Source organism: Prevotella ihumii (genome assembly GCF_900155655.1).
Lineage (GTDB): Bacteria > Bacteroidota > Bacteroidia > Bacteroidales > Bacteroidaceae > Prevotella > Prevotella ihumii.
On record NZ_LT706987.1, the window covers coordinates 1,317,838 to 1,375,508 of the forward strand.

At 42.5% G+C, this 57,671-nt stretch carries 49 protein-coding genes, 1 tRNA gene, 1 rRNA gene and 3 pseudogenes (2 of these 54 only partly in view); 35 read left to right on the forward strand and 19 right to left on the reverse strand.

Features of this window, described 5'->3' with window-relative positions; all coding sequences use genetic code 11:
* The 6 genes from CZ367_RS06170 to CZ367_RS06195 form a co-directional block, all read right to left on the reverse strand.
* Positions 1–40, reverse strand: the beginning of a protein-coding gene (locus CZ367_RS06170) for a fimbrillin family protein (RefSeq protein ID WP_144005944.1). It extends 1,607 nt beyond the left edge of the window; only the first 40 of its 1,647 coding nucleotides appear in the window; its start codon is at positions 38–40; its stop codon lies beyond the left edge, outside the window.
* A gap of 34 nt (positions 41–74) precedes the next feature.
* Positions 75–284: a hypothetical protein gene (locus tag CZ367_RS06175; RefSeq protein ID WP_077196072.1), complete on the reverse strand. Its 210-nt coding sequence runs from the start codon at positions 282–284 to the stop codon at positions 75–77.
* 220 nt (positions 285–504) lie between these two features.
* Positions 505–741, reverse strand: a complete 237-nt coding sequence (locus CZ367_RS06180) for a hypothetical protein (protein WP_077196073.1) — start codon at positions 739–741, stop codon at positions 505–507.
* Between the two features lie 533 nt (positions 742–1,274).
* Positions 1,275–3,278, reverse strand: coding sequence for a conjugal transfer protein MobC (mobC, locus tag CZ367_RS06185; RefSeq protein WP_077196074.1), 2,004 nt, complete (start codon positions 3,276–3,278; stop codon positions 1,275–1,277).
* A gap of 78 nt (positions 3,279–3,356) precedes the next feature.
* Positions 3,357–4,631, reverse strand: coding sequence for a conjugal transfer protein MobB (gene mobB / locus CZ367_RS06190; RefSeq protein ID WP_077196075.1), 1,275 nt, complete (start codon positions 4,629–4,631; stop codon positions 3,357–3,359).
* On the reverse strand, positions 4,628–5,065 hold the full coding sequence (locus CZ367_RS06195) for a plasmid mobilization protein (RefSeq protein WP_036864382.1): 438 nt from the start codon (positions 5,063–5,065) through the stop codon (positions 4,628–4,630). Before CZ367_RS06195 ends, mobB begins: the two co-directional genes overlap by 4 nt.
* A 589-nt stretch (positions 5,066–5,654) precedes the next feature.
* On the opposite strand from CZ367_RS06195, the gene CZ367_RS06200 reads away from it, so the two are divergent.
* From CZ367_RS06200 to CZ367_RS06235, 8 genes and pseudogenes are all read left to right on the forward strand, one after another.
* Complete coding sequence (locus CZ367_RS06200) at positions 5,655–6,458, forward strand: nucleotide-binding protein (RefSeq protein WP_036864380.1); 804 nt, start codon at positions 5,655–5,657, stop codon at positions 6,456–6,458.
* On the forward strand, positions 6,445–6,963 hold the full coding sequence (locus tag CZ367_RS06205) for a DUF3408 domain-containing protein (RefSeq protein ID WP_077196076.1): 519 nt from the start codon (positions 6,445–6,447) through the stop codon (positions 6,961–6,963). The genes CZ367_RS06200 and CZ367_RS06205 overlap by 14 nt, the downstream gene beginning before the upstream one ends.
* Complete coding sequence (locus CZ367_RS06210) at positions 6,960–7,736, forward strand: hypothetical protein (protein WP_077196077.1); 777 nt, start codon at positions 6,960–6,962, stop codon at positions 7,734–7,736. Before CZ367_RS06205 ends, CZ367_RS06210 begins: the two co-directional genes overlap by 4 nt.
* 151 nt (positions 7,737–7,887) lie before the next feature.
* On the forward strand, positions 7,888–8,190 hold the full coding sequence (locus tag CZ367_RS06215) for a DUF4134 domain-containing protein (RefSeq protein ID WP_008448479.1): 303 nt from the start codon (positions 7,888–7,890) through the stop codon (positions 8,188–8,190).
* A 3-nt stretch (positions 8,191–8,193) separates the two neighbouring features.
* On the forward strand, positions 8,194–8,526 hold the full coding sequence (locus CZ367_RS06220; protein WP_036885181.1) for a DUF4133 domain-containing protein: 333 nt from the start codon (positions 8,194–8,196) through the stop codon (positions 8,524–8,526).
* Positions 8,526–8,912: pseudogene (locus tag CZ367_RS06225) on the forward strand (DUF3875 domain-containing protein); the annotation flags it as partial. The gene CZ367_RS06220 and the pseudogene CZ367_RS06225, both read left to right, overlap by 1 nt.
* 198 nt (positions 8,913–9,110) lie before the next feature.
* A 5S ribosomal RNA gene (rrf, locus tag CZ367_RS06230) occupies positions 9,111–9,223 on the forward strand.
* A gap of 329 nt (positions 9,224–9,552) precedes the next feature.
* Positions 9,553–9,825 carry a hypothetical protein gene (locus tag CZ367_RS06235; RefSeq protein ID WP_144005945.1) on the forward strand — a complete coding sequence of 91 codons (273 nt, stop codon included), beginning with the start codon at positions 9,553–9,555 and terminating at the stop codon, positions 9,823–9,825.
* Positions 9,826–9,864: 39 nt separating this feature from the next.
* On the opposite strand, the gene CZ367_RS06240 is transcribed toward CZ367_RS06235, so the two are convergent.
* A complete protein-coding gene (locus CZ367_RS06240) occupies positions 9,865–10,347 on the reverse strand; it encodes a hypothetical protein (protein ID WP_077196079.1) in 483 nt (160 codons plus the stop codon).
* Positions 10,348–10,607: 260 nt separating this feature from the next.
* Between CZ367_RS06240 and CZ367_RS06245 the strand changes: the two genes are divergently transcribed.
* The 3 genes from CZ367_RS06245 (at position 10,608) to CZ367_RS15365 (ending at position 15,164) form a co-directional block, all read left to right on the forward strand.
* Complete coding sequence (locus tag CZ367_RS06245; protein WP_077196080.1) at positions 10,608–12,254, forward strand: glycogen/starch synthase; 1,647 nt, start codon at positions 10,608–10,610, stop codon at positions 12,252–12,254.
* Between the two features lie 56 nt (positions 12,255–12,310).
* Entirely contained in the window at positions 12,311–14,869 is a 2,559-nt protein-coding gene (gene glgP / locus CZ367_RS06250) for an alpha-glucan family phosphorylase (RefSeq protein WP_077196081.1), read from the forward strand.
* A gap of 142 nt (positions 14,870–15,011) precedes the next feature.
* Positions 15,012–15,164 carry a hypothetical protein gene (locus CZ367_RS15365; protein ID WP_154669295.1) on the forward strand — a complete coding sequence of 51 codons (153 nt, stop codon included), beginning with the start codon at positions 15,012–15,014 and terminating at the stop codon, positions 15,162–15,164.
* A gap of 7 nt (positions 15,165–15,171) precedes the next feature.
* Here the strand turns inward: CZ367_RS15365 and CZ367_RS16735 are convergent.
* The 3 genes and pseudogenes from CZ367_RS16735 to CZ367_RS06260 form a co-directional block, all read right to left on the reverse strand.
* Positions 15,172–15,507 (reverse strand): annotated as a pseudogene (locus CZ367_RS16735) (transposase); the annotation flags it as partial.
* 24 nt (positions 15,508–15,531) lie between these two features.
* Positions 15,532–15,879, reverse strand: a pseudogene (locus tag CZ367_RS16740) (transposase); the annotation flags it as partial.
* Positions 15,880–16,020: 141 nt separating this feature from the next.
* Entirely contained in the window at positions 16,021–18,804 is a 2,784-nt protein-coding gene (locus tag CZ367_RS06260) for an outer membrane beta-barrel protein (RefSeq protein WP_077196083.1), read from the reverse strand.
* A 203-nt stretch (positions 18,805–19,007) separates the two neighbouring features.
* On the opposite strand from CZ367_RS06260, the gene CZ367_RS06265 reads away from it, so the two are divergent.
* The 3 genes from CZ367_RS06265 to CZ367_RS06275 are packed head-to-tail and all read left to right on the forward strand — an operon-like array spanning position 19,008 to position 21,182.
* On the forward strand, positions 19,008–20,468 hold the full coding sequence (locus tag CZ367_RS06265) for a right-handed parallel beta-helix repeat-containing protein (protein ID WP_077196084.1): 1,461 nt from the start codon (positions 19,008–19,010) through the stop codon (positions 20,466–20,468).
* Between the two features lie 21 nt (positions 20,469–20,489).
* On the forward strand, positions 20,490–20,969 hold the full coding sequence (cdd, locus tag CZ367_RS06270) for a cytidine deaminase (RefSeq protein ID WP_077196085.1): 480 nt from the start codon (positions 20,490–20,492) through the stop codon (positions 20,967–20,969).
* Positions 20,970–20,978: 9 nt separating this feature from the next.
* Entirely contained in the window at positions 20,979–21,182 is a 204-nt protein-coding gene (locus tag CZ367_RS06275) for a DUF4250 domain-containing protein (protein ID WP_077196086.1), read from the forward strand.
* Here CZ367_RS06275 and CZ367_RS15845 read toward each other — a convergent pair.
* The 3 genes from CZ367_RS15845 to CZ367_RS15370 all read right to left on the reverse strand — a co-directional run bounded on the left by CZ367_RS15845 (position 21,125) and on the right by CZ367_RS15370 (position 22,487).
* The gene (locus CZ367_RS15845; protein ID WP_144005946.1) at positions 21,125–21,475 is read right to left on the reverse strand and encodes a hypothetical protein; all 351 of its coding nucleotides are present in this window, start codon (positions 21,473–21,475) and stop codon (positions 21,125–21,127) included. The two genes, CZ367_RS06275 and CZ367_RS15845, sit on opposite strands and share 58 nt — an antisense overlap.
* Positions 21,452–21,525: transfer RNA gene (locus CZ367_RS06280), tRNA-Asn, on the reverse strand. The genes CZ367_RS15845 and CZ367_RS06280 overlap by 24 nt, the downstream gene beginning before the upstream one ends.
* A gap of 770 nt (positions 21,526–22,295) precedes the next feature.
* On the reverse strand, positions 22,296–22,487 hold the full coding sequence (locus CZ367_RS15370) for a hypothetical protein (protein ID WP_154669296.1): 192 nt from the start codon (positions 22,485–22,487) through the stop codon (positions 22,296–22,298).
* A 20-nt stretch (positions 22,488–22,507) separates the two neighbouring features.
* Between CZ367_RS15370 and CZ367_RS06285 the strand changes: the two genes are divergently transcribed.
* A complete protein-coding gene (locus CZ367_RS06285; protein ID WP_084793488.1) occupies positions 22,508–23,032 on the forward strand; it encodes a HutD family protein in 525 nt (174 codons plus the stop codon).
* Positions 23,033–23,196: 164 nt separating this feature from the next.
* Positions 23,197–24,879, forward strand: coding sequence for a S41 family peptidase (locus tag CZ367_RS06290; protein WP_077197382.1), 1,683 nt, complete (start codon positions 23,197–23,199; stop codon positions 24,877–24,879).
* A gap of 199 nt (positions 24,880–25,078) precedes the next feature.
* Here the strand turns inward: CZ367_RS06290 and CZ367_RS06295 are convergent, their stop codons facing one another.
* Entirely contained in the window at positions 25,079–26,209 is a 1,131-nt protein-coding gene (locus CZ367_RS06295) for an AAA family ATPase (RefSeq protein WP_077196087.1), read from the reverse strand.
* Positions 26,210–26,589: 380 nt separating this feature from the next.
* Here CZ367_RS06295 and CZ367_RS06300 point away from each other — a divergent pair, with 380 nt between their 5' ends.
* The 9 genes from CZ367_RS06300 to CZ367_RS06340 all read left to right on the forward strand — a co-directional run bounded on the left by CZ367_RS06300 (position 26,590) and on the right by CZ367_RS06340 (position 40,016).
* Complete coding sequence (locus tag CZ367_RS06300) at positions 26,590–28,884, forward strand: TonB-dependent receptor domain-containing protein (protein ID WP_077196088.1); 2,295 nt, start codon at positions 26,590–26,592, stop codon at positions 28,882–28,884.
* 620 nt (positions 28,885–29,504) lie between these two features.
* Positions 29,505–29,972 (forward strand): ribosome assembly cofactor RimP, encoded by a 468-nt coding sequence (rimP, locus tag CZ367_RS06305; RefSeq protein ID WP_077196089.1) that lies wholly within the window; start codon positions 29,505–29,507, stop codon positions 29,970–29,972.
* A gap of 4 nt (positions 29,973–29,976) precedes the next feature.
* Positions 29,977–31,239 (forward strand): transcription termination factor NusA, encoded by a 1,263-nt coding sequence (nusA, locus tag CZ367_RS06310; protein ID WP_077196090.1) that lies wholly within the window; start codon positions 29,977–29,979, stop codon positions 31,237–31,239.
* A 130-nt stretch (positions 31,240–31,369) separates the two neighbouring features.
* Entirely contained in the window at positions 31,370–34,279 is a 2,910-nt protein-coding gene (infB, locus tag CZ367_RS06315; RefSeq protein ID WP_077196091.1) for a translation initiation factor IF-2, read from the forward strand.
* 264 nt (positions 34,280–34,543) lie between these two features.
* Positions 34,544–35,989 carry a Fe-S cluster assembly protein SufB gene (gene sufB, locus CZ367_RS06320; RefSeq protein WP_077196092.1) on the forward strand — a complete coding sequence of 482 codons (1,446 nt, stop codon included), beginning with the start codon at positions 34,544–34,546 and terminating at the stop codon, positions 35,987–35,989.
* Positions 35,990–36,018: 29 nt separating this feature from the next.
* Positions 36,019–36,375, forward strand: a complete 357-nt coding sequence (locus CZ367_RS06325) for a hypothetical protein (RefSeq protein WP_077196093.1) — start codon at positions 36,019–36,021, stop codon at positions 36,373–36,375.
* A 24-nt stretch (positions 36,376–36,399) separates the two neighbouring features.
* The gene (gene sufC / locus CZ367_RS06330; RefSeq protein ID WP_077196094.1) at positions 36,400–37,155 is read left to right on the forward strand and encodes a Fe-S cluster assembly ATPase SufC; all 756 of its coding nucleotides are present in this window, start codon (positions 36,400–36,402) and stop codon (positions 37,153–37,155) included.
* Positions 37,156–37,175: 20 nt separating this feature from the next.
* Complete coding sequence (sufD, locus tag CZ367_RS06335; RefSeq protein ID WP_077196095.1) at positions 37,176–38,519, forward strand: Fe-S cluster assembly protein SufD; 1,344 nt, start codon at positions 37,176–37,178, stop codon at positions 38,517–38,519.
* 255 nt (positions 38,520–38,774) lie between these two features.
* The gene (locus CZ367_RS06340; protein ID WP_077196096.1) at positions 38,775–40,016 is read left to right on the forward strand and encodes an aminotransferase class V-fold PLP-dependent enzyme; all 1,242 of its coding nucleotides are present in this window, start codon (positions 38,775–38,777) and stop codon (positions 40,014–40,016) included.
* 132 nt (positions 40,017–40,148) lie between these two features.
* On the opposite strand, the gene CZ367_RS06345 is transcribed toward CZ367_RS06340, so the two are convergent.
* Entirely contained in the window at positions 40,149–40,436 is a 288-nt protein-coding gene (locus CZ367_RS06345; protein ID WP_077196097.1) for a hypothetical protein, read from the reverse strand.
* A gap of 125 nt (positions 40,437–40,561) precedes the next feature.
* On the opposite strand from CZ367_RS06345, the gene CZ367_RS06350 reads away from it, so the two are divergent.
* Positions 40,562–41,164: a ribonuclease HII gene (locus CZ367_RS06350; protein ID WP_077196098.1), complete on the forward strand. Its 603-nt coding sequence runs from the start codon at positions 40,562–40,564 to the stop codon at positions 41,162–41,164.
* Positions 41,164–42,075, forward strand: a complete 912-nt coding sequence (locus CZ367_RS06355) for a helix-turn-helix transcriptional regulator (RefSeq protein WP_077196099.1) — start codon at positions 41,164–41,166, stop codon at positions 42,073–42,075. Before CZ367_RS06350 ends, CZ367_RS06355 begins: the two co-directional genes overlap by 1 nt.
* A 673-nt stretch (positions 42,076–42,748) precedes the next feature.
* On the opposite strand, the gene CZ367_RS06360 is transcribed toward CZ367_RS06355, so the two are convergent.
* A complete protein-coding gene (locus CZ367_RS06360; protein WP_077196100.1) occupies positions 42,749–43,774 on the reverse strand; it encodes an IS110 family RNA-guided transposase in 1,026 nt (341 codons plus the stop codon).
* 275 nt (positions 43,775–44,049) lie between these two features.
* Positions 44,050–44,217 carry a hypothetical protein gene (locus tag CZ367_RS15375; protein WP_154669297.1) on the reverse strand — a complete coding sequence of 56 codons (168 nt, stop codon included), beginning with the start codon at positions 44,215–44,217 and terminating at the stop codon, positions 44,050–44,052.
* Positions 44,218–44,427: 210 nt separating this feature from the next.
* Between CZ367_RS15375 and CZ367_RS06370 the strand changes: the two genes are divergently transcribed.
* From CZ367_RS06370 to CZ367_RS14885, 4 genes are all read left to right on the forward strand, one after another.
* A complete protein-coding gene (locus CZ367_RS06370) occupies positions 44,428–47,661 on the forward strand; it encodes a SusC/RagA family TonB-linked outer membrane protein (RefSeq protein WP_077196102.1) in 3,234 nt (1,077 codons plus the stop codon).
* A 17-nt stretch (positions 47,662–47,678) separates the two neighbouring features.
* Positions 47,679–49,307, forward strand: coding sequence for a RagB/SusD family nutrient uptake outer membrane protein (locus tag CZ367_RS06375; RefSeq protein WP_077197383.1), 1,629 nt, complete (start codon positions 47,679–47,681; stop codon positions 49,305–49,307).
* Between the two features lie 32 nt (positions 49,308–49,339).
* Complete coding sequence (locus CZ367_RS06380) at positions 49,340–49,795, forward strand: hypothetical protein (RefSeq protein ID WP_077196103.1); 456 nt, start codon at positions 49,340–49,342, stop codon at positions 49,793–49,795.
* Positions 49,796–49,908: 113 nt separating this feature from the next.
* Positions 49,909–50,097, forward strand: coding sequence for a hypothetical protein (locus CZ367_RS14885; RefSeq protein WP_144005947.1), 189 nt, complete (start codon positions 49,909–49,911; stop codon positions 50,095–50,097).
* Here the strand turns inward: CZ367_RS14885 and CZ367_RS06385 are convergent.
* Positions 50,044–50,889 (reverse strand): hypothetical protein, encoded by an 846-nt coding sequence (locus CZ367_RS06385; RefSeq protein ID WP_077196104.1) that lies wholly within the window; start codon positions 50,887–50,889, stop codon positions 50,044–50,046. The genes CZ367_RS14885 and CZ367_RS06385 overlap by 54 nt on opposite strands.
* A gap of 679 nt (positions 50,890–51,568) precedes the next feature.
* Between CZ367_RS06385 and CZ367_RS06390 the strand changes: the two genes are divergently transcribed.
* On the forward strand, positions 51,569–52,753 hold the full coding sequence (locus CZ367_RS06390) for a CD0519/CD1768 family membrane protein (RefSeq protein ID WP_394334139.1): 1,185 nt from the start codon (positions 51,569–51,571) through the stop codon (positions 52,751–52,753).
* A 104-nt stretch (positions 52,754–52,857) separates the two neighbouring features.
* Complete coding sequence (locus tag CZ367_RS06395; RefSeq protein ID WP_077196105.1) at positions 52,858–54,072, forward strand: SGNH/GDSL hydrolase family protein; 1,215 nt, start codon at positions 52,858–52,860, stop codon at positions 54,070–54,072.
* 74 nt (positions 54,073–54,146) lie between these two features.
* Here CZ367_RS06395 and CZ367_RS06400 read toward each other — a convergent pair whose 3' ends face one another.
* Positions 54,147–55,325 (reverse strand): hypothetical protein, encoded by a 1,179-nt coding sequence (locus CZ367_RS06400; RefSeq protein WP_077197385.1) that lies wholly within the window; start codon positions 55,323–55,325, stop codon positions 54,147–54,149.
* Positions 55,326–55,623: 298 nt separating this feature from the next.
* On the opposite strand from CZ367_RS06400, the gene CZ367_RS06405 reads away from it, so the two are divergent.
* Both CZ367_RS06405 and gpmI read left to right on the forward strand, forming a co-directional pair.
* Positions 55,624–56,109, forward strand: a complete 486-nt coding sequence (locus tag CZ367_RS06405; protein ID WP_161942328.1) for an energy transducer TonB — start codon at positions 55,624–55,626, stop codon at positions 56,107–56,109.
* 129 nt (positions 56,110–56,238) lie between these two features.
* A protein-coding gene (gene gpmI, locus CZ367_RS06410; protein ID WP_077196107.1) for a 2,3-bisphosphoglycerate-independent phosphoglycerate mutase crosses the window boundary here: on the forward strand, positions 56,239–57,671 show its 5' portion. The gene runs 88 nt beyond the window's last position; 1,433 of the gene's 1,521 nt are visible here — the first part of the coding sequence; the start codon lies at positions 56,239–56,241; its stop codon lies off the right edge, out of view.

Genomic DNA, 57,671 nt, shown 5'->3' on the forward strand with positions numbered 1-57,671 from the left:
GTGTGAATTTTACTAATGATTTTTCTATACGTTTCATCATTTTTTTGATTTATATTTAATACCGTTATAGGCATTTAAGGTTGGTTTAACCAGTCCCAATCTTCGTCGGTAGGGTCGGGGTTTGTCTCAGAGTCTGGTCTGTCAGAAGTTCCGTTTCCCCATTTATCTGTATCTATATTCGCACCTGGCTTATGTCCGCTTCCACTCATAAGCATTGGCACGTTGTCCAAGCTGATTATTGTACATTGTGGCGACATATATGGCTTCAGTTTCTTCTTTTTCATAATTCTTAAAATTTATATTATCTATAATGTTTCATCTTCTGTCTTTATTAGGTGGTGTGTTTCACCATGTTGTTGCAGAACGAATGATAGTCTATGCATCGTGTTTTATACTGCCTATCCTTTTTCTTTAACCATTGGCTTCTCGATTTGACGACAGGCATGTTAGTGAGTTGTCAGTTGTCCCAGTCAGTGCTCATTTCGAACTCTTCGGCGGAGAAACTTACCATTTAGCATCCGTTATCCCGCCACCGTCTTCAGGTTGCTGTATGCTGGCTTGTAATCCCAAGCCCTCCAACAGATTGTTCTCCCTCTCAATCTTTATCACCTCACAGTAGGGTGGAATGTATGGTTTCTTCTTAACAATTTCTTTCATCTTAAGTTCCTGACTTTCTTCAATATTGCCGTTAGTTAAGGTTTCGTTGGCTACCGATATAAGCTTCTCATCAGTTTTTCCCATATGATATTTTCAATTTGATTATTCAGTTACATAGTCTTTTATTTTCTTCATCTCTATCAGCGCTACATGATACAGGTTGTTTTGAGTACTGTGCGCAAGACGCACGGCACTCATGGGAATGGCAACACTCCTCTCATGCCTTTCCTTACGATGAAAAAAGACGGACAGAGAGTAGTGTTCGACGTACTAATAAAAAGTGTTAAATACTCGGGGGGGGGGTAATAAAAGATGTTAATAAATATATGACATACAGCATTTTATCGCACTCTATTGCAAAGGCGGAAGAGAGTGCTGGCAGGCAGCCGAAACTGTGTGTCGCATATTTATACATACATCATCAAAAGTAGTTATTACCTTCATTTTTTGTTGCTCCTGAATATGTCTAATATGGGAGCGCTATTGTTCTATTTGAGAAATAGCGTGCAAATTTAAGTATTTTTTCCCAAAACTACAAGCAATTTCAGGAAAAATAATGAAAAATGCAAAATGCAAACGATTACTCATATTTATACGGCAGTATTAGAATAAGGCTGCTAATCTTTTGCTAAATGTGCAAGGCTGGGCGTATCCTTTATCCGTTGAATTTCTGAATCGACAAGCGATCGAATCTCTTGCTTCACTTTACGATAGTTGGCTTCGATTGTCTCTTTGAGATTGTCTGAGCCATCTTCGTTTTTGAAGTCGGCTATGACAGGAATGGGACGATAGGCTTTCATTTCGGCAGAGACTTTGGTACTATCCACTACAATCTCTGCGTGAAAAATCTTTTGGTCAATACGCTCATCAAAATTGTCGGACACGGCACCTACAAACATACCTTGTGTGAGATTGCTGATTTTCGATGCAGGGATAAGACTATCCATCTGTGTGGAGATAGAGGTGGATTTGTCATTACGGTTGATAGTCATAGACTGCCGTTGCTGGAGAACCTTTCCAAATCGCTCAGAAAGGGTCTTGGCGGTTTCACCTACAACTTGACCACTAAACACATTGCCCACAGTGTTCTGTATCACCTTGCTCTCCTTATCCCCATAATCGCGAGTAAGCTGTGAGAAGTCCTGAAAGCCCAAACACACTGCTACCTTGTTACTTCGGGCGGTAGCAATAAGGTTGTCCAGCCCACGGAAGTAGATAGTCGGCAACTCGTCGATAATCACCGATGATTTGAGCTGCTTCTTCTTGTTGATGAGTTTCACAATACGGCTGTTATAAAGTCCGAGTGCAGCCGAATAGATATTCTGACGGTCGGGATTATTTCCTACGACCAACACCTTCGGCTCGTTGGGGTTATTGATGTCGAGCGAGAAATCATCACCTGTCATTACCCAATAGAGAGCGGGGCTTATCATACGTGAGAGTGGTATCTTTGCCGAAGCAATCTGTCCCTGCAACTGGTCCTGCGCTCCTCCTTCCCACGCGTCCATAAAGGGCGAAAGGTAGTTGGCAAGCTCATCGTATGCCGTGAGTATCGGGAATATCTGTGCGTAAGGACGGTTGAGAAATTCTATGGCATGGGGGAAGGTACAATATTTGCCGTTCTCATATATCTTCAGAAACCAGATAATGGCAGCAAGCAAGATAATCGGTGATTCGACGAAAAAATCTCCCTGCTTCTGTATCCACGAGCGGTTGAGATTGAGCATAATCGTGTAGGCACTTTCATAGGCATCCGAAATGTCCGTCATAAAGGACGGATTGATGGGATTGCAGCGATGCGATTTGCGTGGGTCGTCGAAGTTAATCACATAGAACTGCGGCTTTACTTGGTAAGTATCAAGGTGGTTAAGCAAATGGTTATAGGCTATTTCCGAAAGGTCGGGAAACTTGTAGTCGTAGATATACATCGCAAAACCTTTCTCAATCTGCTGTTTGATGTAGTTATTCACAATGGCGTATGACTTACCCGACCCCGGTGTGCCGAGTACCATTGAGGCACGGAACGGATTGACCACGTTAATCCAGCCTTTGTTCCACCTTTTCTTATAATAGAAGCGTGTAGGTAGATTTACCGAATACTCGTTAGTCATCAGTCGTGTTTCCTGCATAAAGCTCTCATTCTCGGTATTGAACACATCGTCCATCAAGTTGTTTTTGAGCAGTCGGCTCATCCACACACCTGCCATCAGCAGACAGACATAGCCCACAGACAGCGTGAAGATATAGAGCGAAGCAGCACCCACCTTACCAATGGGCAATGCCAACAACCACCAATTCAGAAAGAAGAACACGAACCCGGCGAAAAGCACTGTCCAAATCTTTGGCCATGTGATTTTCTCCTCCTTCACGCCTTTTGTGCCTAAACACGATAAAGCGAGGAATACCACACAAAAGAGTTTCGTCCATAGGATAGATGAAAATAATCCCGTGGAGCGTTGAAAGTTCATCAGTATCTTGTTGATGATACCGAGTGTGAAGTGCCACTCGTAAAACGCCTCGTAGCAGAACCAATAACAGTTAATCAGGAGGAATATCACCGATATACCCCGCATAAAGTCCATGACCTTACCTAATGCCCTTAAATCATCTTCTTGTGCCATAATGCTGTGTTTTTAGCCTCCCCCAACCCCTCCGAAGGGAGGGGAGTTGTAAAGATCTTGTTTGTTGAATGAGTTTATTTAATGTTTTCTTCGTCTAAGTTTTACCTTACTTTGTCTTCGGAGCTTACGCTGCCATGCTGCTTCCTTCCAATCATCGTTGCCCGAAGAAGAGAAAGATTCTCCCACCATATCGTCGATAAGTTCATCGACAAGATTGTCGCTTTCCTGCTCATCAGACTGTATTGTCTGCATCTGCTGCTGTAAGGTGGTATCAATTTTACCATAAAGCGATTCATCCAAGAATGGATTATTCTTCGGGTTAGAGAAGTACTCGTTAAACTTATTGGCAGCATATCCTTTACCTAATCGGGAGCCATTGAGCGCAATGCCTTCTTTGTCATCAATGAACGTAATACCATAGATGCGTCCATTATCATTCTTTCGGATTACCACTCGCAAGCCTTGTTCCTCCAATCTTTGCCGAAGTTCTTCCTCCATCTGGGGAGAGGTACGCATTGTTTGTAATACCTTTCCTCTGATGGTTGGTATCAATGGCTTAATCTCCAGCTTCGATTTCAGCATCTTGTTCTGAACGGCAGCATAGCCCACACCTCTACCAATGTCCGAGGCGTGAATGGGCGTGCTCACCTTATTGCCCTTGTCATCGGTAGGCACATAGACCAGCCCGTCATATCGTTTTCCTCGATATTCCGTTTTAACCTCCTCTACCGCAAGGTTGTATTTACGCAGAACAGCATTTAGTTCACCTAAGGAGCAGAAGGTATAATGCTTCATCGCTGAACGGACGGTGTTTGCCACCTGTTCCTTGATATTCCCTTGCACAACATTGACCTTTGGTGTTTCTGTTGTTGTTTTCTCACTGACCTTTGAACTTGGAATAAGGTTATATTTCTTTTCCAGAGCATCAGTAATCTTTTTGCTTCGCCTGCCCTCATACCTGTCATTGATTTTTCTACCTTGACTATCCACTCGAAGCGAAACGATGTGGATATGCTCACGGGCAATGTCATTATGCTTAAAGACGATGTAGGGTTGCTTGCCATAACCAAGTGCCTCCATATACTCCTTCGCAATCTGTGTGAGTTCCTCATCGGTGAGTTTCTCGTCCGGATGCGGATTGAGCGAGCAATGGAACACCGTTTTCTTCGTTCGGCATTTCTTAGGTATCAGAGCCTCCATATCAGCAAACACCTCTTCCATCGTATATGTTTCCTCTTTGTTTTGATACAAGCCTTGGGCAAGAAGAATGCTTGCTTCCTCTTTTTCCACCTTTTTGAAGTTATAACCGAGTGCTCCTCCAAGGTTCTCCGTACTTGAAATCTTTGCTATCATTTTTGGACTAAATTTTCAACACTTTTCTTCCTATAATCAATGGTCAAACCGATAGTCTGCTCCTGCAAGGCAATAATCTGAGCCGAGAGTTTCTCCAATTTTTCAAGTAAAATCTGTGCAGTCCTGACCGAGTGATAGCTGTTGATGGCACGCACAGTTTGGTTGTACAGCACACCAATCTTATGGATTTGTGCCGTCAATTCAGAAAGTTTTCGGTAGTATTCTACGGCAGATTTATCCACCGTAATCACCTTGAAACTATCTCCAAGAATACGCCCACGCACAAAATCCGACTTCGTTTCTGCTCCTGAACGCTGAAACAAGTCAATCGCTTTTTGCTGGTCTTTGAGATTGGGAAGACGTACATGCCAGTTGTCCCAACGTGGCTTTTCCGCCTTTTTTCTCTCTGAACGAGATTTCTCTTCCTTATCCATAGCTTTACTTTTCTTTAATCACGACTTTGGAGTGATTTAATCCCCTTCGGGGCAAGGGTCTTTGTGGTACAACTGTAAGTTTGTGTTACAAAGACACACCTTGCCAATATCAAGAGTTGATACGATTGAAGTATCCACCCTCGTGGGGTGTCTGCTTCGGGATATTACCTCCATGTATTATTCTCGCCTGCAAAGTTACGGCGGATTTTCAAATATCTCATTATCAGTGATATTCACTCTTTTTCCTCGCATTTCCCTGCACTTCATCGGTGTCATATAATCAGCCAAAATATCATTTATTTTGCAGTCAGAACGAGCGAACAATGGCATGATGATACAAGTAAAAGATACATCGTATTACCGTTGGCTTACACTAAAGATGATAAGAAGGAACGAAACATATTCATAACAATTTGTTGTCATGACAAACTATTGTCAGTACAACAGATAGCAAGAACTATAAATCGTCCTTTCAGACTATCGCACGAACCATACGCAGCCAGAACAAACTGTCTGCTGATACTTCTCAAGAATGAGAGAACGTCCAAACATCAAATAGACAAGTAATATGAACTAAGAAATTATCATTATGGAGAACAAACAACAACGCCCCATCTTTCTGGGGTTCTCCTCGCAAAAGGGAGGAGTCGGAAAAAGCACGCTTGCCGAAATCGTAAGCAGCATATTGTACTACGAACAGAGCATCAACCTCTTCGTGGTGGACTGCGACCTGTCTCAGGATTCCTTTTACAAGCTGAGAGAACGTGAGAAGAGTGTCATTCAGGGAAGCGAGGAGCTTTCCAAGTCTATGCAGGCATTCTTTCAGCACCTCGGAAAAAAGGCATACAGAATTTACAAGTCCAGCCCAAAAGAAGCCGTCAAGACAGCACAAAGTAAGATTGACGCTATCAGCAATGAGAAGTACCAGTTGGTTGTGTTCGACTTTCCCGGTCATGCAGGAACAACGGAGTTGATGGAACTGTCCCTTCAGATGGACTATATCCTGTCTCCACTTGAAGCCGACATACAGTCACTCGTCTCCTGCATGGCATACGCCAAGACCATCACGGATATTGGTGTTTCTATGTCCGACTCACGGATAAAGGACATTATCCTGTTCTGGAACAAGGTGGACAGAAGGGTGAGGAACGTCATCATTGACGAATACACAAAGCTTATCCAAGGACACGAACTCACACTCCTGCCCAGCTATGTATATGCCACGCACCGCTTCTCTCACGAACTTTCCACATACGGGCTGCGTGGTGTGTTCCGTTCCACCTATCAGCCTCCTGCAAAGGGACTGCGAACGGGTACGGGGCTGGATGAACTCGTCTCCGAGATAATTCAACGACTCAAACTAAAAACGAAAACAGAAAATGGCAACGATTGAGGAAAGAAAACAGCAACTGGAAAAGAAGCTGAAGAAAATGGCAGAGGACAATGTAGTGGTGAAACCTGTCACGGTCCCCAACCCCTTCGACCCTTCTGAGGACACAGAACCTTCCCCTGCAACATTACAAGAGGAAGACGAAAGTCCGGAAGAAACGAAACCAACAAACGAAAAACCGACAGATGAAACAGAAGGTGGGACAACCGGAAACACTGAGCCGAAAAGAGAAAGGAAGCCAAGAATGGAAAAGTCTGGCAGGTCGTCCCTTTCCATAGAGGAATACCGTTCCCTATACTTTCATCCCGTGCGTTCGCAAATACGGACGGCTTTCTCCATCAATTTGGAGACATTACAGAACCTGCGCAATGTGCTACAAGACTTAGGAGAAAGGGTATCTATTGCTTCCTATATTGATAATATCCTCCGGGAGCATCTGCGGGAACATCAGGAACTTCTCAATAATGCAGCAGCAAAGCAAAGACGTAAGACAACAATAACACTATGATGGAAACAATACTTTTCAGTTTTATACTGGTACTCATCATCATTTGGATGATGCTTGGTATCTTGTATTTCTATATGCGGTATGTATCTCCGTATGACTTCATTATCAAGAAAAACGGAAAGAGCGATGAAGATAGCAAGAAGAAAGAAGCAACGAAGAAAAAAGACGGACAGAAAGGAAAAGGAACAATAGAGCAAGCCGAGTTTGTACTGATTGGAAAAAGCCGTTCCACTTCCCCGATTATCCCACAAATTCCCTCTGTTTCATCATCTGAAAATTCGGAGCAGAATAATAATAATTTTGCACCGCAGAACTCCGAAAAGGAGGAAGAAATGAAAGAGGACAACGAAATGGACATTGATTTCGAGATGGAGAGAGTGGACGAAGATGAGATTGTCCGTGAGGAATTAAACCTATCCATCGAGCCCACATCGGGCGAAGCCGAAATTTCGGAGCAGTCCGTCCTCGCACGTGACTTAGTCCGCCTGCAAAAGTGGGCAAAGAACAGTGAGGAGGCTGATGAGGAAGAAGTCAAAGAGACAGTTCGGCAGCTTCAAGACTCTGAGCTATTGGATAAGTACAAGGAGAACATCGCCAAGATGCAGGGAGAACAGTCTGCACTGTTGGAGAAAATCCGTAAGGCGGAAGAAAAGGAAGATCAGAGTGCTCAACCAGCAATGCCTTCATCACAAAACCCAACACCTCCTGTTTCTGGCATATCTGACACAGCAGTGGGCGATGCTGACGACAGACCGCTGTCCTATTATCTGTAAAAATGGTTTCTTGATTTTCATATTTCGGAGGAACGCAGGGGTGGCTCAAAAGTAAAATAATCAGCCAATATCTATCATACGATAAAACCGAGCCACCCTTGACACCTCCACAAGAAGACAATTTGTTTAACAACTTAAAATAAACAGCAAAATGAACAACAAAAAAATCACAATGATGCTGCTCCTGACGGCACTGACCACCGCAGCAGCGTATGCACAGGGAAATGGTATGGCAGGTATCAACGAAGCCACGAAGATGGTAACGTCCTACTTCGACCCGGGTACGAAACTCATCTATGCCATCGGTGCCGTAGTGGGTCTTATCGGAGGAATAAAAGTATACAACAAGTTCTCAAGTGGCGACCCCGATACGAGCAAGACAGCCGCTTCTTGGTTCGGTGCGTGTATCTTCCTCATTGTGGCAGCCACTATCTTACGTTCCTTCTTCCTGTAAACGATGGCACAGTGGGAAATCAATAAAGGTGTAGGTCGGACGGTAGAGTTCAAGGGTTTGAAGGCGCAATATCTCTTCCTATTTGCGGGAGGACTGTTGGCGGTCTTCTTTCTCGTGGTGGTGCTCTATCTCTGTGGCATCGACCAGATAGTCTGCCTCGGTCTTGGCTTAGTGGGTGCAACACTCGTTGTGTGGCAAACGTTCGCCATGAACCGCAAGTACGGCAGATACGGACTGATGAAGCAGGGATCCATTAAGATGCACCCGCGCTACCTCTTGAACCGCCGTACCGTCTTTCACCTTATCCGTAACCTCAAACCAAAACGCAAGGCATAATGAGAAACAACAGTAAAATCACGACCTTGGAAGCGAAGTTCCCGCTACTCTCCATCGAGCAGGGTTGTATGGTGAGCAAGGATGCCGACATCACGGTAGCTTTCCGTGTGGAGCTGCCCGAACTCTTCACCGTTACCTCCGCCGAATACGAGGCGATGCACTCGGCATGGCACAAGGCAATCAAGGTGCTGCCCAACTATACCATCGTGCATAAGCAGGACAGGTTTATCAAGGAACGTTACCAACCAAAGATGGCAGAAAGCGGACTTAGTTTCCTCTCACGTGCATCTAACCGACATTTTAACGAGCGTCCTTTCCTGCACCACTCAGTCTATCTCTTTCTAACCAAGACCAACAAGCAGCGTATGCAGCGACAGAGCAATTTTATGCTTTGAGTTGTATGGTGTTGCTTTTTAGTAATATCATTTTAATAGACATCTTGAATATGTTTTATGATACATTTTGCTTGTGAAGATTGTCACCTTCTACGGTGCTGCTCGAGTCTCTTTAATAAGAGTTATGCTAATAATTTAGTTAATAATTTAGTTAAGAAAACTCAATGAGTAGTAACTGATATGATTTAATTAGGTGGTTATTGCGTTGGGGTTCCACCTCTTCCCATTTCGAACAGAGAAGTTAAGCCCAATTGCGCCGATGGTACTGCAATGCAATGTGGGAGAGTAGGTAGCTGCCTTTTTTACTGAGAGAGAGCTTTAAGAAGAAATTCTTGAAGCTCTCTTTTTTGTTAATATCTATTCTTACTCTTTTTATCTATACCTCTCTCTTTTCATTTGTTCTCTTGTGTTTTCTTGCTTCTTGCTTCTCCCTTGTTAGTTCTATCTTCTTTCTATTCTCACATCTCGTCTCTAATTTAGGTGCGCAGACAGTAGATTTTTTCCATTATGCTGCTTTAAGTATTGAAGATAGTACAATTCGAGTTCACAATTTTACAGGTGCATACGACCCTTTTTCTCGTTTAAGAACGCATCTTTTGAAACGGATTGTGGTATAAAGTTCCACGTGGGAGTGAAGTTGGAAGGTTGTGCGATTACCTATCCTGCCAATGCTGAATATGATATGTACCAAAGTGCTGTTTGTGTAAATGGGTATTACCATCAAGGACGGGTTGTGATTAGCAGGACGAAGGCTAATGCTATTCGAAGTGTTACCGCATTTTCTTCCGCTGTGTCTTCTATTTATAGTCTTGAAGGTATAGTCCTTCGTGAGATGGGGAAAGGGATAAATATTGTGCGTATGGCAGCTGGTAGTATAAAGAAAGTCGTTTGCAGTGGGCGATAGGTTGCCACGGCCAACGACTTTTGTGTGATAAGGCTGGCTTTATTTTTTAATCTTAAAGACCAATTCCTTTGGCAGTTTTACCCATTTATTGTTTACAACGATGCGCATTGTGCTGCCCTCTATGCGTGTCAAGGTGTACGTTCCGTCTGCATTGTGTCGTAAGGTTGCTGTAAGGTCTTCTGAGCCGTAGTCGTTGATAATGGTGAGTGTGGCTATGTTAGCCTTGACTTCGGCATCTGTAACAATCCATTTGCGTGTATCACGTACCGCCCCGAAAACTCCTGCTACCTCACCAAATATTTCTTCTTGGTCAGGTACGGTGATTTTATTGTTATAGAAATCTATCTTGAGCCATACCTGATATTCATCATTTACTAAGTATTGACAGAAGATAGAGTCTGCATATTCGGTGTTTGTGTACGCATTTGATATGTCCGTTCTTTGTTCTCCTGTATTCTTTATTGATGCTAAGGCGTTACTTGCTATGAGTAATGCTGCAATTAGCGTAATCGTTTGTCTCATTGCTATTTTGATTTAATTCGCACAAATGTACTAACTTAAATCAATTAATAGCCGTATTTGCACTAAAATATTATGATTTTATAAGGTATTTAGGGTTATTTGTGTTATCTTTGCGGAGAATGGGTAGTGTTTTTCAGTTCTTAAAAAGGGTTGTTTTACCCCCGAATAGTCGTTAGACTTACGACAGTTTTTGGGTGCAAAGTGTTGGCTTATGAACTGTCTTTGATGATATTTGATATTAATTTACTTTAGGCAAAAAGATGTTTTCGGATTACATATTTGAAGCGAGTTGGGAAGTTTGTAACAAGGTAGGAGGTATTTATACTGTTCTTTCAACACGTGCAAAAACTTTACAAACACAACTTAAAGACCATATTATCTTTATCGGTCCTGACTGTTGGGGCGATAAGGAAAGTCCTTATTTTGTAGAAGATAAAAAGCTCTTTGCCCCTTGGGTGAAGTCAGCCCACGAAGTAGGGTTGAAGTTTAAGGTAGGTCGCTGGGCTGTTCCGAGCAGTCCTATTGCCATTATTGTAGACTTTCAAGCCTATTACGCTGAGAAAAACGAAATCTATGGCAAGTTGTGGGAAGCCTATCAAGTGGACAGTTTGCACGCATACGGCGATTACGATGAGTCGGCTATGTTTGCTTACGCTGCTGCCCTTGTGGTAGAAAGTTTCTACCATTTCTATTTAGACGATACCAAACAAGTGGTTTTCCACGCTAACGAGTGGCAAACAGGCTTTGCAGCATTGGTATTACAACAGCGTGTACCACAGATAGCAACCCTTTTTACCACACACGCCACAGGTATAGGACGTAGCATTGCGGGCAACAACAAGCCCCTTTATGGTTATTTGTCTGCTTATAATGGCGACCAAATGGCAAGCGAACTCAATATGGAGAGCAAACACTCTATTGAGAAACAGACCGCCCACGCAGTAGATTGTTTTACAACCGTGAGCGATATTACAGCCTTAGAGTGTAAAGAACTATTGGATAAGCCTGTTGATGTGGTTTTGCCCAATGGCTTTGAAGACGATTTTGTTCCCAAAGGCGCACAGTTTACCGCTAAACGCCGCAATGCACGCAAACAATTGCTCAATATTGCGAATGCTTTAACAGGTGCAACACGCTCTGACGATACACTTCTTATTTCTACCAGTGGGCGTTACGAGTTCCGTAACAAAGGTATCGATGTATTTATTGAAGCTTTGAGTCGTCTCAACAACGACCCTCGTCTTACAAAAGATGTGGTAGCCTTTATCGAAGTTCCAGCTTGGGTGAGCGAACCACGCCACGATTTGCAAGAACGTTTGGCAAGTAAAGAAGAGTTTTCTACCGCTTTAGACCGCCCTTTCACCACACATTGGTTGCACAATATGGATACCGACAATGTGCTGACAATGGCACAACGCTTGGGATTGACCAATGCAGCGACAAACAAAGTAAAACTCATTTTTATACCTTGCTATCTTGATGGCACCGATGGCATTGTGAATATGCCTTATTACGATGTTATCTTGGGCAACGACCTTTGCGTTTATCCGTCTTATTACGAGCCTTGGGGCTACACACCTTTGGAGGCAATAGCTTTCAAAGTGCCTTGTATCACCACCGACCTTGCAGGCTTTGGCTTATGGGCGAACGCACTGAAAGGACATTATTGTGAGATAGACGAAGGCGTTAAGGTAATCCATCGCACTGATGAAAACTATTCTGAGGTGGCAGACGAGATAACGACAACCATCGTAACTTATGCTGCAATGGATAAGACTAAGGTTACAAAATGCCGAAATGCTGCACAAAAGCTGTCTAAGAAAGCCCTGTGGAGCGAGTTTATAAAGCATTACGAAACTGCCTACAACGTAGCATTTGCAAATAGAGATAAACGTGTGAAAGGATAACACACGTATTCACGATAACAATAGAACAAAATAAAAAAATAGATATAGAAAAGATTATGAAAATTAAGTCTGATTATTCAAATGAACCTCGTTGGAAAGAGGTAGACATTAAGTCGAGTTTGCCAAAAGAATTGGCTTGTCTTGACGAGATAGCACACAATATGTGGTGGGCATGGAACTACGAAGCACGCAACCTCTTTAAGAGCTTAGACGAAAGCCTTTACGAGGAAGTGGGACACAACCCTGTACTTCTTTTAGAGCGTTTGAGCTATGGTCGCAAGCAAACCATCGTTAAGAACAAAGCCTTGATGAAACAGGTAAGCGAGGTTTATAAGAAGTTCCGTACCTATATGGACGTTAAACCTGATGCAAAACGTCCATCTGTGGCTTACTTCTGTATGGAGTTCGGTTTGAATCAAGTACTTAAAATCTATTCTGGTGGTTTAGGTATGTTGGCAGGCGACTACCTCAAAGAAGCATCAGATTCTAATGTTGACCTCTGTGCAGTGGGTTTCCTCTATCGCTTTGGCTACTTCACACAGAGCCTTACAATGGAAGGTCAGCAGATTGCTAAGTATGATGCACAAAACTTTGGTTCGCTCCCTATCGAACGTGTGCTCGATGAAAACGGCAATCAAGTTGTGGTTGACGTACCTTATTGCAACTACAACGTACACGCCTTAGTATGGGCTGTGAATGTTGGACGTATTAAGCTTTACCTTCTCGACACCGACCACGATATGAATTCAGAGTTCGATAAGTCTATCACCCACTCACTCTATGGTGGCGACTGGGAGAACCGTTTGAAGCAAGAAATCTTACTTGGTATCGGTGGTATCCTTACTTTGAACAAGCTCGGCATTAAGAAAGACATCTATCATTGCAACGAAGGCCACGCAGCCTTGTGCAATCTGCAACGTCTTTGCGACTATATTGACGGTGGTCTTACCTTCAATCAGGCTATGGAGTTGGTACGTGCGTCTTCGCTCTACACCGTTCATACCCCTGTGCCAGCAGGTCACGACTACTTCGACGAAGCTCTCTTTGGCAAGTATATGGGTGGTTATCCTGCTAAGTTGGGCATCTCTTGGGACGAATTTATCGGTATGGGTCGCACCAATCCTGACGACCACAACGAACGTTTCTGTATGAGTACCTTTGCTTGCAATACTTCGCAGGAAATCAATGGTGTATCGCGTCTTCACGGTTGGGTAAGCCAAAAGATGTTCGCACCGTTGTGGAAAGGCTACTTCCCTGAAGAGAATGCTGTAAGCTATGTTACCAATGGCGTACACTTCCCAACATGGACAGCTACCGAATGGCGCAAGCTCTACGACAAGCATTTCGACAAAAACTTTATGGCAGACCAAAGCAACGAAGAGATTTGGCACGCTATTTACAATGTTTCTGATGCTGAAATCTGGGAAACACGTATGGCATTGAAGAATAAGCTCATCAAGTACATTCGTGATAAGTTCACCCAACAATGGCTTCGCAATCAAGGCGACCCAGCTAAGGTGGTATCTATTCTTGAGAAAATCAATCCTAACGCATTGATGATAGGCTTCTGTCGCCGCTTTGCTACTTACAAGCGTGCGCATCTTCTCTTTACCGATTTGGAGCGATTGGAAAAGATTGTCAACAATCCAGAGCGTCCTGTGCTCTTCTTCTTCTCAGGTAAGGCTCACCCTGCCGACGGTGCTGGTCAAGGATTGATTAAGCGTATATTTGAAATCTCTCGTATGCCACAATTCTTGGGTAAGATTATTTTCCTCGAAGACTACGATATGCAGTTGGCTCGTCGTTTGGTATCGGGTGTCGATATTTGGATGAACACACCTACACGCCCACTTGAAGCAAGTGGTACATCAGGCGAAAAGGCTGAAATGAATGGTGTTGTCAATCTTTCTGTACTCGATGGTTGGTGGGTAGAGGGTTATCGTGAAGGTGCTGGTTGGGCATTGCCAGAAAAGCGTACTTACGAAAATCAAGGCCATCAAGACCAACTTGATGCGGCTACGATTTACAGCTTGCTCGAAAACGAGATTGCACCGCTCTACTTCAATAAAGATGCTAAGAAAGGCTATTCGGAAGATTGGGTGAAGGTTGTTAAAAACTCTATTGCTACCATTGCACCTAATTACACGATGAAACGTCAGTTGGACGACTATTATGCTAAGTTCTATGAAAAGCAGGCTAAGCGTTCAGCAGCGTTGCAAGCTGATAACAACAAGCTCGCTAAGGAGATCGCACTTTGGAAAGAAACCGTTGCAGAGCGTTGGGACAGCATTAATGTGGTATCAAAGGATATAGAAGCCCTTAACGATATTACTACGGGCGAACCTGCTAAGCTCACTTATGTTATAGACGAGCAAGGACTTCAAGACGCAGTAGGTTTAGAGTTTGTTGCCATCAATATCCATCCTGTGGACGATGTACAGGTGCATAAGGTAATACCTTTCACCCTTGTTAAGACCGAAGGTAACCTCCACACCTTTGAAGTAACCATCGACCCAACCGAAGCAGGTGCTTACAAGTATGCTGTACGTATGTTCCCTAAGAACGAACTTTTGGCTCATCGTCAAGACTTCTCATACGTGAAGTGGTTAGACTAATGGCTTTTGAAATATAAGCAATAAAGAAAAGCGAGTGTACCTAAGTGGTATGCTCGCTTTTTTTATTGGTCTTTATTTTTTAGCGAGTAGCCTATTCCCTCACCTTGTTGCGTCCTAATGTGTTTTGAGAGGGGCGGAGGTTATGGGGGAGTCGGACGAGTCGGACCTGTCGGACCAGTCGGACGGGTCGGACGGGTCAGACATGTCCGACTTATCTGAAAAAATGATTTATCCGAAGAAATCGATTAATCCCAAAAAGTCTGACCAGTCTGACCTGTCCGACAATTCTAAATAGTCGACCCTCAAAAAGGCGACATCGCATTTTTCATATAGCCCTGCGGGAAGAATTGGTGTTGAAAATTTAAGTTCAGCCTCCCACAGCACCACATCATCACTCTTTCAATTAGGCACAAAAGAAGCCTCATGGCTCTTTTGAAGTTAAATGCGGCAGCTGCAAGCATGACATTGATGGAGTCTCCGAAGAGACCCTTGTAGAAGTTCCTCCCCAACCGGTGGTCTGCCTTGCAGTGGCCAATGACAGGCTCTATTCCTGCCCGCTTGCGGAAGAGTTTGTGCTTTTTGTTCTTGGCGTACCGTGAGTCTGTTTTCTTGGGCGTGTCCGGAATTATGATTTGTGTCTGCCCNAGCTCCATACCAGATTCACCGATGCGATGGCGGAACTCGACAAGCTCGGTGGGAACGCAGGGAGCGTCGGTGCGGAATGCCTCCATCCCGCAAAAATACTGGAAGTAGGCGTTCTCCGAGAACTGCTCCACGACGCTCTCGTCTGAAACGTCACGAAGGTGTTTCAAGATCAGCAGACCGACCATCAGACGGATGGGCTTGGCCATACGGCCAGTGTCCTTGCTGTAAAGAGGGGCAAAAGACTGCTCAAACAGATCCCAATCGATCAGATTGGCTAACTTGTACAGGGAATTCTTGGGAGAGAGCATTGTCTCAAGATCCCAGAATAATGATGCCTGACGGACTTTGGATGGAGATTTATACATCGTTGAATTGCAAGATTTTACTATACAAAGATACAAAACTTTGTAGAAATATGCAAGTTTGAGAACGATTATTTTATTGATAACCAGATAGTTAAATACTTTTCAAGGGGAGACTAAATAGCTTGCGAAACAATGTGGGCTTTACTTCTCCTTCTTTCCTTTGGCATCAAAGTGATAGTTGAAGATAAGGCGCACATAATGATGTATTCTGTCGCTCCACGTTTCGGAACGGCGCATAGCATTGATGTCGACAGCATATTCGCGGTCTTGGTTGAGAAGGTCATCGCAGAATATGCCTATGTACCCTTTGTTCTTCTTTAGATTGTATATTGCGTAGACATTCCACAACCAACGATGGCGGTTAAGTTCGGATGCGAGATAGCCCCTTGTAGCCTTACTTTCTATTGAACTATTGATGTATATGCGTTCCCATTTCATAGAGGTTCGCAGCCCTACGCTGTATTCTAAAGGTTTGTTGTTGTATTCAGGCGATAGCGAATACTTGTTGCGGTGCAACTTCCAATCGCCGAAAAGCGTTATCTGTAGCCAGTCTTTCTCAAAGGCGAGTTCGGGATTTATACCTAAGGTTAATCTTTTCATTTCGTTTTGAGTTCTGTCTGCACGCTCGTTGAGGGCTGTGAGATAGCCATACGACTTTATAATGTGAGCCTCTATGGTGTTTGAGAAATTGAAGTAATCGCCAAAACTCTTGTCGTAAGTGTTTTCTAAATACCAATTGTTGCCACTGCGCATATTCTCGTCACGCTTGCGATATACGCCCGTCTGTGGATTATAGTAGAATACCGACGCTATGGGGTTGATGGTATGCGCATAGCCCACCTTAAACATCAACATAGATTGTTGCTTTTGCATTGTTCGACTATAGGTGAGCGAGCTTTGGTGGGTATGACTGCTATGCAAGAACGGATTACCCTCGATGATGTATAGTGGGTCGGTTTCGTCACGATAGCCCAATGTGGAGAGCATTTGGGGTAAGGAGGTGTCGTATTGGAAGTTGTATTCTAAACGATTTTGTTGGTTTATTTTCCATTTTATTTGCATTGCAGGTGTCCACAACGTGCTGTTGCGATGAGCTATGGTGTCTAATTTTCCTCGCTCATAGTCTAACTTCTCACGCTTTGCAGCAAAGGCTATGTTGGGCAAGAATTGCCAGTTACCTACCTTGTAGGTCAGTCCTATCTTACTTGTGGCTGTGGTTGCGTGTTGCTTTTGTCGGTAGCTGTTGGCAGCATCTAAGGTGTTGGCAGGGTTGTTGTCAATTGCATCGGCACGGTCGGCAGTGTAAAACTGCTGGTTTGTCGTTGCGCTGTTGTTGGCAAGTATTTGGCTCGCCTCAATGTAAAGCGCATCGCTAAGGTTGTATTCTATTTCGCCGTAACCGCTAATGTCTAAGCCGTGGTAAGGCGAGCGACTATACTGATAAAGCGGTGAGGCTATGCCCTGGCTGATATGCTCTAATTCTCTGTGCGCACTGAAACGATTGTTGCCCTTTGTATATCCTACCGCTGTACCTATGGTAAGCTGTCCTTTCTTGCCTAAGAAATGATTCCACGAACCATTAAAATCTATTTTTCCACCCTCGGTAATGTTTTGCTGATAAGTGCGTTCACGGTTGATGCAGTGCGTATAAAGGGCCTCGCCACGCTGTGCAGCCAATGCTATGTCTAATGGGAAGTTGCCGAATGGTTTTGTATCGGTGTCGAATGTGGCTCTGTCGTTGGTTTGATGGTTTCTTTCTAAGTTGTAGCTGAAGGTCAATCCTGCCTTGACAAAGTTCTTTGCATCGGTATACGAAAAAAGATTGGTTTCTATTTCGGGGGCTATTTCGTGTTTTTGGTGGCTGTTGCGTGAAAGTGTCCACGTAGATACGTTGTCGGGTGCGAAGTATTGAGTTGAGGCGTAATCGGTTCCCCAACCATCTTTGTGGTTGAAATTATGAGCGACGGTAAGGTAATTCTTGTTCTTGTCAGCTACTTTCCAGTTGTGCTGATAGCCCAAAGCTGCACTTTGCGCCTTACCAAAATTGTCGAATTGTCCGCTACGCCACATTCTTGTCGTAACGGTTTGTGCCTGATTGATGTTGTTGGCATCGAGTGCTATTAAGAAAGGATTGTTGTCGCTGAGCTTTGAAGTTTTTAAGCCTGCTTGATAATTCTTAGGTGTTTGGTAGGCAACCTTTATGTCGCCATACCATTTGTCCATAAAGCTCTTTTTTATTTTGATGTCTAACACTTGGTCTTCTTTTCCATCGTCTTTGCCTGAGTGTTGCGCCAATTCGCTTGCTTTGTTATAGGTTTGAATGTTCTGAACCGCTTCGGCAGGGAGTTCAGTTACTAATCCACTGCCTCCGAAAATATCACGCCCATTCATTTGCAAGCGTAAGGGCTTGTCGTTCCAGTAAAGTTTGCCTTGCTTTTCTGTTACACCTGGGAGTTTTTCGATGAGCTCTTTTATCCGTGCGCCTTCGGCAAGTTTGAAGGCTGCGGGATTGAATACGATGGTGTCGCCACGCATTGTGAAGCGTTTCGCCTTAGCCGAAACCGTGATTTCGTTGAGGAGAAAGTCGGTAGGTTTTAATTTAAATTCGCCTAAACGTATCGTGTCTGTGCTTATGCCGCTGCTGTACGACCTCTTTTTTGCCTCGTGATAACCTATCGAACTTACAGTTAGCGTAAGTCGCCCTGTGCTGTAAGTCTGTATGGCGAATAAGCCTAAAGAGTCGGTGGTGGTAGAGGAAGAATAGGTAGCTTCACCCTTTACCACTTCTACCTTTACCGATGCCATAGCAATGGGCTCGCCTGTCTTTTCGTCTATGGCTTTACCTGTGAATACATCTGCATTCGCAAGCGTTGGTAGTACGATGAATAGCAACATAAGCATTGTAGCTTTCACGATATGTTTCATAACGTTCCGTTTTGGTTAGATGAGCTTTTTGCTCGTTTTAAGTATTGTTTATCTCAGGTTTTACGTATGTTTACAAAGATAAGGATAATACTTTGAATAGCTTATCTGCTACTTATTAATTAAATAATCTTAACATTACAGACTTGCAGGGCTAATTCTGTGTCTATCAACAATAAAAGCGTTATCTTTGCGTTGAAATAAGTATGAAGATAAAACGATTAGGCTATATATTGTTTGTGGCTGTTGTGGGATTAGCAACGGCTTGCAACGACGATGATACATTTACAACGTCGATGGATAACAAGTTGACCTTCTCTACCGATACGGTGAAGATGGATACCACTTTCTCTAAAGTGCCTACACCTACAAAGACATTTTGGGTGTACAATAGGTCGGGCAATGGACTTAGATTGACAAACGTGCGCTTGGCTCAAGGCAATCAGACAGGTTTTAGAGTGAATGTGGATGGTGTTTACTTGGGACAGGCAAGTGGCTATCAGGTGAATAATCTTGAGGTGAGAAGCAAAGACAGTATTCGTGTATTTGTAGAACTTACCTCGCCATTGAGCGGTACGGAAGAGCCAAAGAAGGTGGAAGACAATCTTATCTTTACACTCGAAAGCGGTGTACAGCAAAAGGTGAACCTCAATGCCTTTAGTTGGGACGCTGAATTGTGGAAGAATGTAGAGATAAAAGAGAATACTACAATTAAAACAAAGAAACCTATCGTAATTCAAGGAGGTATAAAAGTGGCTGAAGGAGCTACGTTGACGATAGGCGAGGGAACAACGCTCTACTTCTCAAACAAGGCTGGAATAGATGTCTACGGACAACTGAAAATAGAGGGAACGAACGCTAAAGAAGGGGCTGTAACCCTTCGTGGCGACCGATTGGACTGGATGTTCGACTATCTGAAATACGATGATGTGAGCGGACAGTGGCGCGGAATACACTTCTACAAACCAAGTTACGATAACGAAATAACGTTTGCCGATATTCATTCTACCTATAATGGCATTGTGTGCGACTCATCTAACGTTGACCGACAAAAGCTTACCATCAAGCAAAGTAACATACACAATTGTCAAGGGTATGGCTTGTTGTCAACCAATTGTAAGGTGGATGTCAGCAACACTTTGCTCTCTAATGCGCTCAAGGATTGTGTTGCAGTCTTTGGAGGTAGAGTAACGCTGAGCCATTGCACGCTTGCACAATTTTATCCTTTCGATGGCAATCGCGGGGCAGCGCTACGTTTTGGCGACAATTCGGGTACTCAACTCTATCCGTTGTTGCAGTTTGACGTGTACAACTCGCTTATAACAGGTTTTGCCGATGATGTGATAATGGGTGCATTCAGCAAAGATGCAGCGCTGAACTATCGATTTGACCACAGCATATTGCGTACCACGAAAGAAGAAAAAATAGATGCTGCGAAGTACATAGAGGTGGAATGGGAAGACAAAGCCGACACGGTGCAGTCGGGTCAGAAGCATTTCCGCCTTGTAGATGCCGATAAACAACGTTTCGATTTCCATTTGCGTAAAGCGTCGAAAGCCATCAATAAGGGCTATGTGTTGGCAAATGGAACGAGTGGGACTGACCGTGACGGCAAGCAACGTACAGATGTGCCTGATATAGGATGCTACGAGTATGTGGAAGAATAGTATTAAAGAAATAAAGAACGTATGAAAACAATAGATTTAAGTATTAAAATAGGATGCTGTCAGATGGACGAGTTGTCAGCGGAAGAGCAGGTATTGGTTGAAAAAGCCATTGCAGCAACCGCTAATAGCTATTCGCCTTATAGTCGTTTTAGCGTGGGAGCTGCGCTCTACTTGGAAGACGATACTATCGTGATTGGGGCAAATCAAGAGAATGCAGCTTATCCCTCAGGACTATGTGCTGAACGTTCGGCAGTGTTTGCAGCCCAGTCGCAACGCCCTGACCAAGCCATTAAGACCCTTGCTATTGCTGCACGCAATGGCGGAGGATTGATGAAACAACCCATTGTGCCTTGTGGTGCGTGTCGTCAAGTTATATTGGAGATGGAAGACCGTTACAAGCGTCCTGTGCGTATTTTGCTTTATGGAACGGAAGGCGTGTATATTATCAATACAATAAAAGACTTGTTGCCACTTCAGTTTGTGGGCGAGTCGATGAAATAACAGTATATTATGGAACACTTACCCAAAGACCCTGCAATTTTAGTCAGCAGCATTAATATGCTATTGCGTGACGATGAGTTTGACACACTTGAGACTTTGTGTTACAACTTTGATGAAACACCCGAACATATTAAGGCTGTTTTGCACGAAGAAGGCTATGTGTATAGCGAAGAACAAAGGCAGTTTCGCCCCATAGGATACGATGCTGTATAAGCCAACAATGTAATGCAAAGGTGTTGCTTAGAGAATTGCTGTAAAGCCATATAGCCACAAAAGGATTGAACTATTAAACCCAAATCATCATTAGCCCAGTCAGACCAGTCGGACTTGTCGGACTTGTCGGACTTGTCTGACACGTCCGACTGGTCCGACTGGTCCGACTGGTCCGAAAAGTTTAATTTATAATAGTGTTGCGGAATTAAGGGAATATTTAGTATGGTTATGAAATAAAAAAGAGGACTACCTTTCGGTAATCCTCTTTGCGCTCCAGGATGGGCTTGAACCAACGACCCCCTGATTAACAGTCAGGTGCTCTAACCAACTGAGCTACTGAAGCAGTATTGCTATTTCTTTTTAGCGAGTGCAAAGTTAAGGCATTTTTTTTATTCCTCCAAACTTTTTCCAAAAAAAATGCGAGAAAGATGATATTTTTCTTGATTTATGGGGCTTTGGGGGGAGAAAATCTGACAAAAAGGGGAATAATGGTAGGCGTGAAAGCTATTGAGGGCATGAAAACGATGGGCGAGGTTAGAATGGGTGAGGAGGGAGATTAGAAAGGGTGGGAGGGAGTAGAGGAATGGACGAAAAGCGCCAAAATAAGGTGCAAAGACGAAGAAAAGCATAACATCTAAACGCTTTAAAAAGCCTTTGCGGGCTAATGATCGGTTTGGGTTAAAATATGTTTAGAAAAGGAGAACGAGCGATGTTATAAAGGCGGAAAATTAACATTTAATTTTCGAGTTGCAGACCTATTATAGAGACGAGATGGAGGGTTGGGAGACGAAAAATAGAAGTAAGAATTGTCAAAGTTGAACTTTGGGATTGTCAAACATATATGTTTGGCGAGCAATACATTGATGTTTTACCTCACCAAAGTTGAACTATGACAGCGTAGAAATGGTTGGAAAGCGAAGAAAAAGGTTCTGTATGGGTGTAAAAAGAAGGTGTATTTGTTGCACAGATGTGGTGCTGTGTTTGTAAGACGTTGTTTGATAGTGGTTTATGGTTGCACACGAATGCTTGCCATATTTGAAAAAATAAAATTCGTGGTGCAAAATATCGCAATTATGAGGAGGGTTTTTGTTAACAAATGGAGGGAACGAAGTGTTAATCTTTGCGAATAGAAGGGGTGAGTGAGGAAAAAGGAGTAAATTTGTAATGATGATAGGAGGCAATGGAATAATTGAGGAGGTCGGACCAGTCGGACGGGTCTGACCAGTCTGACCAGTCAGACCAGTCGGGCGGGTCAGACAAGTCCGACAAGTCCGACTGGTCCGACAGAAAATATAAAAACAACAATAAACAAAAGCTATAAACAAATGATACGAGTAATAAAACAAGAAGATTATAAGGTAAACGAATGGGCAGGCGGTGTAACAAGAGAGCTGATGATAACTCCTGAAGGCAGCACTTTGGGCGAGCGCAACTTTGATGTGCGCATTTCGTCGGCTATCATCGACCTTACCGAAAGCGACTTCTCAGACTTTACAGGTTATAAGCGTTATATTCTTCCTGTGGAGGGCGAGTTGACCCTCTTTAGAGCTAACGAACGCATTGCGCTAAGTGGTGATGCGCCTTTCCTCTTTGATGGGAGTGAGAAAGTGCGTTCTGAAAATTCGCAAGGTGCGATAGACTTTAATGTGATATTCAAGGCTGAATTGCCCGTTGAGGTGCGTGTGATAGACGGAAAAGAAACCACTCTCCCCGAAGGCTTAACCCTACTGTTTGCCTTGGACGATATTGAGGTGAACGGAGAACAAGTGAAGAAATACGACACGATAATGGCAGATGAGGCGTATTGGGTGAAAGGAAAAGCAATAGAGGTTGCGATGAATGCCCAATGATGGCAAAATTCGGGATTGTCAGACTTGTCAGACTTGTCAGACTTGTCGGACGTGTCTGACGTGTCTGACCTGTCGGACGCTTTCAACTAAAAACAGAGAGAATAATGCCATTATTCCATTATATTAATGTACTTTTGCGAACAAATACGCTATACGATATGATTATGAAGAAAAAGATTTGTTGGGCATTCGTGCTGTTGCTTACTGCCTTTTCTGTTCCGATGATGGCACAGAATGGAGCGGATAAAGACCATAACTTCAAGGTGGCAAAGAACTTAGAAACGTTTTCGGCTATTTATAAGTACTTGGACTTGATGTATGTTGACACGCTAAATGCCGACGAAGTGATAGGTACGGGCATCAATGCGATGCTTCGATCGTTAGACCCTTACACGGTTTACTATCCTGAAGAAAAGGTGAAAGACCTGAATATGATGATTTCGGGCAAGTATGCCGGCATCGGGGCGCTTGTGCGTTACAACCTCGTATTAGAGAATGTGGTCATTGACGAACCATACGAGAGTATGCCTGCGGCTGAAGCGGGACTAAAGAAAGGCGATATTATTCTTGCTATCAACGACTCTTCGATGGCGAAAAAGAATGTTGCCTACGTTAGTGAACGATTGCGCGGAGATGTGGGAACAAGTTTTATACTCAAAGTAAAACGACCTACCACGGGCAAGGTGATGAAGTTTAAAATCACTCGAAAGGCTATCCAGATGCCTGCTGTTCCTTATTATGGATTGCAAGCCAATGGCATAGGCTACCTCAATTTGAATAGTTTTACTACCGACTGTGCTAAGGACGTGCGCCGTGCTTTCATCGAAATGAAGAAACAAGGTATGCAGTCATTGGTGTTCGACCTGAGAAACAATGGCGGTGGCTCGCTGCAGGAAGCTATCAACATCGTGAATATGTTTGTGCCAAAAGGGCTTACGTTGGTGAAAACCAAGGGTAAGTTGGAGCGTGCCAATAGAGAATACAAAACCACTGTTGAACCTGTCGATACCGTGATGCCAATTGTGGTGTTGGTAAATGGTGAAACTGCAAGTTCAAGCGAGATAACCAGTGGTAGTCTGCAAGACTTAGATCGTGCCATCGTTCTTGGTAGTCGCACTTACGGGAAAGGGTTGGTGCAAGCTCCTATGGATTTGCCTTACAATGGCAACTTGAAGCTTACAACGAGCAGATATTACATCCCAAGTGGCCGTTGTATTCAAGCCATCAATTACAAACACGGAAAGGGCGGCTATATGGAACACGTACCCGACTCGCTTACCAAGGAGTTTCGCACATCCAATGGTCGTGCGGTGCGCGATGGAGGCGGTATCAAGCCCGATGTGGAAGTGTTGCCCGACTCGTTGCCCAACCTCGCTTTCTATATCATAGGTAGTGGGGTAGACTCTACGGAGGTGCTTTTGAATTGGGAAATTGAGTATATGAAGCGTCACGCTACCATTGCGCCAGCCAAAGACTTTATGATTACGGACGAAGACTTTGAAAGTTTTAAGGCTGCAATGTTGAAGAGTGGGTTCAAATATGACCGTCAGAGCGAGAAGTTTATGAAAAATCTTGTAGAGGTAGCCAAGTTAGAAGGCTATTATGATGATGCTAAACCAGAGTTTGAAGCATTAGAAAAGAAACTTCAACACAATCTTGCTAAAGAACTCGACCACCATAAAGAAACCATCAAACGCCTCATTACAGCCGACCTTGTGGCAATTTATCACTATCAGCGAGGCACGATAGAGAATAGTTTGCAGTTTGATAAGCAATGGAAAGCTGCGGTGGAGCTGTTGCAAAATAAGGAGAAATACAATAAGTTGTTGCAACCTAAGGGGGAGTAAGGGCTTATTGGGAATTATAGCCAATAGTTATGTGGGGGCAGTTTTGTCAGACTTGTCGGACCTGTCGGACTTGTCAGACCTGTCAGACTTGTCAGACTTGTCCGACAGGTCTGACAAAACCGCAGCAAACGAAGGTGTTCCCCACATCTCCTTATCCAAGTAAAACTTAGATAAAAGACTCTTGTCGTTCTGTTTTATTTTACATCATTTTACGCTTAAACCACTGTTCAAATACAGGGTCGGTAAGGGTTATCGTTTTGTTTTCGGAAGTGATGATGTCGCGTTCTAACAATGCTTTCTTTAGTCGAGCAATGTTGGAGTAACTACCCAATTTATAAGTTTCTCGTATCTCTGCAAGTCCAAAGTCGCTATGTACTCCATTGACCACGGCACGCAAGAAGTTGAATTGATATTCGGAAAGCGGTTCAACCATTTGCATAAAGAGAATTTCATTTACATTCAGCAAGTCTTGTTTTGCTATGTTTACGCTTTCTTCTGTTACTCCTTCACCCTCTTTGGTCTGTGTGTAGAGTATCCACGCCAATTGTTGAACGTAAGAAGAATAGTTGTCTACAAAGGTACAAATGCTTTCTGCCTGCTCGTTGGTAATGATTTTGTTGCCATCGGCAAAATGACTTACAATGTATTCCACCCATTCTTTGGTTGATATTTTTTCTAATGCAATGAGGTCGCCAAACTGATAGAATGGCATGCTGCGATGAAGAAATATACTGCTCATAAGGTGGCGTTTGCTGCCAAAAAGACAATACGACACGTGTTTCTGATGTTGCCAAATGGCTCTTAGTCGAGCTTGCACCTGCGCACTATTGTCCATTTCGCCTATCTGTTGAAATTCGTCAATACACACCACAATGCGTTTTTGCTTTCGTACGGCTATATTCTCGGCTAAAGAGAGAACTTCTTCGGGCGAATGGGTCTTAGGTGTTATGCCTAAAGCGATGCTAAATTCGGAAGTGGGGTTGGGCGAAAGCGATATTTTAGGGGCAAGGCGAAGCATAAAATCTTTTGCCTCGTCCAACCATAACTCTTTGCGTGAGGCGGTCTGCTTCAATACCTCTGTTGCCAACTTGTTATAGAAATCGTATTCCGACTTGCAGCTAAAAATATCAAGATATACTGTAATTATTTCTTCGGATTTAAGCTGTTGGCACACGTGTTTTACAAGCGAAGTTTTACCCAAACGACGTGCCGACATCAAAATGACGTTGATACCAGAGCGGAAAGCTGTTTTTAAGCGTTCTGTCTCCTTGCTTCTTCCCGTAAAATTATAGTCGGTAACTGCTGTACCAAAAACAAACTTTCTTTCCATAACATCGTTTTTTAAAAAGTAGATTATGTGGGCAAAGATACAAAAATAATCGTTATCACACAACTTTGTATCACACAACTTTGTGTTACTTGTGTTTTGTTTCCTTTTACATTACTTTTTTTGAGGTCTATTTTAACATTTAACCCAAATCGGCCATTAGCCCGCAAAGGCTTTTTAAAGCGTTTAGATGTTATGCTTTTCTTCGTCTTTGCACCTTATTTTGGCTCTTTTCGTTTGTTGTTTCAGTTGTTTAGCTCGCTTGGGTTTAAGGGAACAGAGTATCAAAGGAGGAGTTAAAAAATATTAACTTTTAATCTTTTGTGTTTGAGTTATAATAATTTTGTTGTCTTCTTTATGTATTTAAGAAATAATATAAAGCGATGAGAAGTATTTTGTTTTTACTACTACAAGTTGTGAGTATTCAATTGACTGCGCAAGTCTTAAATGGAGTTGTTGTGAACGATAAGGACGAAGCAATACCTTTTGTAAATATTGCTGTTCTTTCTGTATCCGACTCAACCTTGCTTGGCGGTACAACTACGAATGAGACAGGTAAGTTTTCCATTGAGTGTAAATCAGTACCCTGTATATTAAGGTTTTCCTCAATAGGCTATACCACGTTTTATAAAAACTATAATGGTGAGCCTACTGCTACTATAAATTTGGTTGAGGATAGCAAGCTGTTGGGAGAAGTAGTTGTGAAAGGAAAACAACGTATTTATAGAATGACTGCTGAAGGACTTAGTGCTACTATTCAAGGTAGTGCTTTGAGCAAACTTCCTGAACTATCCGATGTACTCAACCAGTTGCCTTTTCTTAATGTGTCTAATGGTGTGATAAGTGTGTTGGGCAAAGGCAGCCCTCTTATCTATCTTGATGGTAGAAAAATAACTGATAATACAGAACTGAAAGGATTGAAAGGAAACCAAATAAAGAATGTCGAGGTGATAATGAATCCAGGTAGTTGTTATGCTTCAAATGTAGGGGCTGTGATACGTATTACTACTATTCGTAACCAAGGCGATGGTTGGTCAGGCTTGTTTCAATGGTCGGGTATTCAAACACATAGATTTGCGCAAGAAGATTTTGCTAAGTTTAATTATCGTAAGAATGGTTTTGATGTTTTTGCTTCAACCTACTATCGTGAAAGTAGAAATGAAGGCGACCAAACAAATAAAATGTTACTTTCATATTTAGATAAAACCATAGCTGTAAATAGCACAGTTGCAATGAAGTCTATCGCTAAATATATTGTTCCTGTGGTAGGAATAAATTATGCATCGAATGACAATAGCTTGTATGCAGGAATGAAGTATTTCTATTCTCGCACCATTAAAATGCCTTATACTTCTAATGGAGAGCTTCGTTCTTCCGATTTAGAAGGTGACCATATAATGAATACATTTTATTTTCAGAATAATTATGGTGGGCAACATAATGTAACGGGATATTTTCTAAAAACTTTTAAAAATAAATGGCAGATAGAAGCAAATGTTTCGTATGCAGGTCTTAACCTCATAACCGACCTTAGTACAACGGAGATGGAACAAAATAGAAATGTAATTGTAGGAAGTCAAAACGATAGGAAGTCGAATGTGTATGCAGAAAATATAATGTTGTCTAAGCCATCTTCTATTGGTAAATTTACCTTTGGAGAAGAATACATATATAGTAATAGCAAACAAAAGTTTGACCTTACTGATGACGCACACGTTACAATACTTTCATCAAATAATAATCAAACAATACAAAACTCGATAGCTCTTTTTGGACAATACAACAAACAATGGAAACATTGGAGTACGAATGTGGGATTGCGTTATGAGTGGGTGAACTTCAATTTTAAGTTGAATAACATCAAGCAAGCAGAGCAATCTAAAAAGTATAGCAGTTTATTGCCAACGCTTTCGCTCAGTTATTCTAAAGAGCAATTCGGAGCTACTCTATCTTTTCGTTCTACTATAATGCGTCCTCCATATAGCGTATTGCGTTCCAGCACATCTTACAACGACCGATATACTTATGAAAGAGGCGACCCCTCATTGCGTCCTTGCTATAAGTATGATTTAGGTTTGCTTCTACGTTATAAAGATTTTGTGATGAGTGCAAACTATGTTTACTTGAAAGATGGCATTAGTTTTTATAAAGCATTGATAGACAATCAGCCCATTGCGTTGAGTACACATATTAATACAGATTATAGCTCTTTGCGAGTTCAAGCCACGTATAGCTCAACTTTTGGAATTTGGAAACCTACTGTTACATTGGGCGGATATGTTCAACATCTTAATTATAAAGGAATGAGTTATACAAAACCTTTATTAATTTACGCATTTAAAAATATGCTGTCGTTTTCTAAATCATTCTTTGCAACCTTTAATCTTGTAGGTAAATCTGCTGGTAATGATGAATTGGTTTATCGATATTCTAATTTAAATACCTCTGTTTCAGTTGTCAAAGATTTTCCTTGTGGTTTACAACTATCGTTTATAATAAGCGATATTTTTAATACATCACGTGAATATTGGAGTGCAAATTCTCCAGGGCTATCTTTTACGAAATGTTTGAAAGGTACTGTACAAGCGTTTTATGTTACTTTGCGTTATAGTTTTAATACTGCAAGTAATAAATACCGAGGTAAAGGTGCTGGTAATGACGAAATAAAACGATTGTGATATTTGGAATTATGTGCAAAAAAACTATGGTTTTTAGTTGGAATTACGTGCAAAAAGGTAACTTCTTTAGTTGGAATTATGTGATTAGTGCGTAAAAAAGATGTTTGCAAAGGCTTTTTAAAGCGTTTAGCTGTTATGCTTTTCTTCGTCTTTGTACCTTATTTTGGCTCTTTTCGTTTGTTTTTTTTAGTTGTTTAGCTCGCTAAACATCTTCAAAAACAACCAAAAATAGCTCAAAATAAGCTCGCAAATCTCGAAGAAGTCTAACGACCGATTTGGGTTGAAAGAAGGACTGGCAATGTAACATAATTAATAGAAAAGGTGCGAAATGTTTGGAAAACTGAAGAAAAGTTCGTAACTTTGCATCGTTCAGTGGAATGAGGGGCTTTTCGGAAGCTCCTCATTTTTCATATTAAGGTGGGTTCTAATCATTAGCTTTAATGTCGTTTGAGGCTATTTTTGAGAACAAATCGCAAATGAATAAAGGAGTGTAGTGTGCTACACGACTGAAAGAATGAACGACTTGAGCCAAAAAGAGCATAAAAGAAATTGAAACGTAACCCATTATTCTTGATGTTAATTTACGGTGGTAATTATTAGAAGCCACCTTAAGACAATTTATGATAGATAAAAACGTAGTAAAAAAACTTGTTGACGAATGGTTGGAAGGCAAAGAGTACTTCCTTGTTGACATTCAGTTGAGCCCCGATAGTAGAATCGTAGTTGAGATAGACCACGCTGATGGAGTGTGGATAGAAGACTGTGTGGAGTTGAGCAAATATATTGAAGAACATCTCTCACGTGACGAAGAAGACTACGAGTTGGAAGTGGGTTCGGCAGGATTGGGTCAGCCATTCAAAGTTCCACAACAATATGTCAACTTTATTGGTAAAGAAGTTGAGGTGTTGGATAAAGATGGCAGAAAGGTGAAAGGCATCTTGAAGAGCGTTGACGGCAACGACTTTGTGGTTTCGGTAAACGAAAAAGTACAAGTGGAAGGAAAGAAACGCCCTGTAAAAATGGACGTAGACCACGAGTACAAGATGGATGAAGTAAAATATACAAAATATATAATTAGTTTCAAGTAAAACTATGGCAGCAAGAAAAGAAGAAGAACGTCCGAATATGATCGAGACCTTCAAGGAATTTAAAGACACGAAGAGTATCGATCGCACGATGTTGGTAAGCGTTTTGGAAGAGAGCTTCCGCAATGTGATTGCCAAGATTTATGGTTCGGATGAGAACTTTGACGTTATTGTGAACCCTGATAAGGGCGACTTTGAAATATATCGCAACCGTGTTGTGGTGGCAGACGGTGAGGTGCAGGACGAGAATAAGGAAATTAGCTTGACCGATGCACAAAAGATAGAACCTGACTATGAAGTGGGTGAAGATGTTTCTGAAACTGTAGACTTCGCTAAGTTTGGTCGCCGTGCTATCCTCAACCTTCGCCAAACTTTGGCATCTAAGGTGTTGGAGTTGGAACACGACTCATTGTACAATAAGTACAAAGACCGTGTGGGACAGATTATTTCGGGCGAGGTTTACCAAACTTGGAAGCGTGAAGTGTTGTTGGTAGACGAAGACAACAACGAAATGATACTTCCAAAGGGTGAACAAATTCCACGCGACCAGTATCGTAAGGGCGAAACCATACGTGCGGTAATCTTGCGTGTGGATAACGAGAATAACAATCCAAAGATTATTCTTTCGCGTACTGCGCCAAGTTTCTTGCAACGCTTGTTGGAAGCTGAAGTTCCTGAAATAGAGGATGGACTTATTGCTATCAAGGGCATTGCTCGTATGCCGGGTGAGCGTGCGAAGATTGCTGTAGAGAGCTTTGACGACCGCATCGACCCAGTAGGTGCTTGTGTGGGTGTGCGTGGTAGCCGTGTACACGGCATTGTGCGTGAGCTCTGCAACGAGAATATAGACGTAATCAATTGGACTGCAAATACTAAGTTGTATATTCAGCGTGCTTTGTCGCCTGCTAAGGTAAGCAGTCTTACTATTGATGAAGAAAACAAGAAAGCAGAGGTATTCCTTCAGCCTGAAGAAGTAAGTTTGGCTATCGGTCGTGGTGGTATGAACATCAAGTTGGCAAGTATGTTGACAGGTTATACCATTGATGTGTTCCGCGAGTTGGACGAACAAGCTGCTGAGGAAGACATCTACTTGGACGAATTTTCTGACGAAATCGACCGTTGGGTTATTGATGCTGTGAAGGCAATCGGTTTGGATACCGCTCGTCAAGTACTCAATGCTCCACGTGAGATGCTGATAGAAAAGGCTGACCTTGAAGAAGAAACCGTCGACAATATGTTGAACATTTTAAGAGCAGAATTTGAAAGTTAGGTGATAGTGGACAGGTGTTGAGGCATATCTCCGCAGCAAGGAGGTAAATACTTGTTAGAAACCACTTCACCTGTCTATGAAACAAGCAAACATAAATTCACCAAACATTCAAAAAGAAAGATAAATATTAATGGGTATCAGATTAAATAAAGCAATTCGAGAACTTAACATCGGACTCCAAACGGCAGTGGAGTTCTTAGAGAAACGACAAGAGTTAGGTGAAATCAAGAACGACCTTGGTTTCAAACTTAACGATGAACAATACAAAGCACTTGAAAAAGAATTCAAGGGCGACCAAGCAATCAAAAACGATGCAGCAAAAATCTTCACTAAGAAACAAAAGGAAAAGAAGCAAAAAGCTGCAGAACATAAGGCAGACGCTGTCTTGAAGAAAGAACAACCAAAGTTTAAACCAATTGGTAAGATTGATCTCGACCAGTTTAATAAACCTGCGGCTAAGACATCTGATGCCTCAAAAGTAAATGCCTCTAAACAGAAAGAAAAGGGTGCTGCCGAAACCCGACAAGAGGAAACAAAAGTAAAGATAACTACTGAAAAGGTTGAGGTGAAAGCCGAACAACCTAAGGAAGTGAAAGCTGAAAAGGCAGTTGAACCTGCAAAGGAAACACAACCTGCTAAGGAAGTAAAGTCTGAAAAACCATCTGCTGCACCAAAAGCAAAAGAAGAAAAAGCAGTAGAAAAAGAAACACCGAAGGTAGAGGCTCCTATCAAAGAAGCTTCAGAAGATAAAGAAAAGCAAAGCAATAAGGAAATGGAGTCTGAAAAGAATGGCATCTACCAAACTTCTAATGAGAAGAAGATGCTCAACCAACCAAAGGTGAATATCTTAGGAAAGATTGACCTAAGTACCATTAACCAAAGTACTCGTCCAAAGAAGAAGACGAAGGAAGAACGTCGCAAAGAACGTGAAGACAAGTCGGCACAGGCTAATGGTGCAAAGAAAAAACGTGTTCGTATAGGAAAAGAACGTGTAGACATCAACGCTGCTGCTAACCAACAACAAGGTGGCGGAAAGAATGGCGGTGGTAAGAAAAATCATAACAACAACCAAAACAATGGAAATAACGGTGGTAAGAACAACAAGAAGAACAACCGCAATCAGAAACCATTGGAGGTAGATGATGAAGCAGTAGCACGTCAGGTAAAAGAAACACTTGCTCGTCTTACCAGCAAGAGCCAAAACAAGAAGGGTGCTAAGTATCGTAAAGAAAAGCGTGAAGCAGTTCAAGAACGATTGAGTGCTGAGGCTAAGGCAGAACGTAAGGAAAGCAAGGTGTTGAAATTGACAGAGTTTGTTACCGTATCCGAATTGGCTACGATGATGAATGTGCCTGTTACCAACGTTATTTCAACCTTGATGTCGGTAGGTATTATGGTGTCAATCAACCAACGCCTTGATGCTGAAACCATCAATATGGTGGTTGATGAGTTTGGCTATACCACTGAATATGTAAGTGCTGAAGTTCAAGAAGCTGTAAGCGAAGAAATAGACGATGAGAACGACCTCGTAAGTCGTGCGCCTATCGTTACCGTAATGGGACACGTTGATCACGGTAAGACTTCGTTGCTCGACCATATCCGCAACACCAATGTAATTGCTGGTGAGGCTGGTGGTATCACACAGCACATTGGTGCATACGGAGTAACCTTAAAGAGCGGTCGTAAGGTAACATTCCTCGATACCCCTGGTCACGAAGCGTTTACCGCTATGCGTGCTCGTGGTACACAGGTAACGGATATTGCGATTATCATTATTGCAGCCGACGACTCTGTGATGCCTACAACTAAAGAAGCTATTGCGCACGCTCAGGCAGCAGGTGTTCCAATGGTATTTGCTATTAACAAAATAGATAAACCAGGTGCAAATCCTGATAAGATACGTGAAGACTTGTCACAAATGAACTTGCTCGTAGAAGAGTGGGGTGGTAAGTATCAATGTCAAGAAATTAGTGCTAAGAAGGGTTTGGGCGTTGCCGACCTTTTGGATAAGGTATTGCTCGAAGCTGATATGCTTGACCTCAAGGCAAATCCTAATCGTAATGCAACGGGTACCGTTATCGAGTCGTCTTTGGACAAGGGACGTGGTTATGTAAGTACAGTCCTTGTATCGAATGGTACATTGAAGGTGGGCGATAATGTTATTGCTGGAACTTCTTGGGGACGTATCAAGGCTATGTTCAATGAGCGTAATCAGCGTATTGAGTCGGCAGGACCATCTGAATCAGCTATTATCCTTGGATTGAATGGTGCGCCAACAGCGGGCGATACTTTCCACGTTATGGCTACCGAACAAGAAGCACGTGATATTGCAAACAAGCGTGAACAATTGCAGCGTGAACAAGGCTTGCGTACACAAACTCGTTTGACCCTCTCTGATATTTCTCGTCGTATTGCTCGTGGTGAGTTCCACGAAATGAATATCATTGTGAAGGGTGATACCGATGGTTCTATCGAAGCATTGTCAGACTCATTCCTCAAGCTCTCTACCGAAAAGGTGAAGGTGAACGTAATCAATAAGGCAGTGGGACAGATTTCTGAAAATGATGTTATGCTTGCTGCTGCTTCTGATGCGGTAATCGTAGGTTTCCAGGTTCGTCCTTCAGCCGATGCTCGTAAGTTGGCAGACCGCGACGGTGTAGAAATCAATACTTACTCTGTAATTTACGATGCGATTGACGATGTAACCTCAACAATGGTCGGAATGCTTGATAAGGTGAAGAAAGAAATCATCACAGGTCAGGTGGAAGTACAGCAGGTATTCAAAATATCAAAGGTTGGAACGGTTGCAGGTTGTATCGTTACCGAAGGAAAGGTACACAGCAAAGACAAGGGACGTGTTATTCGCGATGGTATCGTAGTACATACGGCAGCCATCAGTGCTTTGAAGCGTTACAAAGACGACGTGAAAGAAGTTGTAACAGGTCTTGAATGTGGTATCTCACTTGTTAATTACAACGATTTGCAGACAGGAGACTTGATAGAAACATTCACAGAAATAGAAGTAGAACAGAAATTATAAATATGCTACGCCGCCTCGCTTTTCTACTGGAGAGTTGAGGCGGTTTGTAATTTATGGCAATAAATGTTACCGTTTTATGGCAACAAATGTTATCGTTCAATTCGTGGCATAATAATTGTTTCAACTATTATATATGTATTAAGCAGCGTTTGGTTTGGCAAAAGGGTTAGACGAATACAAGGCGATAAAGCATTTAGCGGCTCTATCGTTTCTTTACAATTTGGATAATTGCTTACGACTAAACGCATAAAAGGTAAAAAGTAAATGTCAGAAAATAATAACAATGAGTATGTAAGGAAGGTAGCCGAACAGAAATACGAGTTCGGTTTTACTACCGATGTGCATACGGATATTATTCCGAAGGGCTTAAACGAAGATGTAGTTAGGCTCATTTCACAGAAGAAAGGGGAACCAGAGTGGCTCCTCGATTTTCGTTTAAAGGCGTTTCGTCATTGGCAAACAATGGAGATGCCAAAGTGGCCGCATCTGAATTTGCCTGAAATAGATTATCAGGCAATTTCTTATTATGCCGACCCATTGGCAAAGAAGCCTAAGAATAAGGAGATAGATCCCGAGCTTGAAAAGACTTTCGACAAGCTCGGCATTCCACTTGAGGAACGATTAGCATTGAGCGGAGTGGCAGTTGATGCGATTATGGACTCGGTTTCGGTAAAGACCACGTTCAAAAAACAGTTGGCAGAGAAGGGGATAATCTTTTGTTCGATAGGCGAAGCAGTGAAGGAACACCCCGAATTGGTGCGTCAATACTTAGGAACAGTTGTCCCTTACAAGGATAATTTTACGGCAGCTTTAAACTCGGCAGTCTTTAGCGACGGTTCGTTTGTTTATATTCCAAAGGGCGTTCGTTGCCCAATGGAGTTGAGTTCGTATTTCCGTATCAATGCGATAAACACGGGTCAGTTCGAGCGCACTTTGATTATTGCAGACGACGACTCGTATGTGAGCTATCTTGAAGGCTGTACTGCTCCGATGCGCGATGAGAACCAGCTTCACGCTGCCATTGTTGAAATTGTGGTATTAGCCAATGCGGAAGTGAAATATTCAACGGTGCAAAACTGGTATCCGGGCGATGAAAACGGAAAAGGCGGTGTATTGAACCTCGTTACAAAGCGTGGCGACCTCCGTGGCGTAAACTCAAAACTGTCGTGGACACAGGTTGAAACAGGTTCGGCTATCACTTGGAAATATCCGTCTTGTATTTTGCGAGGCGACAATTCGCAGGCAGAGTTTTATTCTGTTGCCGTTACAAACAATTATCAAGAAGCCGACACGGGTACAAAGATGATACATTTGGGCAAGAACACGAAGAGTACGATTATATCGAAAGGTATTTCGGCTGGCAAAAGTCAGAACTCTTACCGTGGTTTGGTGCGTGTTGCGCCCAATGCCGACAACGCTCGAAATTATAGTTCTTGCGACTCGTTGCTCTTGGGTTCAACTTGCGGAGCGCACACCTTTCCTTATATGGATGTGCATAACGACTCGGCTATCGTTGAACATGAAGCTACTACATCGAAAATCAGCGAAGACCAACTCTTCTATTGCAACCAACGAGGTATCCCTATGGAAGATGCGATTGGCTTGATTGTCAATGGATATGCAAAAGATGTACTGAACAAACTTCCTATGGAATTTGCTGTTGAGGCGCAAAAACTTCTTTCGGTCACGTTGGAAGGAACGGTAGGATAAGGAAAACAATCGACTATTTTTTAGAGAATATGAAACAGGTGGTATCAATACTTGGATTCTTTGCGGCAATTTCTTGTGCAAATGCCCAAAGTTGGGAGCCAAAAGCATGGCAGAAATATCTCATAGAGCAACAAGTGAAAGCCGATACGCTCAATAAATGTTACTCCATAATGACAAAACACTCTATAAAGTCTAAGAAATTAGACCCTGCTGTTTTGAATTTTGGAACATTCTATGCACCCGAACCAAAAGGCATACTCCAAGAAATGGAAGAGGCAGAAGATTTGGAAAGAATACGAAGAGGCGAATATGAATCACGCAACATCATTGCTGACTTCATTGGAAGCGCATTTGTAGAAATCCTCAATGGAATATTTTTTAGATAAAAACGATTATAATACAAAAACAATATGTTAGAAGTTAAAAATCTGCATGCTACTATTGCAGATAAAGAAATATTAAAAGGCATCGACCTTACAATTAAAGATGGCGAAATACACGCTATAATGGGACCAAATGGTTCTGGAAAATCTACTCTTAGTGCCGTTCTTACGGGCAATCCTTTGTACACCGTAACCGATGGCTCGGCTGTGTTCAATGGGAAAGACCTTTTGGAAATGGGAGCTGACGAACGTGCCAATGAAGGCATCTTCCTCTCGTTCCAATATCCTGTGGAAATCCCTGGGGTGAGTATGACCAACTTTATGAAAGCTGCCGTAAACGCAAAGCGCAAATATCAAGGCTTAGAACCTTTGAAAGCTGCCGACTTTATGAAGTTGATGCGTGAGAAACGCGACCTTGTAGGTTTAGATTCTAAGCTCTCACATCGCTCGGTAAACGAAGGATTTTCGGGCGGTGAAAAGAAGCGCAACGAAATCTTCCAAATGGCAATGCTACAACCTAAACTTAGCATTTTGGACGAAACCGACTCAGGACTTGATGTTGATGCAATGCGTATCGTTGCCGATGGTGTGAACAAGATGCACACTTCCGAAACATCAACCATCGTTATCACCCACTACGACCGACTTTTGGATATGATTAAGCCAGACGTTGTACACGTGCTTTACAAAGGACGCATCGTGAAAACTGGTACAGCCGAACTTGCACGCGAAATAGAAAAGCGAGGTTACGACTGGATTAAGGAAGAAGTAGACGGAAAGTAATCAACTGAGAAATTAAAGTAATGCAAAGCGAACAACAATATATCGACCTGTACAACGAGGCACAAGGAATGATAAAACAACATTCTTACGATGTCTTGAACAAGGTGCGCGATAAGGCCTTCGAGGATTTCAAGGCGCAAGGCTTCCCCACAAAGAAGACGGAACGCTATAAGTATACGGATATTCCAAAGCTATTTGCACCTGATTACGGTCTTAACTTGCAGCGATTAGAAATACCTGTAAGTCCATATCAATCATTCAAGTGTGATGTTCCTAATCTTAGCACATCGCTCTATTTTGTGGTCAACGACCAATTCTATACAAAACAACTCCCAAAGGCACAACTTCCTGAGGGGGTAGTGGTGGATAGCCTTTCAAATGCTATTCAAACCCACTCTGAAGTTATAGCCAACCACTATGCTAAACTTGCCGACACAAGCAAGGACGGACTTACCGCATTCAATACAATGCTCGCACAAGACGGAGTGTTTATTTATGTTCCAAAGGGTGTGAAGATTGACCGCACCATTCAGATTGTGAACATTCTCCGTTCTGATGTCGATTTGATGGTCAACCGCCGTGTGCTGATAGTAGTAGAAGAAGGAGCTGAGGTTTCAATGCTTTTCTGTGATGACTCGGCAGACGACCGTAACTTCCTTGCCACGCAAGTAATAGAAGCCTACGTTGCCGACAATGCAAAGTTGGAATTGAACTGTTTGGAAGAAACCCATCTTAAGAATGTTCGTATCTCCAACGTCTATATAGAGCAGCAACGCAATAGTCGTGTGTCGCATAATGTAATCACCCTTCATAATGGCACTACTCGCAACACGCTCGACCTCGTGTTCCGTGGCGAAGGTAGCGAGTGTTTCTGCAATGGTTGTGTGATAGCCGACCGCCATCAGCACATTGACAACAACACCATTATCAATCACGCCGTAGGCAATTGTGTGAGCAATCAACTCTACAAATACGTCTTAGACGACCACGCTGTGGGGGCTTTTGCTGGACTTATCTATGTGGCAAAAGATGCACAAAAGACCCTCTCTCACGAGGTGAACCAAAATCTTTGCGCTGCTTCTACTGCACACATGTACACCCAACCGATGCTCGAAATCTATGCGGACGATGTGCAGTGTGATCACGGTTCAACGGTAGGACAGCTCAACGATGCCGCTCTCTTCTATATGCAGCAGCGAGGTATCGACAAACGTGAGGCACAACTCCTCCTCGAGTTTGCTTTCGTAAACGAAGTAATCGACAAGATGGAGCTTGTCCCACTCCGTGACCGCCTACACCATTTGGTAGAAAAGCGTTTCCGTGGCGAATTAGACAAGTGTAGTTGTTGTAAATTGTGCCATTAAACCCAAATAGGTCGTTAGACTTCTTTGAGATTTGCGAGCTTATTTTGAGCTATTTTTGGTTGTTTTTGAAGGCGTTTAGCGGGCTAAACAACTGAAAAAACAAACGAAAAGAGCCAAAATAAGGTGCAAAGACGCAGAAAGGCATAACACTTAAACGCTTTAAAAAGTCTTTGTGGGCTAATGACTGATTTGGGTTAAACTGCACTTTTTACAGTTCTTTCTACATTTCTGTCGAATTTTAAATAGCAATAGATTATGTACGATATATCAAAAGTGCGTGAGGATTTCCCAATCCTTTCACGCACAGTTTACGGAAAACCATTGGTCTATCTCGACAATGCAGCTACCACGCAGAAACCACTCTGCGTGTTGGATGCTATGCGTGACGAGTATCTCAACGTAAATGCTAATGTGCATCGTGGTATTCATTGGCTTTCCCAACAGGCTACCGACTTGCACGAGGCAGCACGTGAAACGGTTCGCAAGTTTATCAATGCACGTTCCACAGCTGAGATAGTCTTTACCCGTGGTACAACCGAAAGCCTTAATCTTGTGGCATCTTCGTTTTGTGAAGGTTTTATGGACGAGGGCGACGAGGTGATAGTTTCTAATGTAGAACACCATTCTAACATTGTACCTTGGCAAATCCTTGCCCAACGCAAAGGCATCGTGCTGAAGGTTATTCCTATCAATGAGGACGGTGTGTTCGATATGGAGGCTTTCCAACAGCTTATCACTGAGCGCACCAAACTCGTTAGTGTTGCCCACGTCAGCAACGTAATGGGGACGATAAATCCCGTTCGGGAAATCATTCGTATAGCCCACACCTACGATATTCCTGTAATGCTCGATGGTGCGCAGAGCGTTCCCCATTTTGCAGTAGATGTGCAAGAATTGGATTGCGAATTTTTAGCTTTCAGCGGACACAAAGTGTACGGTCCTACGGGCATAGGTGTGCTTTATGGAAAAGAAGAATGGTTGGACAAACTTCCACCTTATCAAGGCGGAGGCGAAATGATAGAAACCGTCAGCTTTAACGGCACAACCTTCGAGCGACCACCTTTGAAGTTTGAAGCAGGTACGCCCGACTATGTAGCTACCCACGGACTTGCTACGGCTCTCCGATATGTTACCGCCCTTGGTATGGACAATATCCATCAACACGAGCAAATGCTCACCGATTATGCCATTGATCAGTTGCGCAATATCCCCAATATCCGTTTCTTCGGAGTGCCTAACAACACCGATAATGCGCAAACCACGCACCAGCACGATGCAGCTATCAGTTTCCTCATTGGCGATATTCACCCAATGGACTTAGGAACACTCTTAGACCAACTCGGTATTGCTGTTCGCACGGGTCACCATTGCGCCCAACCTTTGATGGAACGCTTTGGCATCAATGGCACAGTGCGTGTATCGTTCGCCCTTTATAATACTAAAGAAGAGGTAGACACTTTAGTGGCAGGAATAGAACGTGTCGTAAAAATGTTTTAGGCAGGTTCTATAAATTAGCTTTGTTAGATTTTGAGCTTATTTTTGAGGTCAAAACTAATGCCCGATTTGGGTTTATAGAACCAGCCTTTACCCAATAGTCCCACTCAACTCCAATGTTGAGTGGGGCTATTTTTATTCCTTACATCTCCACACGCTCCACCCAAACCACAATGCAAACCCTATCTTTGCTACGAACGATTCGTTCAGTACAAATAAGGTAGCAAAAAGTGCCAATTGTGCTTGAATGATTAACCACATCTTACCATTGCTCACTTCCTTGCCCATTACACCACTATAATAGCGACGCAACCATTCTAAAGGCATCAAAGCCCAATCCTTTACTTCCTTCAGAACATCTTTGCCATTTGCAAAGTCGTTCACTTCTTTGTCTATCGCTGTAAATGTAATTTGCTTTTCCATATTCTTTCTTTTTTTTATTGTTTTCTGCTTTATGTCTGCAAAATTATTGTACCTTTGTGCAATATATGTTCATTCTAAAAATTATTTTGTTATCTAAAGTTAATTAATTGATAAATTTTACCCTTATGTTACAAAACGCATATAATATAGATAAGGTGGAAGCAGGGTGCGACGAGGCTGGGCGTGGCTGTTTGGCAGGCAGCGTCTATGCCGCAGCTGTAATCCTTCCTCCCGATTACGAAAACCCTTTGCTCAACGATTCCAAACAACTTACTGAGAAAAAACGCTACCTTCTCCGTGACATTATTCAGCGTGAAGCCCTTGCATGGGCAATAGGCATTGTTACGGCAGAAGAGATAGACAAGATAAACATTCTCAATGCCAGTATTCTTGCTATGCATCGTGCTTTAGACGGATTAAGTCTTCGCCCCGAAGCCATCATTGTAGACGGCAACCGTTTTAAGCCTTACAACGATATACCCTCAACCACTATTGTTAAAGGCGATGGCAAATACCTATCCATTGCTGCAGCTTCCATTCTCGCCAAAACTTACCGCGACGATTATATGAAAACCCTTGCAGCAGAATACCCCCAATACGACTGGGCATCAAACAAGGGCTATCCCACAAAGAAGCACCGTGAAGCCATTCGCCAACACGGCATTACACCTTATCATCGCAAATCGTTCACCCTTCTTCCACCCGAAGAACTATCGCTCAACTTCTAATGCGCAACTCCAAACTCTCCAACCAGCTCGACCTCCTTCTCCTCCTTTCAGACACGCGAGGATATACCATAGCCGAATTGTGCGAACGGATTAACATCTCACGCCGCAACCTGTATTACCTTTTCGACTTTCTTCGCGAAGCAGGATTTGTACTCTTCAAGAAAGGCGATTTGTATCACATTGATAGGCGGTCGCCCTTTTTTGCCCAGCTGCTCAAAACCATACAGTTCTCCGACAACGAAATGCGAACCATTTACAACCTTCTCTTGATGGCAGGTACGGGCAGCGAGGTGGTAAACCAATTGCGCCATAAGTTGGACAACGCCTACAACTTCTCTGTAAACGTCAATTCGCCCCAACATCGCCACATACTCAACAATGTAAAACTCATCAGCACTGCCATCTTGAACAAACGAATGGTACGCATCGTAGGCTATTCCAGTCCGCATAGTCAAACCGTTTCCGACCGCATTGTAGAGCCTTTCTTCTTGATGAACAACAATCAAGATATACGCTGTTATGAGTTGAAGACCAAAATGAACAAAACCTTTCGTATCAATCGTATGGAAAGGGTAGAAATGGTGGATACCCCTTGGCTATATGAAGACCAGCATCGCCAAATCTTTACCGACCTTTTTATGTTTAGCGGTGAAGAACGTATGCGCATCAAACTTCGTCTTGGGCAACTTTCTCGCAATTTATTCTTAGAAGAATATCCGCAAGGCTTTAATTATCTTTCCCCCATCGACGACAATCATTGGTTGCTCGATATTGAGGTGAGCGACTATCGAGGCATTGGACGATTTGTTCTCGGCTTGCTCTCCGATATTCAGATTATAGAAAACGACAAATTCACGACTTTTATCCGCTCCCAATTGCTCCACCATTTGGAGAAACTTGAAACGACATAAGGCAGGTTCTATAAATTAGCTTTGTTAGATTTTGAGCTATTTTTGGTTGTTTTTTGAAAACGTTTAGCGATCTAAACAACTGAGAAAACAAACGAAAAGATCCAAAATAAGGTGCAAAGACGAAGAAAAGCATAACATCTAAACGCTTTAAAATAATGACGATATGCGGTGGTAATTTATAGAACCAGCCATAAGCGTCTGTCATAAAAACCTATTCTTATTGTTCTCTTTTTACTTTCTTCCCCCTTTGCAGTTCCAAACATCTATCTTACACTTCTAAAACATATATGTTTGGGACTGTCAAAGTTCAACTTTGAGGAGGTAAAACATATATGTTTTGCAGTGTCAAACATATATGTTTTGCAAGCCCTTTCTAACCCCTTTATGCTCAATAGGTTATCTTTCTTTGTATTCTCCTTTCTGTTCTTATTTTCGATTGTTCTATATGCGAACTTCCATTCTTTGTGCTCTATCTACCTTGCCTTGTGCTTTACAATGCGTCTATACTCATTTTACACCTTATTATATATATAGGGGGTGTTCCCCATCTGTTTTATCCTTTTTTATCTTTTCATAAGGTTCATATTCCCAAGCCTTATCCCATACATCTGTAATGTTTAACCCAAATCGCTTTCTATGTTAAAATCCAAATGTTTTGACCATTATTTTCAATTTATGCTGAGATTTTATAATCAGGGGTGAATGTTTGGCGGTTTCTAACCATTGCAGTGACCAAATGCACAAGTTTGTTCTTGACATTGTTCAATGCAACTTGCTTCTTCTTTCCGCGTTCCACGAGGCGCATATAGTACCTCGCCATAACGGGATTGAATTTGACGGCAGCCAGTGCAGCTTGTGTCAGCATGGCCTTTATCTGGCGGTTCGCCATATAATGTACATGCGGATCAGAATGCACACTGGTGCCAGAGTCTTTTCCGAATGGGGCTAAGCCGTAATAGCAGGCAATCTTGCGCGAGTCGTAGTTGAAACGACGGAAGTTGTCTGTATACACCATCAGACAGACAGCGTTCTGCGTTCCTATGCCAGGCACCGAGGTCACGATTGTGAACACCTCGGTGAGCTCTTCGTCCGACTTAATGAGCTCGGCGATTCGCTTGTCTATCTTCTCTACTTCCTTGTTGAGTTCTGACAGGATATGCCTTCCGCTCTGCGAGATCATCGTCTTGATAGGCGATTTCTCCATAGTGAGCTTCTTCTCGCCTCTACGCACCTGAAAGCTGCATCTATGGCGTACCACCATTTGACGATACAGAAACAGCTCTCGTAGTTGTGCAAGTGACTCGCTAAGTGGCTTGTACATAACGGCTTTGTCGTGATTTCTCATAGCGTATTCTGCAATCATCGAGGCGTCGGCGCGGTCAGACTTCAATCGTCTGAGACCTGATGCGTCCTTGATGCTCTTGGCGTTCTCAAGCCACATGTCGTAGCCTTTGCCGTAGAGGAAGTTGCATAGTCCTTTGCTGTAGTCGCCAGTATTTTCACCGCAGAAGAGCCACAGGGAAGGGTCGATGCCGTAGGAATTCTTCTCCACCCACTTGACCAGTTGCTTGTAGCCAGACACTGTTGTCTTGAACTCGTTGAACACTCTTGGGGCCGTTTCTGTCAGACCGTCTGCAAAAATGATAGCCACATCAACTTTTTCTTTCGAAAAATCAACTCCGATAAATAAATTCTTCATATATTTGTACAATTTTATTAAGTAGAATTGGTCGATAGTTGTATGGACTAGAACTCTAAATAGGCTTCGTGTCGATAACTTTCTATCTGGTCTTTGCAACTATGTCGATGAGGTCCGAAACGATTTATAGCTTTTAGCTGGGTCGTTAGCTGGTTTACCTCTTCGACAGACCGATTCTACCTTTTTACAACAAAGGTACGAAACTGTCTTTAGCAATCATAGTTTTACCTTGATTATTTAATGTTTATGCGACTGCGTCGCATTCTTCTGCAAACTTAGAGGTCGTTAGAATAGTCGGACGTGTCCGACCAGTCCGACCAGTCCGACCAGTCCGACCAGTCTGACCAGTCTGACCAGTCTGACCAGTCTGACCAGTCTGACCAGTCCGACTGGTCCGACTGGTCCGACTGGTCTAATTTGTCTTTTCTCCCTATCTTTTCCATAGGTTTAATTTGTTTTGAGTTAATAAAAGTGAAAAACATCATCATTTCATTAATTTTATTTGTTCTGTTAATAAAGAACTTCTATCTTTGCAATTATGTTAAAAGATGAAACACACTTCTTCTTTAACTAAGCTATGAGAAATTGGGCGTAGGCCTGTATAATTGTGGAAATTATATCAACTAATAATTAATTTAAAAGAGAGAGATTTTATGGAAAAAAGACTAACAATGTTTCTCGCTTCTCTGTTCCTAAGCATAGGAATAGCGATAGCACAAACAACGATTAGCGGTACCGTTATTTCTTCTGAAGACGGACTACCTGTCATTGGTGCTTCTGTTACAGTAGTAGGAGATGCCAAGAATGGTACAGCCACCGACATGGACGGTCACTTTACTTTGTCTGCTCCTGCAGGTTCACACATTAAAGTGACTTCTATTGGTATGCAAACCTTGACTTTGAAGGGGTCTGCCAACATGAAGATTACAATGGATCCAGAAGCTAACACCATGAACGAAGTTATGGTTGTTGCTTATGGTACACAGAAGAAGTCAGCATTTACTGGTTCTGCTGCTGTTGTAAAGTCTGACGACATTACAAAGGTGCAGGTTACTAACGCTGTTGACGCTTTGAAGAACAAGATTTCTGGTGTGCAGATGACACAAGGTTCAGGTGCTCCAGGTTCATCTTCAAGTGTCCTCATTCGTGGTATCGGTTCTATCAACGCTGGTGGTGCTCCTTTGTATGTTGTGGACGGTTCACCATTCGACGGTGATATTAAGTCTATCAACCCTCAGGACATCGAAAGCATGACTGTCCTCAAGGACGCTGCTTCAGCTGCACTTTATGGTGCTCGTGGTGCTAACGGTGTTATCATGATTACAACAAAGGCTGGTCGTGCAGACCGTGGTACTATCACGGTTGACGCTAAGTGGGGTGTTAAGTCACGTGCAATTCCTGATTACCAATACATCACAGACCCTGCTGGTTACTACGAAATGTACTACAAGGGACTTTACAACTATGCTAAGAACGGTCAGAACATGAGCGACGAAAACGCTTATATGTGGGCTAACCAACAACTTACTGCTCAAAACAGCTTTGGTTTGGGTTACAATGTTTATACATACCCAGATGGTCAGACACTCATCGGTCGCAATGGTAAGTTGAACCCTAACGCTACGCTTGGTCGTATGGTTAAAGGTTCAGATGGTAAAGAATATTGGCTTCAACCTGACAACTGGATTGATGCTATCTATAGCAACGCTCTCCGTCAGGAATACTCTGTAACTGCTGTGGGTAACACAGATAAGTCTACATTCTATGGTTCTATCAACTACTTGAACGATGATGGTATTACTGTAGCTTCTGACTACGAACGTTTCACAAGCCGTTTGAAGGCTGACTACCAAATCAACGATTGGTTGAAGATTGGTGGTAACATGAACTACTCTCACTATACTGTCCACGCTGCTAACGGCGGTGAAGGTACATCAAGCGACTCTGGTAACATGTTCGCGCTCACACGTATTGCTCCTATCTATCCTTTGTATATGCGTGATGCTAACAAGCAAATTCTGACCCACAAGGCTTCTGGTCTTGACGCATACGACTATGGTGATAAGTACGGTGGTACTCTTGGTATCGCTCGTCCATTCTTGGGTGGTTCAAACGCATTGTCTGACAACCGTGTAAACCTCGATATGGCTGACGGTAACACATTCAATGGTGTAGGTACTGTTGATGTACGTTTCTTGAAGGACTTCTCTTTCCGTAGCGTTAACTCTGTTTACTTGAAGGAATCTCGTGGTAAGGGTACTGTTAACCCTTGGTTCGGTCTCTATGCTCAAGATAACGGTTCTGTATCTATCAGCCACAGCCGTTCATGGTCTTACAACTTGCAACAGATCTTGAATTGGAAGCACGCATTGGGTTCACACGACTTCGATGTTATGCTCGGTCACGAATACTATCGTCTTACAGGTACAAAATTGAGCGGTAACAAGAGCAATATGTTCGACCTTAATTATAATGAACTTTCTGGTGCAGCTGTAACACGTGGTACAAGCTCAAGCAACAGTCTCTACAACACAGAAGGTTGGTTCGGTCGTATCAACTATAGCTATGCTAACAGATACTTCGGCGAATTCTCTTATCGTCGTGATGCTTCTTCTATGTTCCACCCAGATCACCGTTGGGGTAACTTCTGGTCATTTGGTGGTGCATGGCTCATCTCTAAGGAAGATTGGTTCAACGCTCCTTGGGTAGACGAATTGAAGTTCAAGGCTTCTTATGGTGCACAAGGTAACGATAATATCCCTTCATTCCTTTACACACGTACATACTCTATCGTTCCTAACGGTAACGACGTAGCTGCACTTCCTGGTTCTTTCGGTAACGAAAATATCTCTTGGGAAAAGCAAGGTATGTTCAACGTAGGTTTCGACTTCTCATTCTGGCGTGGTCGCTTGAGCGGTAGCCTTGTTTACTTCGACCGTTCAACAAAGGATATGCTCGCATTCTTCTCATTGCCAATTTCTTTCGGTTTCGGCGGTTACTATGACAACGTAGGTGATATGAGCAACCGTGGTGTCGAACTCGAATTGTTCGGTGACATTATCCGCACTAAGGACTTGAAGTGGAGCGCTAACCTCAACTTCACATCTTATAAGAATAAGGTAACACGTATCGCTGACGCTAACAAGACGAACTGGCTTGATGGCTATCAGGGTTACAACGACGGAAACTTCTTCTTCGGTGAAGGGCTCTCTATGTACACATTCCGCTTGAAGAAGTATGCAGGTGTTAACCCTAAAACTGGTGAGTCTCTTTTCTATAAGGATATTTATAAGAAGGATGCTAATGGTGCATTCGAACGTGACGCTAATGGTCAGTTCATCGTTGATCACGTAGAAAAGGTAGCTAACCCTGAAGAAGCACAATACCACACTTGCGGTACATCATTGCCTGATGCATACGGTGGTTTCGGTACAAGTTTCGAATGGAAGGGTATTGACCTCTCTATCGACTTCGGTTATCAGCTCGGTGGCCAAATGTTCGATGGCAACTACGCATCTTCAATGAATCACAACCGCGGTTCTGCTATGCACGTTGACTTGTTGAATGCTTGGAGTCCTGAAAATCCTAACTCTAACATTCCACGTGTACAGTTTGCTGACCGTTACACAGCAGCAAGCTCTGACCGTTGGCTTACATCAGCTTCTTACCTCAGCCTCCAAAACATCAACCTTGGTTACACATTCCCAGCTAAGTTGACACGTAAGATTGGTCTCGCTAAGGTTCGTGTTTACGCAGTAGGTGACAACCTTTGGGTATGGTCTAAGCGTCAAGGTCTCGACCCACGCCAGTCTATCTCAGGTAGCGTTTCTAATGTAATTTACTCTAACGTACGCACAATTTCTGGTGGTATTACTGTAACATTCTAATGGAAAAGAAACAAATTATGAAAAATATTAATAAATCAATATTTGGTGTAGTTCTTGCAGGTCTTACTGCTGCTACAATGACAAGCTGTATTGAAGACGTAGAACCTCGTAGCGGTACTGCTACTGCTGATATGGTAGCAAAATCACCTACAGCTACAAACGCTTTGGTGAATGGTCTTCCTGCATACGGTAAAGTAGTTTGGGGAGATGGTCACTGGAGCTATGGTACTCCTGCGCTTATGCGTATTCGTGACGTTATGGCTGACGACTATGTAGTAGTTGACCACGACTACAACCAATTCAGCATATGGGCTAGTACTGACGTTCTTGGCCCATCATACAAAGTTGCTCAGTTCGTGCAATCATACTATTATAGGTATATCTTGCTTGCAAATACTGTAATCGGTCGTGTCGACCCAGCTAAGGCTGAACCAAAAGACCTTGGTTTCCTCGGTATAGGTTATGCTTATCGTGCAGCTGAATATCTTGATATGGCTCGTATGTATGAGTTTAAGAACAACGACGTCTTCCCTGATGGTAAGAATGATCAAGGTCAGGTTGTGACAGGTCTTACTTGTCCTATCGTTACTGATACTTTGACAGAAAAGGGTGCACGCAAAAACCCACGTGCTACTCACGAGCAGATGTTTAAGTTCATCGAGTCTGACTTGAACAATGCAGAGAAGTATATCGTTAACTCTGACGACAATAAGGCTAACACATTGCCAACATTGGCTGTTGTTTATGGTTTAAAGGCACGTCTTTATCTTTGGAACGAAGACTACGCTAAGGCTAAGGAATATGCTCGCAAGGCTATCAACGAGTCAGGACTTAGACCAATGACAGAGGAGGAGGCAACCAACCCACGTTATGGTTTCAACGACATCACTAAGTGGATGTGGGGTGGTCAGTACTCTACTGAAGACCGTGCTGTTAAGACTGGTATCGTGAACTTTACTTCTTTCGCTTGTAACGAAACTGTATTTGGTTACGCAGGTAATGGTCCGATGAATATGATTGGTAAGAGCTTCTATGACAAGCTTAGCGATACTGACTGGCGTAAGGCCATGTGGAAGGCTCCAGCTGACAAGCCTGAATTGGCTAAGAAGAACAAGTATGTTCACCCAGCCTTTGCAAATCGTCTTCCAGTTTATGGTTCTTTGAAGTTCCGTCCAAACAAGGGCGACTTCCAGAACTCTAACGTTGCTGTGGTTTCTGCTTATCCTTTGATGCGTGTTGAAGAAATGTATCTTATCGAAGCTGAAGCTGCTGAGCACATAGCTGCAGGTACAGGTGTCGAACTTCTTAACAAGTTTATGAAGTATCGTGATGAGAACTACAAGTTCGAAGCTAAGTCACAGAAGGAAAACATCGATGAAATTATGTTCCAAAAGCGCATTGAGCTTTGGGGTGAAGGTATTTCATTCTACGACATCAAGCGTTTGGATATTCCTGTAACACGTGGTTATGCGGGTACAAACTTCTTTGATGAATGGCGTTTCAATACCACTGGTCGTCCAGCTTGGATGAACTTCTGTCTCGTCAACTTAGAAGAAAACGATAACCCTGCTGTTGCTGGTTGGAACAACCCAGACCCATCACGTAAGTACGGGCTCTGGAAGGATCCAAATCCATCACCATTTTAAGTAATCAACTTTATTAAAAGAATAAGAAAAGTATGAAAAATATTTTTAAATATGCATTCGCTCTCTTGCTTGGTGTAACTGGTATTGCTCTTACATCTTGTACAGACGAGTATGAATACCCAGGTCCAGGTGAAAACCAAGATGCAAAGCCTTATTTCCTCCAGCAGAAGATGAAGTTTGAATTGGAAAAGGGTAAAGGTTACTTTGATGTACCTGTACATCGTCTTGATGCTTCTGCAGCTGCTGAAATCCCTGTAATTTTCGAACCAAGCAAAAAGGGTAATTACTTCACAGCTGCTCCTAATGCTGTTTTTGAGGCAGGCAAGAAGGAAGGTTACATTCGCATTTCTTACAACGATGCTGATGTTAAGAGGGGTTACATTAAGGGTATCTTAAGATTTGATCTTGAAAAAAATGTTGGTTCAACATACGGTCTTTTCACTGCTATGCAGTTCAGTGCTGGTTCAAAGACTGGTTTCGCTAAATAATTTTAGGTTGACCAATAATTTCTAATAATAAAAAAGAGAGTTCCGAATATTCGGAGCTCTCTTTTTTGTTTGTTGCTATTACTTGAAACTATGCACAAGTGTTGCTTAATACTATGTGTCAATGTCACTTAAACCCAAATCGGTCGTTAGACCAGTCGGACCAGTCTGACCAGTCCGACCAGTCTGACAAGTCCGACTGGTCTAACGACCGATTTGGGTTTATTTGTTGGCTTTCTCCACTTTATCAATTATCGTACAATAATCTTTTTCACCTTTCCGTAGCTTGTTTTCACGATGTTTAGTCCGTGGTGCAGCACGTTTTGTTTTTGCCCATTAATGTTGTAAATGTGTTCCTTTGTATTGCTATTGTTGTATGTAGGCTTAATTCCGTTTGTACCTTCGGGTGCTATTTTTACTTCCTTGTTGGCTACTATTTTCTTTCCTTCGCATACGGCGTGATAGTCTGTGTTCCATACCGCTTGTGTTGGGGCTACTATTTTGCAGTTTTTCATTTCGACTGATGCAAAACTGCTGACCGATGCGTATCTTCCAAACGCAGAAACTGTAGCATTTTCTACATATAGTTTCTCATCTTTCAGACCTGTAATTCCGCCTATACCCCACAACCCTTTTGCGGTTATGGCACAATCTATAATTTTAAGAAGCGACTCTTCGCTGCTGAAGATAGCACTTTGTTGGGCTGTCTCTACATTCAACGTGTCGCCTACTATTGTCATTGTGCATTTTGAATTGTTGTATATTCCACTTGCGTAGTAGGTATGTATCTTGTTTTTGCCTATCAGTTTTATGGTGAGGTTGGGTAATCCGCTTTCTATGCCTTTCAGATTGTCATCAGCCATCGTATAGGTATCTATGATGGCATTGTTTAGCGTGAGTGTGTGCGATGCTTTGTCGTACGTTATCTTTCCTCCTTTCAGGAACTCCCCTTTTATGTCGTTTGCATTTTGGGTTGTTACGGTTTGTCCTCCAATTGCGAGCTTGAATGTTGTTTGCGCTTTGAGAGCTGCACTTGGTATTATTGCCATTGCAATCCCAAGGGCATAAGCCACGTGTGTAAATGTTTTCTTTTCCATAGTTTCGGAATAGTTAAGTTATTATTAATGAATTTAGATAGTTGTCTTCTTTTTTCTACCTTTGCTATATATACGCTACAAATTTACGTTTTTCGCATTACAATCCCAAACATCTCGCTTTCAAAATATTGTCTTTTGTCTTTTTATCCATCCGTCTTTTATGATTTTCACTTAGATTTTTTCGATGCGAGGAATAGGCCAATTCCTTTTGCATGCGATATGTTTTGTTTTTAGATTTTAATGTTTTGATTTTCAGTAACTTATATCTCTGTCCCAAAAAATATATGTTTTACCCTCTCAAAGTTGAACGTTGGCAGTGCCAAACATATATGTTTTGCTTTTCTTCGATTGATGTTTTGTTTTCGAAAGATAGCATAAGGAAAATTAGAACGATTTCGTTAAGCCAGACGAAGCATACAAATGAGTGAAACGAAATTTGTACATGCTCGTGGCGAGAAATCGCACTTTGAAAAAGAACAATTATTTTAATCCTTCTGCTGTCTATATTCTTCTAATCCTTTTTTTAGTTCTAATTTTTCAGATGTGTTATTTTATATGCTTTTTCTTTCACTTTCCTTTATGTTCTTCAGTTCTTTCAATCCTTGTTAAAAAATGTGTCTTATTTGTTTGCTCAATTATAGTAATATTAGTAATTTTACACCCAAATTATAAACCTAAGATGGAAAGCCAAAACAAAATCGAACAGAACGAGCAGAAGGTCTCGAAAAAGAAAAAAAGTTTATTGCCTAATGGCATTGTTTGTTTATTGATTGTTGGAATACTATTTGGTGGAATTGGAAGCCAAATGGGAGTTGCACCTATGCTAAATACCATTATGCATACAGCACACGACTTATTGTTGAACACGTGTTTTTATCTTATGGGCATCTGTGTGTTAACAGGGGCATTGGGTAAAATCTTTGTCGAGTTTGGTGTAGTAGACTTAATCGAAAAGCTTTTGCGCCCTCTTATGCGTCCTTTGTTCTGTCTCCCTGGTGTGGCTTCGTTGGGAGCTGTGTTGACATTCTTGTCTGACAATCCTGCTATCATTACGCTTGCTCAAGATAAGCGTTTCAGTGGCTATTTTAAGAAGTTCCAATACATTTCGTTGACCAATTTTGGTACAGCCTTTGGTATGGGACTTATCGTTATTGTCTTTATGTTGGGTCACGGCTTCTTTATCGAGCCCCTTATAGGCTTTGCAGGTGCTTGCGTAGGTTGTATTGTTTCTACCCGTTGTATGCAGTATTTCGTACTCAAGGCCTATCCTAATTATGCTACCGAAAACGCATTACAGTCTGAAGCTTTTGCAGACAAAGACGATAATGCTGATGCAGTAGAAGAGAAGTCTATTTTCTTGCGTATGCTAAACTCATTGCTCGATGGCGGTAAGTCGGGTGTTGAGGTAGGTATGTCTATTATTCCTGGCGTGTTGATTATCTCTACTTTGGTAATGATTCTTACCTTTGGTCCAAATGCAAAAGATGGTTTTACGGGTGCTGCTTACGAAGGCGTAGCTTTGCTACCTAAATTGGCAGATTATCTGAGTTGGTTGCTCGGTCCATTATTTGGTTTCCACGACCCACATCTCATTGCTTTCCCTATCACTGCCCTTGGTGCTGTAGGTGCTGCATTGAGCTTAGTTCCAAACTTTGTAGCACAAGGTTGGGCTGATGGCAATGCTATTGCTGTGTTTACAGGTATGGGTATGTGTTGGAGCGGTTTCTTGAGCACACACACTGCTATGCTCGACTCTATTGGTTATCGCGAGCTCACTTCTAAAGCTATTATTTCTCACACTATTGGCGGCTTGTGTGCTGCATTGGCTGCCCACTGGATATTTATGTTATACTCATTATTCTAATGAGCTAAAGTCATTTATCGGGCGTGTCAGACAAGGTAATACTTGTTTGGCACGTTTGTTTTGTTTAAACAACTATTATTCATTTATCACTCTGATTCGAAAATATGAAAAGGTTATGCACTTTACTTCTCTTGTTTGTTACTTCACCTTTACTCCTTTTGGCGCAAGGGTGGGTAGGCACTTGGGCTACAGCTCCACAATCTGTGGTGAAACGCTTTATGCCTTATAACAACGAAATGACCAATCGTTCGGTGCGTCAAGTGATACGTGTGAGCATTGGTGGAGAACTGGTTCGTCTGAAGCTAAGCAATGAAATTTCTACCGAACCTGTTCTTATCGAAAGTATATATATTGCCCATTCCATCGATAGTTGCGATATAGATATGCGCAGTGCACGCTATATGCGTTTTAATGGCAGCCATAGGGTAACGATACCTGCAGGCAAAGCCATAACAAGCGATGCTTTGACCTTTAAGGTTAACCCTTTAGAGCGACTTGCCATTACCATCAACTATCGCAAAGCTCCTAAGAAGCCCACTGTACACATGGGCTCTCGTACAACAAGCTATATCCTTAAAGGGCAAACCACTCCTTATGCAAACTTTAAGAAAGCCTTCCGCGAAGACCATTGGTTCAATATTTCTGCCCTCGATGTGTTCGACAAAACAGCCTCTTCGGTAGCCATTCTCGGCAATAGCATTACCGATGGAAAGGGTGCAACCCTCAATGCTAACGACCGATGGACCGACTTTATGGCGACCCACCTGCATACGGCAGTGAAGAATACGACCAGTAAACTTGGCAATGTGGGTGTGCTCAATCTTGGTATAGGCTTCAATATGGTGCTCTCAACAGGTTTCGGACAACCTGCAATAGTGCGTTTCGATCGCGACATCTTAGGTCAAAGCAAGGTGAAAAACATTATTATATTTGAAGGAATAAACGATATAGGAACGACCAAACATCCCGAATCCATCGCTAAGGAACTTATTACTGCTTACGAAGAAATGATACGTAAAGCACACAAGCACGGCATTAAGGTATGGGGCGGAACTATACTTCCTTTTAAAGGCAACAAGGTTTATTATACCGAGATACGTGAGAGGGCACGCCAAGATGTGAATAAATGGATAAGAGAGAGCAAAGCTTTCGATGGAATCATTGATTTTGACGAGTTGATGCGTGATGCAACTGTCCCCGAACAATTAAAATCCCACGTTCATGCGGGCGACTGGTTGCACCCTAATCCTGCTGGTTATAAGATGATGGGAGCCTATGCTGCCAAAGTACTTTTAGATAGTGTAGCCTCAACCAACTAATTTTTGCTACATTTGTTTTCCATATTTTGTGTTATCTGAAAATAGTTTAGAAGTTTTCAAATAACACATTTCGGCTATATCTTATCATCTATAGTTGAGAATGTATTAATACCCTTCTTGCTCAGTCTGCTCTTTATTGAGCGGATAGCTTGATTAGAGCAGCAGAACATTTCAGCCTTTTCATCGTCGTTTCGCCCTTCACGCTCCATAACACAAAAGAAAGTTTCTTTAGGTGTGAGTGCGAAACGAGGATTGTTTAGAAAGCACGCAAACTCGTAGTCAAGGTTGTACATCACCGCCATTATGGCTTGCTGTTCCTTGCGTCCCATTTGCGATATGTTTTCTCCCTTCTTTAAGATACACAAAGCATCAATTCCAATCTTTATATTCTCGATGGAATCGATGCTTTTTGTATTGTTTGGCTTTGTTATATTTCGATTTTTCAGCTTCTCTATCTCTGCAATACGTTCGTCTATAGCCCTTTTCATTTCGTCTATTGTGGTATTCTTTTCGTTCAGCGTTTGGCAGATGTTGGCTTCTATCTCCATTAGTTGTTGATTGTAGTGTGCCTCTTGTTTGCGTATGTACCGTTTAAACCACGCTATTATTCCTGCTGCAAGTAGCAAAAGACCGATGATAGCATACGAGAAATATAGTCGTTGTTCTAACATATTGCGCTGCGCTAAGGTGGTTTCGTATCGGTCTTGTATGTGTACGATTTCGGCATCTTTGTCCGATGAAACCGCAATCATTTGTCGTTTACCTATCCTTTCTTTCAGTTCGGCTATCTGTTTTTCTTGGTCTTTTCTTATGCGTGGGCGTAGTTTCTCTGCCTTTGCTATGGTCTGTGTAGCCAACTTCCACTGCTTGGTTTGTGCATAAACAAAAGCTCTACCAAGGTAGATGTCTGCCAAATGATGGTTGCGCTTTGTGTCGTTAGCATATTTTTCAGCCTTTTTGTAATAGTCTGTTGCCACCTTGTACGCACCATTTTGAGCGTTGAGATGGGCTATTTTGAGGTATGTATTAAACTTTATCGAGTCTGTTCGTACGTTTGGCAAATGCTTTTCTGCTGCCTTTAGTTGTATCATTGCCCTACGTGTGTTATGATGCGATAGGTAGTATGCCGCACTATCTATTCTCATTTGCGTTATGCCTTCTGCTGTTGCAGGATATTTGGGCACTTGTCTTTGGTTGCACGCTATGCACAATGCGCATATAATAAATGTAATGATGATGTTTGATTGTTTCATCTTTTTTCTTTGTAACTTGTCTACAAAGTTATTTATTTTTTGTTGTTTATCCAAATAACCTTTGTGTCAAAGTTGTGAAAGGGATATTCTTAACAGTTTGAAATATAGTGAATTAAGAGTTTGGTTTGTGTCAATTCAATTGTGTCTATTGCACTTCTCAAGTTCTCTTCTTATCTTTGCATCGACAATAAGTTGCAATGTTTTTCATCTGCATTTCATAAAGTCGTGGCAGAGTGATTGCATTTAAGCTTTGGCACGACTTTCTTTTTGAAGTTAAACTTTTAAATAATATATGGTTATGAAACATCTATTTAGCATTGTATTTCTGTTGCTTGTATTTATTGGTACATCTTCTGCACAATCAGATATAAAGGGGAATAGTGCCAAGTCAAGCAAATCGGAATCAAAAGTTACCCAAAAACAGGACAAAGAACAAAAGCTGTTTGTAGAACCCTCTTTTTCTTTCTCCTCTGACTCGGACGAAGTATGGGCAGATAATGACTGTATGCCCACTTTCCGTGGAAACTTGATGAAGTTTATTGCCGACAATTTGCAGTATCCAGTCATTTGTTCGGAGAGCGCCATACAAGGTAGAGTGATTGTAAAGTTCTTGATAAGTGCCGATGGTTCGTGTTCCAATTTTCAGGTAGTGCGTTCTGTCGACCCATCTTTGGATCGTGAGGCGATTAGAGTACTGAAATTGATGCCCAAATGGCAATGGCGCGATGGTTGTAAGGGTCGCCGTGTGTGGTACACTGTTCCTGTTACTTTTCGTTTGCAGTAAGTTATTTTGTTTGTCAGCGTGATAGGAGAGAAGTGTAAGTTTACTTTTGGAATTTTTATTTGTCTATTCTCACTTTTTTTGAGTAACTTTGTAGCGTTATAAAATAGGTATAAATTAAGGAAAGATATTATGGCAAAGAAAGCTCTTCTGATGATTCTCGATGGATGGGGTCTCGGAAAACACGGTAAGGGAGATGTGATTTTCAATACACCTACACCTTACTTAGATTATTTAAATGCAGTTTCAGCACACTCTTATTTGGAAGCATCGGGTGAAAACGTTGGTTTGCCTGACGGACAGATGGGTAACTCGGAGGTGGGACACCTCAACATTGGTGCTGGACGTGTGGTTTATCAGGATTTAGTAAAAATAAATAAGGCTTGTGAGAGTGGCGATATTCTTAAGAATGAAGAAGTAGTTAACGCTTACAGCTATGCACAGAAAACAGGTAAGAAGGTTCACTTGATGGGTTTGACCTCGAATGGAGGCGTACACTCATCGTTGGTTCACCTCTCAAAACTTATCGAAATAGGTAAGGAATATGGTTTGAAGGACGTGTATGTTCATTGTTTTATGGACGGACGCGATACCGACCCAAGGAGCGGAGCGGGCTTTATAAAGGAGATACAAGCTGTTTGCGATGCTAACGATGCACACATTGCTTCTATCATCGGACGTTTCTATGCAATGGATAGAGACAAGCGTTGGGACAGAGTGAAAGAAGCTTACGACCTCTTGGTAGAAGCTAAGGGCAAGAAGGCTACCGATATGGTGAAAGCAGTGGAAGAAAGCTATGCCGAAGAAGTAACCGATGAATTTATCAAGCCTATCACCAATGCCAACGTGAATGGTACTATTGGCGAAGGTGATGTAGTTATCTTCTTCAACTTCCGCAACGACCGTGCTAAAGAACTTACACAGGTACTCTCTCAACAGGATATGCCTGAACAGGGAATGAAGACCATTAAGGATTTGCAATACTACTGTATGACCCCTTACGATGCAAACTTTAAGAACGTTCACATTCTCTTCCCTAAAGAAAACGTTACCAACACATTGGGCGAATATCTTAGTCAGATGGGTAAGAAGCAGCTCCACACTGCCGAAACAGAGAAGTATGCACACGTTACATTCTTCTTTAATGGTGGTCGTGAAGAACCATACGAGGGCGAAGACCGCATACTTGTAGCATCGCCAAAGGTAGCTACTTACGACCTCAAGCCTGAAATGAGTGCTTACGAGGTGAAAGATAAGTTGGTAGCAGCTATCAATGAAAGCAAGTACGACTTTATCGTTGTAAACTTTGCAAATGGTGATATGGTAGGTCATACAGGTGTTATGAACGCCATAGCTAAGGCTGTACACGCTGTCGACAATTGTGTGAAAGACGTTATCGAGGCTGCAAAGGCTAACGACTATGAAGCTATCATCATTGCCGACCACGGTAATGCTGACAACGCATTGAACGAAGACGGTTCGCCAAACACAGCTCACTCGTTGAACCCTGTACCTTTCATCTACGTTACAGACAACAATTCGGCACGTGTTAAGCCAGGTCGTTT

Bases quoted from the DNA above. Each gene is read 5' to 3' on its own strand.
- sufD (WP_077196095.1), top strand. From the start codon at position 37,176: ATGCAAAGCGAACAACAATATATCGACCTGTACAACGAGGCACAAGGA.
- CZ367_RS06215 (WP_008448479.1), top strand. From the start codon at position 7,888: ATGAACAACAAAAAAATCACAATGATGCTGCTCCTGACGGCACTGACC.
- CZ367_RS06380 (WP_077196103.1), top strand. From the start codon at position 49,340: ATGAAAAATATTTTTAAATATGCATTCGCTCTCTTGCTTGGTGTAACT.
- CZ367_RS06370 (WP_077196102.1), top strand. From the start codon at position 44,428: ATGGAAAAAAGACTAACAATGTTTCTCGCTTCTCTGTTCCTAAGCATA.
- glgP (WP_077196081.1), top strand. From the start codon at position 12,311: ATGAAAATTAAGTCTGATTATTCAAATGAACCTCGTTGGAAAGAGGTA.
- CZ367_RS06175 (WP_077196072.1), bottom strand. From the start codon at position 284: ATGAAAAAGAAGAAACTGAAGCCATATATGTCGCCACAATGTACAATA.
- nusA (WP_077196090.1), top strand. From the start codon at position 29,977: ATGGCAGCAAGAAAAGAAGAAGAACGTCCGAATATGATCGAGACCTTC.
- CZ367_RS06245 (WP_077196080.1), top strand. From the start codon at position 10,608: ATGTTTTCGGATTACATATTTGAAGCGAGTTGGGAAGTTTGTAACAAG.
- sufB (WP_077196092.1), top strand. From the start codon at position 34,544: ATGTCAGAAAATAATAACAATGAGTATGTAAGGAAGGTAGCCGAACAG.
- CZ367_RS06195 (WP_036864382.1), bottom strand. From the start codon at position 5,065: ATGGATAAGGAAGAGAAATCTCGTTCAGAGAGAAAAAAGGCGGAAAAG.
- CZ367_RS06265 (WP_077196084.1), top strand. From the start codon at position 19,008: ATGAAGATAAAACGATTAGGCTATATATTGTTTGTGGCTGTTGTGGGA.
- mobB (WP_077196075.1), bottom strand. From the start codon at position 4,631: ATGATAGCAAAGATTTCAAGTACGGAGAACCTTGGAGGAGCACTCGGT.
- CZ367_RS06285 (WP_084793488.1), top strand. From the start codon at position 22,508: ATGATACGAGTAATAAAACAAGAAGATTATAAGGTAAACGAATGGGCA.
- CZ367_RS06345 (WP_077196097.1), bottom strand. From the start codon at position 40,436: ATGGAAAAGCAAATTACATTTACAGCGATAGACAAAGAAGTGAACGAC.
- CZ367_RS06205 (WP_077196076.1), top strand. From the start codon at position 6,445: ATGGCAACGATTGAGGAAAGAAAACAGCAACTGGAAAAGAAGCTGAAG.
- cdd (WP_077196085.1), top strand. From the start codon at position 20,490: ATGAAAACAATAGATTTAAGTATTAAAATAGGATGCTGTCAGATGGAC.
- CZ367_RS06375 (WP_077197383.1), top strand. From the start codon at position 47,679: ATGAAAAATATTAATAAATCAATATTTGGTGTAGTTCTTGCAGGTCTT.
- CZ367_RS06395 (WP_077196105.1), top strand. From the start codon at position 52,858: ATGAAAAGGTTATGCACTTTACTTCTCTTGTTTGTTACTTCACCTTTA.
- CZ367_RS06290 (WP_077197382.1), top strand. From the start codon at position 23,197: ATGAAGAAAAAGATTTGTTGGGCATTCGTGCTGTTGCTTACTGCCTTT.
- CZ367_RS14885 (WP_144005947.1), top strand. From the start codon at position 49,909: ATGTGTCAATGTCACTTAAACCCAAATCGGTCGTTAGACCAGTCGGAC.
- sufC (WP_077196094.1), top strand. From the start codon at position 36,400: ATGTTAGAAGTTAAAAATCTGCATGCTACTATTGCAGATAAAGAAATA.
- CZ367_RS06200 (WP_036864380.1), top strand. From the start codon at position 5,655: ATGGAGAACAAACAACAACGCCCCATCTTTCTGGGGTTCTCCTCGCAA.
- infB (WP_077196091.1), top strand. From the start codon at position 31,370: ATGGGTATCAGATTAAATAAAGCAATTCGAGAACTTAACATCGGACTC.
- CZ367_RS06350 (WP_077196098.1), top strand. From the start codon at position 40,562: ATGTTACAAAACGCATATAATATAGATAAGGTGGAAGCAGGGTGCGAC.
- mobC (WP_077196074.1), bottom strand. From the start codon at position 3,278: ATGGCACAAGAAGATGATTTAAGGGCATTAGGTAAGGTCATGGACTTT.
- rimP (WP_077196089.1), top strand. From the start codon at position 29,505: ATGATAGATAAAAACGTAGTAAAAAAACTTGTTGACGAATGGTTGGAA.
- CZ367_RS06355 (WP_077196099.1), top strand. From the start codon at position 41,164: ATGCGCAACTCCAAACTCTCCAACCAGCTCGACCTCCTTCTCCTCCTT.
- CZ367_RS06300 (WP_077196088.1), top strand. From the start codon at position 26,590: ATGAGAAGTATTTTGTTTTTACTACTACAAGTTGTGAGTATTCAATTG.
- CZ367_RS15365 (WP_154669295.1), top strand. From the start codon at position 15,012: ATGGGGGAGTCGGACGAGTCGGACCTGTCGGACCAGTCGGACGGGTCG.
- CZ367_RS06340 (WP_077196096.1), top strand. From the start codon at position 38,775: ATGTACGATATATCAAAAGTGCGTGAGGATTTCCCAATCCTTTCACGC.
- CZ367_RS06325 (WP_077196093.1), top strand. From the start codon at position 36,019: ATGAAACAGGTGGTATCAATACTTGGATTCTTTGCGGCAATTTCTTGT.
- CZ367_RS06210 (WP_077196077.1), top strand. From the start codon at position 6,960: ATGATGGAAACAATACTTTTCAGTTTTATACTGGTACTCATCATCATT.
- CZ367_RS06240 (WP_077196079.1), bottom strand. From the start codon at position 10,347: ATGAGACAAACGATTACGCTAATTGCAGCATTACTCATAGCAAGTAAC.
- CZ367_RS06275 (WP_077196086.1), top strand. From the start codon at position 20,979: ATGGAACACTTACCCAAAGACCCTGCAATTTTAGTCAGCAGCATTAAT.
- CZ367_RS06180 (WP_077196073.1), bottom strand. From the start codon at position 741: ATGGGAAAAACTGATGAGAAGCTTATATCGGTAGCCAACGAAACCTTA.
- CZ367_RS06360 (WP_077196100.1), bottom strand. From the start codon at position 43,774: ATGAAGAATTTATTTATCGGAGTTGATTTTTCGAAAGAAAAAGTTGAT.
- CZ367_RS06405 (WP_161942328.1), top strand. From the start codon at position 55,624: ATGAAACATCTATTTAGCATTGTATTTCTGTTGCTTGTATTTATTGGT.
- CZ367_RS06220 (WP_036885181.1), top strand. From the start codon at position 8,194: ATGGCACAGTGGGAAATCAATAAAGGTGTAGGTCGGACGGTAGAGTTC.
- CZ367_RS06260 (WP_077196083.1), bottom strand. From the start codon at position 18,804: ATGAAACATATCGTGAAAGCTACAATGCTTATGTTGCTATTCATCGTA.
- CZ367_RS15375 (WP_154669297.1), bottom strand. From the start codon at position 44,217: ATGGAAAAGATAGGGAGAAAAGACAAATTAGACCAGTCGGACCAGTCG.
- CZ367_RS06400 (WP_077197385.1), bottom strand. From the start codon at position 55,325: ATGAAACAATCAAACATCATCATTACATTTATTATATGCGCATTGTGC.
- CZ367_RS06295 (WP_077196087.1), bottom strand. From the start codon at position 26,209: ATGGAAAGAAAGTTTGTTTTTGGTACAGCAGTTACCGACTATAATTTT.
- CZ367_RS06390 (WP_394334139.1), top strand. From the start codon at position 51,569: ATGGAAAGCCAAAACAAAATCGAACAGAACGAGCAGAAGGTCTCGAAA.
- CZ367_RS06385 (WP_077196104.1), bottom strand. From the start codon at position 50,889: ATGGAAAAGAAAACATTTACACACGTGGCTTATGCCCTTGGGATTGCA.